Here is a 57671-nt window from a genome sequence, read left to right on the forward strand (position 1 = left end):
AGGCTCTCTTTGTTCTTTACTCGATTCAGGTTCAATAAGCCAAATTCTCAATTGTTGAGCGATAATTTCATTCATAAATTGAGATGAATAGCGATTTATACCTGAAGGAAAGTTTTCAGCTAGATTTTTTGAAAAACTTTCTTTGGAAAAAATGAGATAACCATTATGTTGAGCTTCCTCATTAGGCGCAAAAATTTTTCTATTTCGACTTTGAAATATAGGTTGGAACAATGTTTCGACATTTTCTTGTGTTGCTGAAGGTAGTACTAAGCCACACGAAACAACTATGGAATGTTTAGGTCTGCTCAAAATTGGGCAATATAAATCTAAGATTTCTTTACGATATAGGAGTAGTTGATCAACAGGATTTTTCTTTACGTAAGATATTTTTTCACCTTGATGATTAATTGCATACAGGTGCACTTTTCCATTAGTTTTTGTTTCAATGCCATATTGCATTGCATTAAAGTCCCAATTTTTGACTTCAAATACACCAACACCAATTTTGGGGTGAAGAATAACAACATCAGGGCATAACCCATTTAAATGTGGCTGGATATAGATCTCCCAATCTTTAGGAAGATGCTCATCCAAATATTCAATAAATTGTTTTTCACCACTTTCTAGTGGTTGGCGTAATTTATCCCAATCTGCTTTAGGTGGTGAAATAATTCTTTGAGTTTTCATTATTTATTTTTATCTGGATTAATGAACCACCATATTAGGGTTGAGATAACTGCTGTAGGCATTAAAATATATTGTATTTTTACACCAACGTAACTAAACATAGACACACACAATATAATCAAAGCAATTGATATAAATGCTATCCATCCAAAGAATTTTGTTAAAGAAGATCGAATTTTGTACATCATCTTAAATTAATTTAAATTTCGAATAACTTATTAAATATTAATGTATTACTTATATCAACTCTTATTTTGATTAAAATATTAAAAATGGTATTGCTATCAATACCACTTTCTAAACTTAAAATTAAATTTTATAAAGTGCCATTAAATGCTTGGTTTTGTAATGACTCAAATAGATTGTTTACTTGATTTCTCGCACTTTTCAATTCAGTTTTCATCTTATCAATTTTTTCAGCAATGAGAAAAAAATTGTTCTGAATTTCAATACTTGGCGCAATTAATGGTAATGACCCTACAATGGTTTTATTTAGATTTGCCATTGTCTGACCTTGTGACACGTTTTCCAAATATCTTTTTATTGAATCTGAAGATAATAACAATTCTAAGAAAAATGGATTAATTTTCTTTACATTAGGTCTAAGAAAAAGACTACCTGTCCCACATAACCAACCTATTTCATTTTGAGTTACTACAGCACATCTTCCCATTTCACCACGACGACCTAATAAAACATCATTCAGTCTAAGATGATATTGAGTTAATTCTTCATACTTCGATTGGCTTACTGTTAATTTATGATTAGGAACAATTTTTCCATTTTTGTTATGTGATGGATTTATTAAAGGAATTCCATTCTCAATATAATCCTCTTGATGTAATTGAGTTCCGAAAGGGCCAATCTGAATTAAATCTACTTGTTCTGAAAGTTTTTTAACCTCGAAACCTTTAGGATTACTCACAGGATCGCCAAACATATCAATAAAGGTGGCTTGTAAAAGATGATCTAACTTTTTAATCGCTTGCTGACGTTTTTGGCGTAACGTATCCGCTTGATCTAAAATAGATGCAATTCGGCGTTGTTCTGCAAGTGGTGGGAGTGGGACAGATACAGACTTAACTAATTCTGTATTTAAGTTTTTTACGACAGCACCTGCTGCTAAACTTTTGAATTTTTGATACATAAAATCACTACCCAATAAATGATAGAAATAATCTGTGTCTACTTTTGATTTATCTGCACTCAATACCAGCCAGCCATCGTGAATACAACCTGTTGTTTTCATGATGTATGGACGACCAAAACTCATAGAGTTGGTCAATAAGAAATCATCAGGATGTACTAAACGTGTTTTATGAAGACCGTCAGGTTTAATCTTTTTTTCAGTTTTATAAATATATTTTGAACTATTAGAAGCATCTTTGATGCTAATCCAATTTAATCCATTAGGATCATCAGTAATATATTGGTCAATTGGACGTGGAGAGCCACCACGAGCGATTTCAAAAATATCGCCTAACTTAACTTGTTGCCAACTCACTTAAGCATCTCCTTAAGCGCAGCTATTCCTTTTAAAATATCCTGCTCAAGCAGTTCTAAATCCGCCAAAATTTTACTTGGTGCTTCATATTCCACTTGCTCATATACCACTTCTTTATAACGGTTAATCGAAAGATCATAACCATTGGCAGCAATTGCAGCTTTATCCACCATAAAGCTTTGATCAGTCGCCTTACGAGCAGCTTCAGCAGCTAAGTTATTAAAACGAGCAATCAGGTCAGGAATGTTGTTATTTTCGTGCTTTGACGCATCAAGTTCATTACGCTTATCGTCAAGCGAATAACCATCTGCCTGCATATCATAAAACCAAACTTTGTCCGTACCGCCCGACATGGTTTTGGTGAAAATCATAATTGCAGTTGAAACCCCTGCATACGGTTTAAACACCCCTGATGGCATCGAGATAATCGCTTCTAACTTTTGCTCTTCCACAATTTTTTGACGCAAATCTTTATGCGCTTTAGATGAACCAAATAATCCCCCATCAGGTACGATCACCGCAGCACGACCACCTGTTTTCAGCAAACGTAAAAATAAAGCTAAAAACAACAATTCAGTCTTTTTAGTTTTAACAATACTTTGAATATTTTTGGCACAAGATTCAGCATCCAGACTACCTGCAAAAGGCGGATTGGCTAAAATCAAACTATACTTACTTTCAATATGCGAATGTGCTTCACTTAAAGAATCACGGTTTTCGATACTCGGATTTTCAACACCGTGCAACATCATGTTCATAGAACCAATACGAAGCATGGTGCTGTCAAAGTCATAACCAAAAAAAGTTTCTTCGCTAAAACGCTTAGCCGCTTCAGGATTGGCAAAAATCTCGGTACTGTGATGATCGTTCAAATACTCACTTGCAGCCACAAGGAAGCCTGCTGTACCACAAGCAGGGTCACAGATGGTATCGGTTGGTTTTGGCTGCATCAGCTCCACAATCATTTTAATGATATGGCGAGGTGTACGGAACTGACCATTTTGACCTGCTGATGCGATCTTACCGAGCATATACTCGTAAATATCACCCTTAGTATCTTTATCATCCATAGGCACTTCAGCCAACAGATCGACCACTTTGGTTAATAAAGCAGGCGTAGGAATGGTAAAACGAGCATCCTTCATATGATGGCTATAGGTGGTTTCGTCTTCTACACCCAAGTTCTTAATGAACGGAAAGACCTGATTGGCAACGGTGCTATAAGGCATTACTTACTAGACTCAAACTCCATGGAGTTGTTACTTCATTAAGTGCCAATATTGATGCGGTATATTCAAATAAAATTAATTTTGAAGAGGCTCTAATTGATGCTTGTAACACAGAATTATTAATCCGAAACTCAAGATCAATCGATCGCCTTATAAGAAGTGCAAATCTAAGATATCCTCATGCACGGATTGATGATGTGAACTTTGAAGTTAATCGTAGCGGTTTGACTCAGCAATCTATCAATAGATTTTCAGAGTGCACATGGATTCATAATCATAAAAATATGAATTTATTAGGTTCAACTGGTATTGGCAAAACATGGCTTGCTTGTGCCTTTGCAACTAAGGCTTGCTCGAAAGGTTACAAGACTAAATTCTTTAAATATTTTGAGTTTATTGCTTTATTTGAAAAGGCAGTGGACAACACAATTGATAAGCAGTTAATCAAAAAGTTAATGACATTTGATTTACTCATAATTGATGATTTTGGGCTTACCTCTATTCCATCAGCTGTAGAAGGAATTTTATTAGATTTTATTGATAATTTTTCAATGCAAGGGAGTTTACTTATTACAAGCCAATTCTCTTATGATGTTTGGTATGAGAAATTTAATGACCCTACGATTGCTGATGCAATTCTAGATCGAATTATTCATAACTCTTATACATTCGAAATTAGTGGAGACTCGATGAGAAAAATTAGATCTTTCGATGAAATCGCCACTCTTTAAGAGTGGCTGGTTTTGTAGTGAAATGAGTGGCAGATTCAAGGTGTGATATACACACTTTATCAATAAATTCTAAACAATAATTCCATGTGTCACAAAATCATTGGGTATTTCCTCGGGGAAATATCAGACCAAGCCAAATCATTGAAAAGAAAAACTTAAAAAGTGATTTTTTCTATTTTCTCATACTTAAAATAATATAAGTCATAAAAAAGCAGATCGATTGATCTGCTTTGATACAGTTAATTTTCAAATACAATCATTTAAATACTTTAAAACGAGCAGCATTATCAATAAATGATTTCTCGCCTGCGGGTGCTTCTATTGAACCTAACACCAACTGAGCACGTAACTTCCAATTTGAAGGCACTTCCCATTTGGCATGTACTTGCTCATCAATGATTGGATTGTAATGTTGTAAGGATGCACCAATGCCATGCTCTGCTAAAGCCGTCCATACGGCGAATTGTGCAATTCCTGTTGAATGCTCTGCCCATACTGGGAAATTATCTGCATACGCTGCAAATTGATCTTGTAAGGTTTTTACAACGTCCATATCTTCAAAAAATAAAACGGTGCCAACACCTGCAGCGAAACTATCAATTTTACCTTTGGTACGCGCTTCTGCTTCATCATTCTGTAAAAATTCTTTTAACTTGTTAAAAACCAAATCCCAAAATTCCTCATGCGCTTTGCCAAAAAGTAAAACGGCGCGCGAAGTCTGCGAATTAAATGCAGAGGGTGCATGGACAATCGCATTTTCAATAATTTCAGTCAGCTCATCTGGGCTTTGTTTTACATTTTTTCCAATTGAATAAATCGTACGGCGGTTTTCTATTAATGCTTGGAAAGTATTTGGCATTTTTTATCCTCAGTTGTTATGTAATTTTTAGAGTATAAAATGCTTATGAGACATGAAAATGATATTTATTGTGGTTTTTCGTTTCAAATTTTAATAACAAACCAGTTCATAAATACATTAATAAAAAAGGACAGAAAATCTGTCCTTAATTTTGCGATCGAATAGATTAAATCAATACCTTACTCATTTGAATAAATAAGGACTTATACAAAATATCTCATTATTTAAACTTTGCATTTAATACGCTAGTTGATACATCATTTTTCCAAAGATCACGTAACACTGGAAGATAGAATTTCTCACCTAAATCCACCAATTCAGCATCAATCAAACCATGAATTTCATGCATAAATAAATAATCTAATTCAACTGTAGATAATAGCTTTTGCTGTTTTTTAAATTCTTTCCGCTTCGCCTGTGCCTTTTTCACCATCTGGTCAGCGAACGCTTTATCTTTATATTGGCTAATGGCTTGTAGGCGAAGTTCAATAATGCCCCATCCGCTCAATAGTCTTTTGAAAATTTCAAAATCTTTGCTTGTAGATTCCCAAGTCATCTCTTCTAAGTTTTCATCTTCAGGCAAAACTGGAAGAAGTAACTCCATAATACTGGGGAAAATCTTTTTAAAACTTAAAATAAATTTAACAGGATGCTCACCTGGATAATCCTTAAACTGTACCTTTTCCTGAACATCTGTTAAATAAACATCTAGCATAATCATCATCAATAAAAAAACTCTAGGGAGTATTGTACGCACTTACACCCCAGATAAAAACTATTGCTGATGATTAAATTCATGCTTTCGCTTTATTTGGCATTTGGGTGAACCATTTTTTCAGGTTGTACCACTTCATCAAATTGTTCTGCTGTCACCAACGTTAATTCAACAGCAACCTCTTTTAAAGTCTTGCCTTCTTTATAAGCAGTTTTTGCAACTTTAGCGGCATTTTCATAGCCAATTACAGGATTAAGCGCAGTCACTAACATTAAAGAGTTATGTAAGAAGTAATCAATTTTTTCACGGTTGGGTTCTATCCCTACAGCGCAATGCTCATTAAAGCTATTACAAGCATCACCAAGTAATTGAATAGATTGAATCAAATTATATGCAATAACTGGCATAAAAACATTCAACTCAAAATTACCCGATGCGCCTGCAATATTAATGGTCGTATCATTCCCCATCACTTGTGCAACCACCATGGTCATTGCTTCACATTGGGTCGGATTGACTTTACCCGGCATAATACTTGAACCAGGTTCATTTTCTGGAATATGCAATTCACCCAAACCACAACGTGGACCACTAGCTAACCATCGCACATCATTGGCAATTTTATTTAAACTTGCCGCTAAGGTTTTAAGCGAACCAGAAGCAAATACTGCTGCATCACGTCCTGCCAAAGCTTCAAATTTATTCGGATTGGTAATAAATGGTAAACCTGTGAGTTTTGCGAGTTCTTCCGCAGCTTTTTCTGCATAGTCTGGATGCGCATTTAAACCGGTACCAACCGCAGTACCGCCTAAAGGCAGCTCATACAACCAAACAAGTGCCTGCTGTAAACGCTTTACACCATGATCTAACTGCGCCACATAACCACTAAACTCTTGCCCTAAAGTTAACGGCGTTGCATCTTGCAAATGAGTACGACCAATTTTAACAATATCTTTAAATTCTTCAGATTTTTGATTTAACGTATCGCGTAATTGCTTCACCGCTGGAATGAGTAATTCATTGATTTGTAAACTTGCAGCCACATGAATAGCTGTTGGAAATGAATCATTGGTTGATTGTGCACGATTGACATGATCATTGGGATGGACTGGTTTTTGTGAACCTAAAGGATTGCCTAATTTCTGATTGGCGATATTGGCAATCACCTCATTACAGTTCATGTTACTTTGCGTACCTGAACCTGTTTGCCAAACAACCAAAGGAAATTGAGCATCCCATTTGCCTGAAATAACTTCATCTGCCGCATTGACAATATATTGAGATAATTCATCTGGAATTTGTTTAAGTTCCGCATTGGTTATTGCGGCTGCCTTTTTGACTAATCCCATTGCACGGATCATCGGTCTAGGCATATGTTCTGAACCGATTTTAAAATTTTCGATACTTCGTTGAGTTTGTGCACCCCACATTGCATCACTTGGAACGGCTACATCACCCATTGTGTCGTGTTCAATACGTGTTTGCATATCAACCTCTTTTCCTAATTAAGATCATTAGATTTCTTGCATAAAGCCTTTTATTTCTCCTCCCAGGAGAAATAAAAGGCTTGTCTATACTTATGTAAGATGTCTATTACTTCAGTCAATTTATAAATAATTACAGGCTTAGTAAAACATAGGCTCATTTCAGTATATTAATCAACAGAAAATGAATTGTAAATAATAATCATTATCAAATATTTAAAATTTGGTTATTTGAAGTTGAATGTATTTTTATAAAAACGCCATTCATCCTCAATCATTTGTTGTATAGAACGTTTGGCTTTCCAATTCAAGATTTTGAATGCTTTTTCACTATTTGATGCTGTTTGTGCTAACTCTACAAATGGATATGGTGCTTCAACGGTTTTAATCTCTGTTTGAGTAACTTGAGCAACAACATTTAATAATTCTTTGATGGAAAATGTCTCTCCGTAAATATCAAAACTTTCACAAACATTATGCTGCTCTTGCAACCAATGCAAACTAATCAAAATTGCTTCACACACATCTAATACATGCACAAAACTACGTTGCACAGTTTGATCTTCTGTATCTGCAAAATTTTGTAATTCAATTGCTTCTCTTTGATTGGCTGCAACCTGCATGCTCAATGGCACAATATTCTTAGGCAATGGTGGCACCAATTCACCTAAAACACCATGCTCAAATGCACCAACGACATTAGCTACTCGCAAAATGGCAACACGCCACTCGCTGTCTGTTCTACATGTATCTTCAATAATCGATTCGATCATTTGCTGAGATTTTATATAAGGATTCGGATAAGTATAATTAAAGGGTTGTGATTCATTTAAACTCAGACTTGATGTGCCATAGACTGCCAAACTGGAGACATGTACCAAACTACGCACACCAGTGCGTTGCATGGCACGTAATAAACTCATGACACAACTAATATTATCATTATAATATTCAAGTGGTTTTAAGCGAGATTCTTCGATCGATTTAAAACCTGCTGCATGAACCACTGAATCAATTGAATATTGTTCAAATACTTTATTTAAAGCAGGTGTATTTCGTACATCTATTTTAACAAAAGGAATGTAAATTCCTGAAATATATTCAAGTCTTTCTAAGGTTTGTAAGTTTGCATTGGCTAAGTTATCAACAATGACGACCTCATGCCCTTGAGCAAGCAAGCTTAAAACCACATGCGAGCCAATAAAGCCTAAACCACCAGTCACTAAAATCATTGTTTAGATACTCCCTATAATAATCAAATACTTGTATTTAATTGGTGTATTTTTGGTGTTCTCACTAACTTATCCACATATCCTAAACGCAAAAATTGACTAAAATATTTTCTTAAACCAGCTAATATACAAGAGCTTTATCAGATTATTTTATAGCTTGTTCATATTGCATGTGTTGCAGTTATGACTATTAACTGTATATCGTTTATGACAAGTAATAACTTCTCAATTTTTATTCAAGCTATGTTTCAATTTTAGAAAATAGACTAGAAGACCTGAAATTAATTCGTTACACATATAATGCAAGAGCTAAATTAAAATCAGCTTATGTAAAATAAAATACATAAGCTGATTTTGGTTAATTTTAGAAGAATTTATCTGTTAATTAATGACCGTCACCATCTGCAACTTCAGTCACGATTTCATTTTTCTTATCAGATTTTGCCTCTCGATCATAGATAACTTTTCCATTAAAGACCGTCATTAAGACTTCTACTTTTTCTAAAGCAGTAGGTGCTACATTGAATAAATTCTGACTCATTACTACTAAATCTGCAGCTTTACCTTTTTCGATTGAACCTGTCTCTTTTTCAGCAAAAATTGCTTCAGCTCCATTAATAGTATGGCTAGCGATCATGTCATCAAGTGATATACCTGATAGTACTCCTTGAGCTATCCGAGTCATTGGAAAAAATTCACGGACGGGATAATCACTTGAAGACGTTAGCGATACACCTGCATCAAAAAATGCTTTCGGCAATGGATGACCATCGGCACGAACACCTAGAGCAAGGAAGCGTGGGATAGTTGGAATTGCCTCAGTACTTACATGGGTGATCATATGTCGCGCATCACGCTTACCATTTTGTTGTTGGGCGTACTCGAAGGCATCTAACATTAAATTGTAGGTATTGGTTGGGCCAATATCATGGATATAAACACGAAATTTTTCTTTATCTAATGCTGCGACTGTTTTCTTTAAGACCTCTTGATCCCATACAACTGATCCATAGGTACTACCAGCTCCAGTACCGAAAATTTTAATAGAGTCTGTTTTAAAGAACTTACCTTTATATTTAGCTCGACGTTCAATAAAGCCAGGTATTTGTTCAGTACCACGATTTTCATCAGCCCACTGTAAAAGATCATAACGCACGGTCAATTTAGATTCAGTATCTAATACCTTCATCGCTTCCAAGAATGTATCTGTCGGATAATGAATTGGAACCAATACTGAAGTTACTCCACGCTGTGGTGCAAGCTCCTGTTGGAATGAAAGTACTGCTTTTTTATATTCATCTACAGTGAAGTCAGATTGCGGTAATACACTAATCACTAAATTCTGTGCACCGAATTCTCGAAGGATGCCCGTAGGTTTGCCCTCAGAATCTCGATCAATAAAACCACCTGCAGGATTTGGTGTTTCAGCAGTAATACCTGCATTTTGCATTGCACGGGTATTTGCCCAGACCTCATGATGTCCGTGCGTAATAAATACTGCAGGAATATCTTTCCCTACAATCTCATCAAGTAATTGTGCAGGTGATTTACCTGTTGTTTTTGCTTGTTCAAGGACATATTTTAAATCCCATCCCACACCTCTTACTTGTTTGGCATCTGGCTGTTTAGCCAGAAATTCTTGTGTAGCTTGTTTATAACCATCCAGTGTCTGCGTATCCAGATTAACCCAATACATTGATTCAGCACGTAAATAGGCATGATTATGTGTATCAATAAAACCTGGTAGTAACATCTTGCCTTTTAAATCGATGATTTCAGTTTTTTGACCACGCCAGTCTTTCAGACCAGAATTATTGCCAACATAGACAATTTTGCCATCTTTAACAGCAACAGCTTCTGCTTTAGAGCGAGCAGCATCTACCGTATACACAGAACCATTCTCGAAAATTAGATCTGCCTGTTGAGAGCTATTAATATTATCGTCATTATTGCCACAAGCAATTAATGATATAGCCAATGTAGTGACTACTGATCCAGTCCAAATATGTCGTAGTGATGATTTCGCTAATGGAAATTTAGATAGACTTGGAAATAGTTGCTTCATGCTAATTTCATCCTTGTTTTCATCATATATTTACTGTGTTTTATTAATGCTTAAATAAGCTTAAATTGTGTATTTTTGGGTGTCTCAAGCCATTTTTGATAATATGACTAAGTTAGTGAATGAGATCTTGCAAGTCAAAAACCTCATAGGTATATCTTTATGCGATAATAGTAGGCCTGTTTTATAACTGTTCTTTTATTAACCAATAAATATTTTAAGTATGTTGAGAATACTGATTTTTTAAATTTTGAAAGCAAATTAATGAGACACAACTTATCACTTGTTTAATTTTTCAGCTTGACTAAAAAACTATCTTAAAAATAGCAATAAAGCTTTAAAAATTAAGAGAAATTTTAATGGGTTTTATTATCAATAGTTTTGTTTTGATATCTAATCGTAATAAGCAGTTGATTTAAAGCAGTTGCAGTATTCTTGTAGGACAAAGCCCTATACAGTCCTCGCCTAGCATATGACTTACTTACCATAAAAAATATAATAAAAGAAAATACGGGGGGAGGTTGTACAGATAAAATAGATTCTCATAATTTCAAAAATAATATAACAACCAATTGTTTTTAAAAAAATTTTAATTCTTTATTTTTAATAGGATTCGCCGAATTATTTAGATATCATCCAAAACCATTGTATACTACCTATTTGTTAACAAATGAGATTCACGGACGGTTTGCCGTGTATCCATTAAGTGAAGTTTCAATGAGTACCTTATTACTGATTACCTCCGCACCCAGTGCGATCTTTGCATGGCATGCTCTTGGCCTTGCACAGACTTTAAAAGAAAAACAACAAGAATTCCGTGTGTTCTTCTATCAGGATGCTGTTTGCGTGGCGAACAACCTACAATGGGTTCCTGATGATCAGCGGAATTTAACCATTGAATGGCAAAAACTGGCGATACGTCTACCTGTGTGTGTAAGTGCCGCTTTAGCACGCGGTATTACAGATCAAGAAAATGCGCAAAGACATCAAATTCACACGCATAATCTTGCACAAGGTTTTGATCTTGTAGGCTTAGGTGAACTTGCTGATGCCGTTCAATCCGCAGATCGTCTCATTCAATTTTAAGTCGTTCTATTTGTTATATTGTTGCAATTGAAAGGTAAATTGTGTGAAAACTGTACTCGTCATATTAACTCAAGCCAATTTAAACAGTATGCAGATTCATGAAAGCTTATCTGCGACCATGGTTCTTGCAACTTTTGGTAGTGAAGTCAAAATCTTACTACAAGATGCAGCCTTGAGTTTATTAAAAGCTGATCTTGCCTTTGATGGCTTAAAACATGCTTTTAAATTGGGTTCAAATATGGTGGATAGCTTTGAGTTTTACGACTTAACCCCAATTCTGATTGAAAATAAGAATAAAAATTCTAAATTTGTAAGTCAGTCTGAGCAAGAACTTGAATTTATCTATTTAAATAGTACATTTATTCAATCTTTCGATCATGTTTTGTATTGGTAATTTGAGTGAATCCTAATGTCTAATCCAACTTTATATTTAATCCAATCAAACTTTAACAATACAGATGCGATGATCAATTCATTATTGCAACTTTATACACATAATGATGCTGTAGTATTTATGGGTGAAGCTGTACTTTTTATTGAAGATGAACGATTACAGCATTTAAAAAATATTTACGCCTTAGAAAATGATGCTGAAATATTGTCTCATGCTCCACCATCTTCCATTCAATTGATTACTTATGCTGAATTTGCAGATTTAGTTGTTAATTTCACACGCAGTATTCGTTTAAAATAATGAGCTATATTTACATAGAATCTTTTAATTTCTTTTTGAAGAAGAAAAACAAAGAGATTTATAAATATTTATGCTGAAATTGCTCATATTTGAGTTCTATCTTTTTTAATTGAATTAATCTTCAATTTTCTTGTTTAAACATTGCATACATACTTAGGCTATTTTATGAACGTTTTACTTGACCTACAACTTGATCAGGATGGTCATTTAGTCGACTACACCATTTGGAATGAAGATGTTGCTCAAGAACTGGCTAAAAGTTTAGATTTAGACTTAACACCGTGGCATTTTGAAATTTTACAAGCAGTACGCCAATTTTATGCACAGTTTGGGCATTCTCCTGCAACACGTCCACTAATTAAATTCCTGATGAAATCAGTCAGTCCTGACATTAACAATGCTGTCTTACAGGAAAAATTTAATACAGGTTTAGTGGCTCGTCATTTAAGTAGATTGGCTGGCGTACCTAAACCTGCAAATTGTTTATAATCTACATCTTAATTAGATACTCTGCATTAAAAACTTTTTGATTTCATAAAAATAAGAATCAACAGTTTTTATAAATATTTATCTAGCAGATCCATTATATGGTTTTAATTAAGCCTTTTTTTGCTGTTCTAAATAAGTGAAATACGCTTGTGTTAGTTGTGGCTTGACCTGACGAGCATGTACTTCTCCCCCGCACTCTGAACAATTCATAGTAGGTTTAAAAGTATGACCACAATTTTGATGAAGATAAATTAAAGGTTGACCTAAGCCCTCATCCATCCATTTATCTGCCCAATTGGTCATAGTCAGCAAAATAGGATAAAGCTCTAAGCCTTTTTCAGTCAGGCGATATTCAAAGCGTTCTTGGCGATCTGTATAAGGAGTTTTGACTAAAATTTCATGTTCAACCAAACGCTTTAAACGCTCTGATAGTACATGCCGAGTTACACCTAGGTTTTCTTGAAAATCATCAAAACGACGCATGCCCATAAAAGCATTACGTAAAATAAGCATTGTCCATCGATCACCCAGAACCGATAGTGTTCGAGCAATTGAACATGGTTGTTTGCCAATTTCTTCCCATTTCATTGATTTTTAACTCTCGCTTTAACTGCTTTACTCTACTCATACAGTGGTTTTTTGGGAAGTGTTATTTGTGAATAAGTATTTTTATATTATTTATCCTTCATTTCAAACATCGTAAACTTAAAATTATCTTTATAACTAATTTCTTCTGGGCGTTCTTCATTCATCTTGTTTTTCTTGATCACATTCGCATGCCATACAAGTACGGGCTTAATATTGAGCAATATACGTCTTGCTATAAAGTTAGCAACATCAAATGGATAAGAAAATTATATTGGTTTAAGCAAGACTCAGCTTAATTTAGTAAATTTTATGTATCACAAATATATCTTTTAAAAAAATTAAATCTATTCAAATTATTAACGTAAATACTCACGTAAAAAACCCGCCTTTCACAGCGGGTTTAGGACGTCACCAATCATGAATTGATGATTAAAACATTGCAAAATACTAGACCAGGGAAAATCAAATATAGCGTTGTTTTAATAGGTTTATTATTCATTTTTTTAGCAAAAACATCTTATCATTTTCTGCCATTTTCATGTCATTTCCTGACAATCACGATTTTCAGATTAAATTATTTCTCTTTTTTCACTGCTGCACAAAAAACTTGTGCTGTCATACCAGAGTCTATAAAACTTTGTTTTTGTCTTTCTAAAAAATTATGCGCAATCGTAAACATGATATTGGCTGTTTCTAATTCAGTATTCTCTTTGGATAAATGGGCAATATGCTCATAAGCCTCTATACGTGAACAAAAGGCTTGTTTTTGCATAGTTGCATTTGAATGTGCTTCAGGCTCATCTAGTATCTTCTTAGTCTCATTCACTTGATTAGTATATTGTTGAATCAACTGGTTGTATTCAACTTGTGTCAATTTTCCTGTTGAATTCGCATTACTAAATGTACTCATCAAACCGATGAGTACAAAAACCAGTTTATTTTTCATCATTGCTTGTTTAAATTCCATTTTCTGAACAATTTGAATCTTTATTATTTTAAACTTTAAATTGCATCCGCTTTCCACACATCTTCATAATCATCTGCATCAATCATAAAGCGGAAACCTTCTTCTAAAGCTAAATAAACCAATGCATCTGGAAAAATTTCTTCTAATTCTTTTACGGTGATGATTTCAAAAAAATCAGCCCCCTCTTCAAGCTCTCCACCATAAATAAACCAAGCCACATGATCTACATCTGGTTTTTTACGTAAACCAACAATCGGCTCTTTATTTAAAGTGTGCTTAGCAACAGCAACCAAATCATCTTCATTGACTTTGATATATTTAGAATCAAACTCCTCACAAACCAACTTTTGTTCTTCAATAAAATCTTGCAGCATGAATGATTCCAGCTTAATCATAAGTTCAACGCCAATTCTAAGCGCATGATGCTATAGACACAACAAATCCAATGAAAGAATCTTTTTAAAAGAAGATTATTTTATTAATCTTGATTTAGTTACAATTTCAAGTTAAAGAAATGAATCAACTTAACGCTCTCTCCATTTACACTCAGTCGCTCAAAAATAAACGGTATCACTATATTTAACCTCAATTTATGAATACTGCTTTCCTTATAAATACATCACTGCATTTTGAAATAAGTGATTAAATTTTTAAATACAATGATGTTAAAGATAAAGAAGAAGAAGAAGAAGAAGAAGAAATCACACCCATTTGATACTAAACATCTGGCTTAAAATTTTTAAAATCTAAAATCACAATTAACCCTTGATTCCCTTCGGACTTTAAAATTAATTGATATCCATATTGTTGTAATAAAATCTTTGACAATGATAAACCTAAACCATGTCCTTGGTTTAAAGCTGTTTTACGCCAAAATCGTGTTGTAGCTATTTCTAAATCTTGTTCATTTAAGCCAATACCAAAATCTTGAATATAAAGTTGTTGATTTTGTTGATAGATGTGAATTGATTGCTTAGTCTGTGAATGTTTTAGACTATTTTCTATTATATTTTTTAGGACGATGTGCATGGCATCATCTGAAAATTCAACGGTTGTTAATGAATTCCACTGCACCTGTATTTTATCATTAATATTTTGGTACTCATTATTTAGTTGGCTTATAACAACTTGAACAATTTTCTTTAAATCGACTATTTGTTTATGTTCACTAATTTGATGTTCTGATTGACTTAAAAGAAGTAATTGTTCAAGCAGGTTTTGATAACGAATAATGCTACTTTCTGCATCACTTAAACAATCAACGACCTCTTTATGATCGGATTTTTGCTCTGCAATCATTTTCCCTAATTGCACATTGGTTTTAATTGCAGTTAAAGGGCTTCTTAACTCATGTGCGGCATAGGCACTAAAGTTTTTTTCATTCTCTAAACTTTCATGTAAGCGTGTTACCAATTGCAAAATATTTTCAATAAAAGGTTGGATTTCCTTAGGAATAGTTGTCAGCTCAAGCTGTGATAAATTATCTAAAGACAATTTCGGCTGATGTTCATCTTGAATTAAAGACAATGTTATTTTTTCAATAGGTCGAAACTCAACTTTGATAATCCATAAAATTAGAGCCACACAGAGTATTAATGTCAAAATAAGCGGATATAAAATAGATTTTAAAATTTCGGTAAGTAGTGATTCTCGAAGTTGAATTTTCTCTGCGGCAACAACTTGAAGTTGATCCTTTTTAAAAGCATAACTTCTCCACGCAACACCATTTTCAACCCATGTACTAAAACCTTCTTCACGAGTGGCTAAGCTATCAGGTGCTCCCTTCGTGCGTGCCACGACTTGTTGATTTACAACAATGTCTGAACTAAAAAAGGAAACTTCACATGCAATTAAATTTTGTTGATTCAGCTCCGAAACAATAGGAACTGCGGTTTGAACCAATTGACTGGGTGGAATCTGACTTAAAAGACGTGCCACCATTTGTGTAGATGCAGATAATCTTTCATCTAAAGTTTCGGTCATCTTCTTTTCTAAATTAAAATATAGCCATGCAAATGCAACTGCCCATACTAGAATAAATGCACAAGTAATACTGAAGACAAGTCGCCATTTCAGACTATAATTTTTCACTATATCTACCTAACTTTTGTGCACTGGAGTTGCATGAAAAATATAGCCCACACCACGTATCGTTTGTATTAACTCTGCACCAATTTTTTGGCGTAAATGAAAGACATGCACATTTAACGCATTACTCTCAATATTGTCCTGAAATCCATATACTTTATCGATCAAAATATCGTTTTTCAGGACTTGATTAGGATGCAACATAAAAATTTCAAGTAAGGCATATTCACGGCGAGATAAAATCAATTCATTGTTTTTGAAATATACTTTCTGCGATGCTTTATCTAATTGAATATCCGCCAATTCAAGCAGATTTGATGCATAACCTCGGTGACGTCGCCCTAAAGCATGAATACGTGCAATTAATTCGGTTAATTCAAATGGCTTGGTTAGATAATCATCTGCACCACAATTCAAAGCATCCACACATTGTTGGGTTTGATTTCGTGCTGTAAGGACTAAAACAGGCAACCCTATTTTTTGCTCACGCCATGTTTTTAATAATTCCAATCCATCTTGATCTGGCAAACCTAAATCTAACAGGCATAAATCAACAGCAGAATTTTTAACAAAATAATCTGCTTCTTTAGCAGTACTCACATGCTCAATCGAAAACTTTAGATGTTCGAGTGCTAAACGAATACTTTTTGCGATAAAAGGATCATCTTCAACCAATAAAATAAACATAAGCGCTCCCTAAAGTTGAATATCTTACAAAGAAAAACAACAGTTAATGTTCCCTTAATCTAGTTCTATGGATAATAATGGGGAAAGGAATATATTGGGAATGATACATTTGCGTGCCTTATTAAGCTTATGCTTTTTGTCTATTATCAGTTTGAGTTCGCCAAGTTTTGCGAATGAAGGCTTTTTACCACCAGATCAAGCTTTTCAATTTTCAGCTGAGTCGATGAGTAGTCAAGAGGCAAAATTAAAATGGAGTATCGCACCCCATTATTATCTCTATCACGACCAATTCAAAGTCACCGTCAATAATGCTCCGATTAAAATTGACTTACCCAAAGGGCATGAAAAAAATGACCCAACTTTTGGGGTGACCGATGTACATTACAACCAAGTCCTTGCCACTATTAAAGTCAAGCCGAATACAAATTATCAAGTGTTTTGGCAAGGTTGTGCGGAAGATGGTTTGTGCTATCCCATGCAACGTACAACCATTCATACGGATGCAGATGGATTATTTCCGCAAAACTCAGGTATGAATAAAGGCTTATTACAATCAAATCGTTCTAATAACGCTTCTTTCGATTCTAATTTAAGTGCAAATTCATCTAATCCGAATACAACTTCCCAAACCAATTTACTCAATGCAAAAAAAGACGATAAAGTTGATTTAGCGATAAATCTCAATACAGATCAAAAAGCAAAAATTTCAATTTCAAATCCACAAACTGAACTTAAGAATACTTCAGAAGACCTTCCTTCTCTTGAAGTAAAAACGGATTCAGCGATTGATTCATCATCCATTAGTAGTCCGATAACGAATGATACTAATCTTTCAAAGAGTGCTGTAAAAGACGATACAACGTCATTACAATGGAATGATGATCAATCATTTTTTAAACTTTTATCCAAAGATTCTCTATTTTTCAATCTCTTTATTTTCTTTGTACTGGGTATTCTTCTTGCATTTTTACCTTGCTCATTACCCCTGATTCCGATTCTTTCAGGAATTATTGTACAACGAGCAACAGGTTATAAAACCATTGTCATTGCTCTGAGTTTTGTCATTAGCATGGCGATTGTTTATAGCATCATGGGGATTGTTGTCGCTGAAATTGGCTATAGCTTCCAAAGATGGTTCCAAAGCCCCATTGTGGTTTCTTTATTTGCCATTTTATTTGTTGTTTTGGCACTGAATTTATTTGGCTTATATCAACTGTCTTTACCACAATCCTTAGTACAAAAATTAGGAAATTTACAAGATAAACAAAAAGGTGGCACAATTTTAGGTGCTGCTGTGATGGGTGCTTTATCTGCGCTGATTGTAGGACCATGTATGAGTGCTCCGCTTGCAGGCGCATTGCTCTTTGTTTCTCAAATGCACAGTGCTTTCTTAGGTGGATTATATTTATTCATTCTCGGTTTAGGCATCGGTTTACCACTCTTTATTGCAAGTGTTTTCGGTTCACGCTTCTTGCCTAAACCTGGCGTATGGATGGATCGACTCAAAATTAGCTTTGGCTTTGTGATGTTAATGATGGCGGTATATTTCATCCGTCCTATGATTTCATCTGTACTTTACTCAGCACTTTTAGCGATTCTTTGTATCGTACTTGCGGGCTACTTATTTAAAATTCTTCGAGATACAGCGAAAAACTCAAATAAAATCATCTTCGTTATTATCGCACTGATTAGCCTTACGGCTGGTGCTTGGAATATCAAACAAAGTATTTCTGCTTACCAAGTACATCACTCTCAGACTGAACATCTCATTTGGACAAAAGTGAGCACTGCTGAACAGCTTCAGCAAGCTTTGGAACAGGCGAAACAATTACATCAACCCATCATTATTGATGTCTATGCGGATTGGTGTGTGGCTTGTCAGCCGATTGAAAAAGAAGTCTTCCCGCGTACTGACGTACAACAAGCACTGAAAGATTTCACTTTAATTAAATTAGATCTGACTGAATATAATGCTTCACAAGATTTAATTCTAAAAGAACGTGAAATTTTAGGGCCACCGACCATGTTGTTTTTAGATGAAAATGCTCAAGAAATTCGCCAATTACGCTTTACGGGAACATTCTCTGCAAACCAATTGATGCAACAATTAAATAAAGCAGCTCAATAAGATGTTTACGCCTCAAGCCATTCATCTTGGACCTATTATGCTACCTTGGGGTATTGTTACCCCTTTGTTTAGCCTTATCATAGTAGTATTCATTGCAGGTCTTTTTAAACAGAAATACCACGTTCAAGCTGAACAATGGAATCAATTCAAAGATTCAATTTGGACTGCAATTCTGATTGCTTTGCTTTTTGCACGAATTGGATTCGTTTTACTGAATTTGGATAGCTATTTACAACATCCTGTAGATATTTTAAAAATTCAAGACAAAGGCTTTCAGTTTTATATTGGTGTAATTGCAGGGTCGTTGTGGATTATTTTGAAAAATAAATCACTTTCAAAAATATTTTTAACCCTGTGCTTTGCTATTTTTATAATCGCCAATGCAATTGGCTTGAGTATTTTTAAACACGTACAACAGCAATATCAACAATTTCCTCAGGTTCAACTCAATAATTTAAACCAACAGTCGGTGAAATTGACACAATTTGTAGGAAAACCCACAGTAATCAATTTATGGGCAAGTTGGTGTCCACCTTGTCATCGTGAAATGCCTGTATTGAATCAAGCACAAACTGCATATAAAGATGTTCAATTTATCTTTATTAACCAAGGCGAAGACACATCTACCATTCAGCAATATATGCTCAACAACCAACTTCATTTACATCATGTTTTACTTGATCCCGAAGGTTTAACTGCACAATCTACAGGCATGTATGGTTTGCCAAGTACATTATTTTTTGATGCAAGTGGTAAATTAATCGATACCCATATGGGTGAAATTAATCATGCTGTTTTAGATCAAAAAGTTAAAAAATTATTTGTAGAATAAGGAGCAATAGCATTGTTTAATTTAAAAACTCTCAGCATTTACTCACTTGGTTTGTTGCTTAGCACATCTATTTTTGCCGACACAAATCTAATTAAAGACAAATTAGAAAAAGAAGGCTACACCTTTGTAAAACAGATAGATGCACCTGAAGGGCTGATTGGTTGGACGGGCTATAAAGAGGAATATCCTTCTACTGTATTTATCTCTAAAGACCAAAAATATTATATTGTTGGTGATTTAATGGATAAAGAAGGCAAAAATTTAACTGAACAAGCGATTAATACCCATGTTAAAGGCGCTGTTTTAGATGAGATTTGGAAGAGTTTAGAAAATTCAACATGGATTCAGGATGGTGATGCTCAAGCACCTAAAATTATTTATGTGTTTAATGATCCGAACTGTCCTTATTGCCATACTTTTTGGAAACAAGCTCGTCCTCTGGTCGAGTCAGGCAAAGTTCAATTAAAACATATTATGGTGGGCGTGATTCGCCCAAGTAGTAAAGGACAAGCTGCAACGATTTTAAACTCTTCAGACCCGAAAGAAGTATTTAAACAATATAATTTAGCTGATGGTAAATCTAAAGTGAAAGAAATGCAGAATATTCCTAAAAAACTTTCTGAGCAACTTGATGCCAATACCAAGCTAATGGATAAATATGGTTTTTATGCCACACCTGCAATGGTTTGGAAAGATGCTCATGGTGTGATACAGAGCCAACAAGGTGCACCGAAAGATATTAAAAAGTTATTGGATTAAAAATATAAAATGGTATGAAATTTATTTCATACCATTTTTATATTCAAAAAATCTACGTACTCATGCAAAAATTTCTCATAAAATGAAATTATAATTTCTTCATAGATCTATTCTTTTCTAGCTTTGTAAACAGTTCTAAAACCAACATGACTCATCGCAAGATTGGCTTCCTGTGATTGTCTCGCTGTTGCACGATATCGCGCACAATAATTATCTGCACACAAATATGAACCCCCTTTAATGGTGTAATTATTAGAAATATTATTAATATTCCCAAGTTGCCCATGATTCCCTAAATGGTCATCATGACTACCTAAAAAGGGAGAACTGGTATATTCCCATACATTACCAATCATGTCATATAAACCAAAAGGATTTGCTTGATAGCAACCTACTGGAGCAACATCTTCAAAACCATCTTTTACTTCATTTTTGTAAGGGAATGACCTTGCCAGACATTAGCATTAATATGAATACCATTATTCATCGCTTTTACATCACGTTCTTGACCAAATCCTTTAGCAGCAAACTCCCATTGTTCTTCTGTTGGTATTTCATGACCTAGCCAATCTGCATAAGCAATGGCATCTTTTAAAGTAATAAACCGAACAGCTTCATTCGGTAAAATTTTTCTTTGCGCACTAATTCCCCATGGAAATCTCCAGAAAACATCCTTTTCTAATTTCCACCACCCTAACTCTTTTACAACATTAATTGGTTTTTCAAAAATAGCAGCTTCACCTTGTTGCTCTGCTTCAGTGATATAATTTGTTGCCTTAATAAAAGATTCAAACTGTGCATTGGTCACCTCAGTTTTATCAATGTAAAAGTCATCAACATGACGTTGGCTATTTATTAAAGATTTTTCTTCAGCATACGCCTGATTATTACCAATCTCATAATCGCTTCCTTCAATTAAAATCATTCCTGCTTTTTTATTCTTTAACCATTCAGAAGGTAAACCTGTATAACGTTGACATAATTTCAAACTACCCAATTTATCGTATCTTGCTGATGCTTCTTGAATTTGATGTTCTTTATTTTGACTACACCCAGATAAAGCTAAATAACTTAATAATTTTGCTTGAATGTATAACCAAAATTAGAAAAAACTGCATAAGCATCAATGTCTTGATCACCATATTTACCAAATTGTTGAATATATTCGAGGTCATAATTAAAACTTTTGTGACGACCAAATAACCGAGCACCTATACTTTTCCGGTTTTGCTCTACAAATGTATTTGTTAACATCCGTTGATCATGATGCATATCAAAATAATATACGTCTAATTGAGGTTGACTTAATCTCTGATTATCTAATTTAGAGTTTACATAAATACCTTTTAATTCAAGATTTTGATCAGTCTTATCATCAAATAAATCAACTTTGACATGATCTTTGTAGTTAAGCCATGCTCTTAGACCATCATAATTATATTGAACATTACTACCATCACGGGTCGATACTATAATTTTACTCCCCAATGGCATCACAAAACGACCTGGTCTAAAGCTAAAATTAATGTCATCTGTTAAATTAAATCGATAATCAAAAAATAATTTTTGAATATCAAAAGCATCATAATTTGCTGGTGTAGGCACTTCAGCATCAAATGCCCAATTATCGCCAAGCTCTAAAAATAATCTAAAGTTTTTGTTAAAATGCAAATCTTCAAAAAATCTTAGTCGTTGCGCAACTGATTCATTACGATCATTAGGATTTAAATTTGCTGAAGCATGATTTAAATACTCATACATCCAACGACCTTCTCCCCCAATAGTTAAATAATTTTCTGGATTTGAACCTAATCCAATATAATTTAGGTTTTCAGACCAAGTATTCTGTTTATTATCAAAACCACTTAAATATTGATAATCATTATTCCATGCTATAAATCTAGGACCACCTAAATCATCGGGTATAACTCTTTGAGCATAAATATTTTCTAAGAAAAAAATTAAGCATAAACCTAGTGAAATTTTTTCCATTATCATTAACACAACATCCTTGTTCTATATTTTAACAATTTAATTAATGTATTAATAAAAATAATAAAAAACAACCTATAATTTAAAACCTATTTAAAATTAATATATTAATAAATATATGCTTTTAAAAAAATAAATGGCATAAATTTAGACTTATTTAAAAATTATTAATGAAATGAGATTAATACCATGATATTAATCTCATCTTTTTTACTAATTAATGATGATCCTTATCGTCAGTCAATTTTAAAGTTGGAGTACTATCAAAGAAATTCCATGGTTTTAACATGGTATATACCCATTCTGTTGGCATAATTGGCCATTCTTCAGCTCGTGCAACATGTGTTGTTCCTGTCGTCATCCAAACGACTAAATCTTTATTATTAATATTGTCATTATTCGCAACAAACTGCCCTAAGCCTGTATCTGTCATCGAACGATTTGAATATTTACCTTCAGGGAATTTTTCATTAATATCATATTTTGTAACCCAAATTTGTTTATCCATAAAACTTAGACGCTTAAACAACCATTCATCTTTAGAGAAGTTTGCCCCTTTTGCGATTGGATGAGTACCACCAGCAAATGGAATAATTTGATACGATATTGGGTTACCCATTTTATTTTCTTTATTGGTATTCGATAGTAGTCGAATTGTCGATGGATCAAACTTTTGTGCAGCCTCTTGTTCTGTATCTACAATACGCTCTTTGACCTCCATTGCACTTGAACGTGGTCCACCACTCACATTTTTAGTTACAATAGGATCTAATTCCATAAAACTATTATTCTCGCCATCTACATCCATATCCAAGCGGAAGTTATAAATATGTTGATGTGTTGTTCCTACAATATTATGATCAATTAAAGTACCATAACGTGTGTCTTCTTTAGCAGTTGCATCATGCATCGTTTTTGATTTAACACCTTTTACAGCTTCAATCCCTGTAGCACCTGCATTAATACCAATAATACCGTTATTATTTAAAACCCAATCGAAAATATAGTCATAGTTTCCAACTGTACTAATCCATCGAATCACCAACTCACGACGTTCTACACTAATATTAGGTTGGTTCATCTCTTGATGTTTAAATTCAGGCCCTGCATAACGTTCAAAAATAGCAATTGCATTCGGAATCACTCTTGGTTGACCCATGTAATCAGCAATTACAGCATCAAGCAGTACAGCATTATCTGGTGCATCAACTCCCTTTTCAATTGAAGAGGTTAATGTTCCCATTCCATATTCACCAGAGTCTAAGTAGGATTTAAAATACCACCCCATATCAGGATCACCATAAGGAACAACCATCCCCCCCAAGTTCCCTTCATACATAACTTTACGTTTTATCCCTTTGTCTTTATACGTTACCGTAGAAAGTTGCAAACCTACACGCGAATCTAAACCTACATGAAAGCACCATGGCCCCCAATGAATTGTTTGACCTGTAATAGAGAAATTTTTACCTTCTGGCTCAACAATCTGTAGCGACTTAAATTGCTTTTTATCATTTTTAGGTAAAATAGAATTAGGTGCCATAGGAACAGGAATAATTGCACCCTCTTCTAATTTCACAATTTTTTTATTGTCTAAGTCCACAACAGCAACTAAATTTTCAATTGGATGTGCCCAATAATTACCATCACCTGTGTCCAAATAAGAAACTACTTTTAATACATTTAGCTCATGATCCAGACCATCTTTACCACCAAAGAATCCCACAGTCAGAGGCGTAGTCACGACTTTTGAAATATCTTTAACACCGCGCTTAGCTAAGGCTTTTTTATAATTAATATCTTTAGTAACAATTTCTTGTACAGCGACCATGTCATCATATAACACCATGCCATGTGTATTATCTAGAACATTCCATTGTGTAACTTGCTGAGATTTAAGATCTACTTCCCCTTCAATAACTTGCTTACCTTTCAGTAAGGTAAAAATAGCTATACGATCCTCTTTATATGGCGTATTTTTTAAGAAAAAATTCCAAACTTTTTCTTTATCTGGTTCTTTTAATTTAATTTCTGAAAAGCGCATATTTTTATATGCATAATTGGATTTTGAAATCACTTCGAATGTTGTAGATATCTCTTGAGATGTCAAACCATTTAATGGATGAGGTACAGCTTCCACTTTAAAAGTTTGATCTAAACCAGATTGAAATACTTCCTTTGCAAACTCTTTACTCACAATTGGTTTACCATCTTTGATGACCAAAGGTACACTCACTTTTAATGGCTTACCATTTACCAGAACACTATCTGAATTTGGCTTTGCACGAACAACTAAAGATCCTTTTGAAATTGTATAAATATTAGCAAATTCATCTTTTTGTACATTAGCCCCAAAATCGCTCATATTTTGATAGAGTGGAACCATCTCTGCAGCTTGCCCATGTGCTAAAGCATACTGATTAACACTTAATAATGCTGTTGCAACTGTTAAATTAATGCTTAACCATTTTTTAAATGATTGCGTGATTTCATTATATTGCATTCTGTCATATCCATTTAAGCCAACTTATTTATTTAAATTAAATGAATAGCAGAAATAATAAATCATCCTTAAGAATGATTTATTTTAAAAAATTACACAGTAACTCCTGTCGATTTCTTACATTAGTTTTTTGATAGATATGCTGAATATGTGTTTTTACTGTTGCTAAACTACAATTTAACTTTTCAGCAATAAAGCTATTTTCCAAACCATTAAATATTTCTTCTAAAATCACAATTTCTTTTTTTGTCAAACTATATTGCTCTATAAACAAACTCTTATCTAGAGTATCCATATTGTGTTGAAAATATTTTTCAGACAAAAAATAAAATGATTGAAATAGTTTTTTATCCTGTTCTGTGAATTGTTTTTTATTATTCTCTCGAACTATACTTAACCCTGCTATTGGCTCACCGTTACGCTTTCTAAAAAAAATTTCGGCAGTGTCCTGAATTTGCCATCTCTGCATAAAATCTTGATATTCTTCATTGCAGTTATATTCATGTAATAATTCAACATGAGTATTTCTATGTGAATAAAAGTTTCGGAAACATACAGGGTCTTGTTGTATTTTACCACCCAAATATTCATCTAAAGAATTTTTTGAAATATTATATGAATGATAGTTATGCGTATAATTAATATTATCAATTGAATATAATAAGTAACCATCAATATCTAAAACTCGTTGAACCTGTTTAACAAAGTTAAGACTAAACTGTGTCAAAAAATTTTGATTTAACATAAATTCCCACCTTCCTTTTGGAAATTTTATATGCAACAAATAAGCCAGAAAAAGCCTCTTACATCCTATAAGAGGCTTTTTCCTATTATTGCGTAATATGAATTGCTTGCTTATGCGTAAATAATAATAAACCATCTAAACCAAATGAATAACCTAATCCTGATAGCTTCCACCCACCAAACACTGCAGCTGGTGATAAATCTGAATGGCTATTAATCCAGACAGTTCCACATTCTAGCTGATTCGCAATATATTCAGCCTTTGCTATATCTTTGCTCCAAACTGAACCACCCAATCCAAACTGCGTATTATTCGCACGCTTAATAACATCATCAATATCACTGAATTTTACAATAGGTAATACTGGACCAAATTGCTCTTCATCTACTAATGCTATACCTTCTTGCACATCTGTGACCAAAGTTGGCGCAATAAAGTAACCAGATTCCTTAAATTGTTTTCTTATTGTAATAACTTGACCACCTTGTGCTATTGCATCATCAATCAACATGTTAACTTTATGATATTGCATTTTGTTTTGTACAGGCCCAAATGTTGTAGATGAGTCTAATCCATCACCTATAACCTGAGCATTGGCTATTTCCACCAATTTATTAGTTAACTTATCAAATATTTTTTCATGCACATAAAGGCGTTTTAAAGCAGCACATGTTTGCCCCATATTTAAAAATGCTGAACCAAAAATTTTTTCTGCCACCGAATCAATATCAATATCATCCAATACAATTCCAACATCATTCCCGCCTAGTTCAAGTACAACACTTTTCAAAGTATTTACTGAGTGACTTAAAATACTTTGGCCTGTTCGAGTAGAGCCTGTAAAGGTAACTTTAGCAATATCTGGATGTTCGCTTAATGCTTGTCCAATATCACCTTTTCCTAACACTAGGCTACATACACCTTTTGGTAAATGACGATTAATTATTTCAACCAACTTTACCGTACTCAGTGGTGTGTATTCAGATGGTTTATTTACAATACAGTTTTTAGTCTTCAATGCAGGAAATAAATGCCAAATTGCGATCATAAAAGGCCAATTCCAAGGTGTAATAGAAGCAACCACACCTAAAGGGCGATTGAATACTTTTATTTTTTTCCCACTAGGATCTTCAATCGTTTCGACTGGAATTTCTAAATTTGCAATGTATTCAATCCAACTTGCCCCAGCTTGAACCTCAAACTCCGCTAATCCCAAAGGTTTACCTTGCTCCAAGGTAATTAAATGTGCTATTTCATCCGACTCTTTACGAATATCTGCGGCAATTTTTGTAAAAAAACCATTAACATTTGAGTCAGAACTATTTTTCCATTGTTTAGAAGCAGTTAAAGCGTCTTGAATCGTTTGATTGACCTGTTCAACGGTTGCACCATCGACACTTATAATCTCTTTTTCATTCGCTGGGTTTAGAACACTAAAACGTTCACCTAAACCCTGAGCTTTTTCACCATTTATATATAAAGCAGTATTCATCTAATTATTCCCTAATGTTATTCATGCTTTTATCGCTATAGAATTCTATCTATGATTATTTTCATGAAACTCATCCTAAAGGATGATTTTTAGAATTAACTTTCACTAAACTATCGAACAATCTATAAGTTTCTATGTTCGTTGCATTAATAAAGCAACACCTTTTTCTGCAATAGCAATAGTAGGTGCATTGGTATTGCCACTTGGAATTGATGGAAAAACTGAGCAATCTATGACACTTAAATTTTCAATACCATGTACCTGTAATTGCAAATTTACCACTGAATTCATACTATCAGCACCCATTCTGCATGTTCCTACAGGATGGTATGTCGTTTTACACGTTTTGCGAATAAATTCAATTAATGCTTGATCATCATGATGAATTTTTCCCGGTGGAGAAAAAATATCGCCAAGTTGTTGCTTAAATGACGGCATATTCAGCATATCAAGACCAAATTTTGTCGCTCGAAGCATACCTTGGACATCATCAGGATGACTCAGTAAATTACCTTGGATTTTTACAGTATCATTTGGATTTGTACTCTTTAATAATATTTCACCACGAGATTTGGGACGAAGAAAACAATTTTTTAAAGTAATTCCATGTGTCTTTCCCTTACCTAATCCATCTGGATCATCCCAAGTATCAAGTCCAGGTAAAAAATGTGCTTGAACATCAGGACGACCCTCTTGATTTGTATCAATAAATGCTCCCCCCTCTAAAATGTTTGATGACACAACACCTGTGCGAGTAAATATCCATTGTGCCCCATTTTTAATTTTCTTAAGGCCTAAGTCCTGACCATAAAGAGAAATCGGCTGTTTGGTTTCTGCATTAATGGATACATGTAAATGATCATGATAGTTTTTCCCTACGGGTAAATCTTGTAAAACAACAATACCGAAATCCTTTAAATGCTTTTCTGGACCAACTCCCGATAGCATTAAAATTTTAGGTGTACCTATAGATCCTGCACTAAGAACAATTTGTTTTCGTGCTTTAAATATATGCTTTTTACCCTCAATCTCACATTCAATTGCACAAGCAGTTTTATTGTCAAAAAGTACTTTATGTACCAATACATTTAATTTTAAGGCTAGTTTTGGATGTTGCTGAACTAATTTCAAATAGGTCTGAGAAGCACTTGCTCGCTCACCATTCTGAGTTGTTGTTTGGAAAAACCCGACACCTTGTTGTTTACTTCCATTAAAATCATTCACATAAGGCAAACCTAACTCTTGACCTGCTTTAATAAAAGTTTGTGTTAAAGGATGTCTATAACGATTTTCACTTACAGATAGCGGCCCCTGAGTGCCATGATAAGGCTCAGATAAACTTTCATTTTTCTCTGCTTTTTTAAAATAAGGCAATAAAGATTCAAAATCCCAACCTACACATCCGTCATCTTTTGCCCATGAATCATAATCTTCTTGATGACCTCGAATATAGATCATACCGTTTACTGAGCTACTGCCACCTAAAACCTTACCTTGAGCACAGGTCATTCGACGCTGATTTGTATTTAAATCAGGTTCAGTAGTGTAATCCCATGTTTTAGTTGGAATGACCTCAGATAGCCCAGCAGGCATTTTGATAAAAATATTATCGTCATTCCCACCTGCTTCGAGTAATAATACGCTGCCTTTATTTTCTTGTATTAGCCGTGTTGCAACTACACATCCTGCTGATCCTGCACCACACACAATATAGTCATATTCCTGTATATCCATTACTTCATCCTTTTAAACCAATCGCGACTTAAATTTTTTGTTATGCTGAACTTGATAAATCATTTAAGTGGAATAATCATCCCATCTTTACCTACAGTAATTTCACCTTGATAAAATGCTCCAACATCTTTTTTCCAAACATCATCCGTTAAATCAGGATCACCTACGGGAACGATATGACTTAATACAAGTTGTTTTACTTTGGCATTTGTAGCAGTTTTTCCCACATCTTGTGGTGTAATATGATGAGCAATTACGGCATCTCTAAAGCTTGGACCATATCCCATACGTTTTGCTAAACGATCTATGCCATCTGCATGAGCAACTTCATGCACAAGAATATCTGCATGCTGAGCAAATTTTGCAAAAGGTGGGTAATAATTAGTGTCACCTGAAAAAACAATTTTTTGTTGTTTTGCTGTATCAAATTTAAAAGCAAATGCTTCACCCATTTTAAATGGTTTATGTGGAACTCGTTTTGCTGTTACTGTGACATTTTCATCTTTATATACATCTCCTTCATCAAACTCATAAACTTTCAAAAAATTACTCAGAGGTTCTCGACCTTCATCTTCATAACGCAATTTAATATCTACGTTATATGCTTTTAAAAGATTATCAGTCATTTCCTTCGTGCCTTTAGGACCATAAACTTTAATTTCATGATCAAGGCTACTTAACCAGCTATTCATGAGTAAAGCTGGGTAATCTAAAATATGATCGCTATGTAAATGAGTAATAAAAATAGCTTTAATATTTTTAAGTGGCACTTTTGCCTCTAATAATCGATAACTTGCACCATAACCCGCATCAATAACATATACATCTTTATTAATGACCAATGCACTCGATTGTGGTAATGATTTTGAGGAATATAAAGATGGTCCACCTTTAGTCCCCAATAAAATTAAATTATCTTGTGCCGTTGCAGAAGATCCGGCAGAAAAAATTCCAATTGATAAAACATTCAAAAATAATTTTTTAAATTTAAACATATCCATGTCTCTATTAGCTGCTGTACATAGAAGATTTCTACCTTCTATATAAAATATTGAATACTAAAATTAATTAACATTTTAAATCCACAATGTTAATATATTAACTAATTAAAAATCAATCAACCTTTTTTACAATTTAAGAGTGTTAAAGTGCCAAAAATGTTCCAGAGCCTCAGATACCCTAACTTCAGAAACTACTTTATAGGGCATACTTTATCTACGTTAGGGACATGGATTCAGCAAGTCGCTTTAGCATGGCTTGTATATGAGCTAACAAAATCTGCTACTTTACTGGGTGTAATTGCTTTTTTTGCGATGGCTCCACAATTAATACTTAGCCCATTTGTCGGTGCTGTGATAGATAAAATAAATAAACGATATGCTCTTATTTTTATACAATTTTTATTTTTCTTCCAGTCTCTTCTGCTGGCATATTTAACATATGCTAATTTGCTAAATAGTACGAGTATCATGGGCACATCTTTACTAATAGGTATTTTTACAGCAATAGATACTCCGTTACGGCAATCCTTTATCAGCGATCTTGTTAACGATAAAAATAATATTGCAAATGCACTCGCACTCAATGCTATGATTTTTAATTCATGTCGTTTTATTGGGCCACCTATTGCTGGATTTTTACTGGCTGTAAGTAATGCTTTCACTTGTTTCATATTGAATGCTTTTTCATACCTTCTTCTCATTATCTCTTTAATTTTAATGAAAGATGTAAAAACATCTAAAACAACTGGAAAGATAAAAAATGTACTAAAGGAAGGATATATTTTTGTTTTTAAAAATAAAAATTATTCAAAAATGATGTTAAATGTGGCTTTTCTTAATCTAACCGCATCAAGCTATGTTGCTATATTACCTATTTTTGCAAAAGATCACTTAAAAGGTAATGAAACAACATTAGGATACTTATGGGGAATGGCTGGTATTGGTTCGTTACTTTCCTCTGTAATACTCGCCAATACTCAAAATTTTGAGCGTATTCAACAGAGAATTTTTCTAAATATGATCTTATGTGCAAGTGCACTTTTCGTACTTGGATTAATGAATATGCAATTGAGCTATTATTTTGCAATGTTGCTTTTAGGTTTTGGGATTTCTACAGCAAATGTATCAACCAATATTCTTATTCAACATAACACTCCAGCTTTACTTCGAGGTCGTGTTGTTTCAATTTATACATCTATTAGATTTGGTTTCGATGCCGTTGGCGGTCTAATTGCAGGTTTATTAGCAACATGGATAGGTGCTAAAACAACCATGTTTAGCTTTGGATGCATCCTTGCATTCTATTTGGTTATTTGTTCATGCAGAAGAAATACTAGGGCGCGTCCTCATTTGAAGTATATATTTCGCTCATGAGTTGTATTCCATTAAGATACATTAACATCGTTGTCTAGAATTAAACCTCCGATCATGTCACGTAGAGTCATTACAGACGAAATTTAGACCCAAATCCAACAAACTATGCGATTCTATGGCTGTTATCGCTCACGAAATAGTAAAAATATTATGGAAGCTTCGTACTGGTGCTCCGTGGCATGATATTTCTGAAGATCTTTACCCATGGCAAACTGCTTACAACCGGTTTAATCGTTGGGCTAGTAAAGGGCTTTGGAAGATTTTTTTTTAAATTACGAGGCGTATTGGATAAAGAATGGGGCTTTATTGATAGAAGCTATATCCGCGCACATCAGCATGCAAGTGGAGCTCAGCATGGTGAGGATAGAGTAATTGGAAAATCAAGAGGTGGAGCAACTACAAAAATTCACCTTGCCGTCGATGCGAGTAGATACCCGATTGATTTTGAAATGACTGGCGGTGAAGTCCACGACAGTCAAGTTGCAAGCCAATTAATTGGATTGGTCGGTGAAGCAGAGTATTTGATTGCAGACAAAGGCTATGATGCAGAGGATATTCGTGAAGTTGCTCAAAATCATCATATGATTCCGATCATTCCAAGAAAGTCTAACAGTAAAAAATTAAACATTGAGTTTGATCATTACCTTTATGGATTAAGGCATCTCGTTGAAAATGCGTTTGCTCGCTTAAAACATTTCCGAGGTATTGCCACTCGTTTTGATAAGTTAGCTCGCAATTACAAATCAATGTTATTTTTGGCTTGCTCATTTATTTGGTGCAAAGCCAAATGAGGACAGACCATAAACTTACCCCATAACTTCTTTCTAATATGTTAATGACTACTTTTAAAAAATAGCTTTTTGATGATTTTCAAATAATTGCCTTTCAAGCTCTTTAATTTGTTGTTCAGGTATTAATGATAGAAATTTGTTCGGGTATTTCCTGTGCTTTGAGTTCAGGAATAATATTTTGTAAAAGTTGATAAATTGTACCTGTCATCATTTGCTCTTCTTTGTTATTAATGTTGTCTTTTAAAAAGTTGTACGATTTTCAATTGTTTTGGCAGTTAATTGTTGAATATCAAGTTGATCTTGAACAATCAAAAATTGCATAGTGTTCAATTAAAACCTCTTCACCTTTAAACTGCTTTTCAAATAGTTTGCAAAACTTTTCAATCTTACTATCTTCATTGGGCACAACCAACCAATAAAAATGCTCCGCATAAATTAAAAGCATTTCAAACTTACGTGTTTTTGCTGCATTTAAAATTTCTTCAAAGATGATGTCATAAACCTGATCATGTACATTATAGTAACGACCGATCACTTCTTTATGTTTTTCAAAATGTTCAAATAAAGGTTTCGCTCGTTTTCGAATGATCGTCTGTACAGCCTGAATATCAACATGATGATCATGCAAAATTGCACTGCACTCTAAGCCATTTTCACTATATACATTACGATCAATTTTCATAAGATAGCTACGATAACTATTTCCAGATTTTTCAGCAGCAATCCATTCTAAAAAGTTCTGAAAATTTCTACGATATTTCTTTTTCGGAATTTTTCGAGGCTCAAGCTCTGGAAACCAATGTAACAACTGTGTGTAAATTTTTTTATCGTCCATTTCATTCTTCTATATTTGCTTTAAACTTTGTTTTAACAAGCATGTGTAATTTTCATGGCTCGCTAAAATCAGTACATTTTAAAGAAAGAACTTTAAGCAATTATGACGAAATCCCCCTCATAACAATCAATTACATACTTATACAAAAACATTTAAAAAAATTAGGTGATAACATAAAAAATAGTTTAATAGATTAATTTTTTAATTTACTGAATTAAAACAATCACTTTAACTCAATTTTAGGATGAGGTGCTGTATATGAGCGAAAGTGGTTTATGATGAAATCATTGGCTGAATAACACTTTAACGATAAAATAGAAAAATGCGTCAACAGATGTAGAACTGATTGTATCGATATACAAACAATTTCCCTGTCTGAAAACATCAATAACATTTATTCATAAGGATTTTTTAATTCATGGCACTGTTTGCTGTCATCGGTTTAGGAAGCTTCGGCGCTACTGTTGCGCTAGAATTAACTCAATTGAATCACGATGTGATTGGTATAGATACAACCAAAAAATATGTAGAAAGTATTGCAGATAAAATCAGCCATGCTGTTATTGCTGATGCAACCGATGAGCGCGTACTTGATGAATTAAATATCAAAAATTGTGATGCAGTTGTGGTTGCCATTGGTGAAAATATTGAAGCCAGTATTTTATGTGTTTTGCATTTAAAAAATTTAGGTATTGAAAAAATTTGGGTAAAAGCCAAATCTAAATCACACCATATGATTTTGTCGCATTTAGGCATTACCAAAATTATTCACCCTGAAGAAGATATGGGAATTCGAATTGCCCAATCTTTAAGTTATCCAATGATTCGACGCTATATGGCATTGAATAACGAACGATATATTGTTAAAGCTGAAATTGCTGCCAATTTACAAGGGATGCAATATCAGACCTTAATGGAAGAAGCCTACGATTTAAAAACGTTGTTATTACAACGTGGCTCACATGTTTTATATGAAATAGCGCCTGGAACCATTTTACAGGAAAAGGATATTTTAATTATTGAAGGTCCTGTAGAAATGTTAAAGAAACTTTCTACTCGCTTCTTGTAAACATAGGCGTCTATGAAATTTTATAAACCTGAGTTAATTAATAAAAAGCAAAATAGTATTAACCTAAGCCCGCCAAGTTTACTTGCCTTGGGTTTTTTAAGTTTTATCATCATTGGTACGCTTTTACTCAAACTTCCTTTTGCACATCATGGTGATCTGCCTTGGATTAAAGCACTCTTTACGGCAACATCTGCTGTAACGATTACAGGCCTTTCTGTGGTAAATATTGGCGATTCTTTTACCTTATTTGGTAAAATTGTCGTCATGCTTCTGATCCAATTAGGTGGCTTAGGTTTTATGACCTTTGCCATATTGGCTGCACTTAGCCTTTCGCCCAAAATTGGCTTAAAACAACAGATTATGGCGCAAGAAACCATTGGGCAAACCAGTTTAGCCAGAGCGACATTCACCGTTAAAGGCGTATTGCTCTACTCTTTGTTTTTTGAAGCCATTGGAACGACTATCCTAACCATTGCTTGGATGCAACATTACGAATTTAAACACGCTTTTTTCTATGCGCTTTTTTATAGTGTTTCAGCCTTTAATAATGGTGGATTTTCTTTATTCCCCAATAGCTTAATGAGCTTTTCTGACCAGTATATGGTCACTTTCACCATCAGTATGCTGTATATCATTGGTGGGATTGGCTTTGTTGTATTAATGGATATTAAAAGAGCCAAGCGTTGGAAAAAACTATCTCCCAATAGTAAGTTAATTCTTTCAACCATTGCGGCATTGAATCTATTCGCCTTTATTGTGATTTGGTGTCTTGAAGCCAGCAATCCACTGACCTTAGCACCGATGTCGTTTGGAGATCAGGCTGTTAATGCTTGGTTCCATGCCACAGTGCCACGTTCCTCAGGTTTTAACAGTCTTGAAGTCGGTAATATGAGTGATGCATCTGCACTCGTCACCATGATGTTGATGTTTATTGGGGGTGGCTCGCTCAGTACCGCAGGCGGTATTAAAGTCGGTACCTTTGCGATTATGGTATTGAGCGTGATTACTTTTTTACGTCGCTCAGATGAAATTACTATTTTCAAACACTCTATTTCTTACAGTGTCACCTTCAAAGCAATGGCTGTTATTGCCATTACATCGATGTTGATTTTAACGGGTTTCTTTATCTTGCTGGTTTTAGAACCCAATAAACGCTTTTTAGATCTACTCTTTGAAGCTGTTTCAGCTGCCTGTACTGTCGGACTTTCCCGAGGAATCACTGGAGACTTACACCCCGGAAGCTTAGTAACGCTGATGATTTTGATGTTTGCAGGACGTTTAGGACCTCTCACACTCGCTTATTTAATCGCGACACCAAAGAAAAGTCGAGTGAGCCATCCCAATGCAGAAATACAAGTCGGTTAGCATTTTACAATTATAAACTGATTACTAAAGCCATAAAAACCGCTTAATTGAGCGGTTTTTATTTTTATGATGTGAATCAATTATTGATTAATACCAATTCATCAATGAAACACCCAATCCGACATACGTCGCTCGATGATTATAATCAATCAGACTTTCACCATAACCATCAAACAATTGAAAATGGCCACGAAGCTTCCCTTTAATTGGGAATGCCCAATCAAACTGTGCAGCACCATGTGAATCATCACCACCTTTCAGTGAATGTCGTAACATGAGCGAAAACTCATGATCATTCCAACGATAGAATCCCGTGATATCACCCCGACCCATATAGTCTTTAATATCTGGATTATTATCATCTTTAGCATCTTCTTCTATTCGATACCAAGGACGAATCATCATTGCAAAATTTCCTCTTTCGAGACCTAAATTCAGCATCACACGGTTCCAACTGCGTGATAACGGATCCGAACGACCATTCGACTGATGGTTAAAGGTCATACCGAGTAAGCGACCATTTAAACCCAACAATTCATAATTGGTTCTAAAAATTAAGCTGGCTTCTGGCTCATAATTGGTTTCACGAAATGGGCGTGACTCTTCCGAGTTGTAAACTTGCCAACGTGATGACTGGGTATAACCGAGCCATAAATCACCATTATTACCAATCAGATTTTCAGCTGCTTTGGTTTTTAGTGAAATTTGAAACTTTGCTTCAGTCGATTTTAAATTTTGATCAGTGGTTTCAGTATTTTGTGGATTTGGACTGGAAGGCAATTCATTTTTACTGCTTGTCCAAAATGCAGGAAGTAAATAAACAGGCTGATTCGCCCGAATATTCCATGTCCCTAACTTACTATTTTCTGAAAGCTCCCAACGTTTATCCAATAACGAAGTGTTTGGATCGATCTTATCACCATGAATGGTAAATAGACTTTGCACGGTCTGTTCAATTTTGGCAGGAAGTGTTGCAGGCTGTGCTTTTACCATTGCCATTTCTTGAGCAACACGTTGCTCTGAAACAATCACAGGTGCTTGCGCATTCGTTGTTTTAAAAATTTTATCATAACAATCTAAACGATCTGCATTTGCTTCCAATGCAACACATGCCTGTGTACTCGCAGGATTAATTTGCGCAGTATCATCCGCTTGTGCAATAGACACCAAACCAAAACTGAGCATCGTAAGGATGCTCAGATTTAGTGGAGTCCGTTCAAATGATTTGAACGACATAAATGTCTCCAGAAATTCTATTTTTTAATTGACTTGTTTAATTTCAAAACCTAATTGTTCTAAAGTTTCTTTTTTAGCAACAGGTGCAACCACTGCTTTAACAGCCTTTTGTTCAACTAAGTAAGTTTGTGCTACACGTTTTAAATCATCCAATGTTACATCAAGTAGACGTGTTCTTAACTCACGTCTAAATGCAGGTGTACGCCCATGTAACAATGCATAACATGCAGTAATCGCTTCACCTGCTGGTGAACCAGGTTTATCCATACTTGAAACAAGTCCAAGAATTGCTTCTTCAAGTTGATGTGGCTGTTGTTCTGTATTCATCAACCATTCAATACTTGCTTCAAAGTCTTTGAACGTTTCAGCTAAGCGTGGATCACGGTAGCTGTAGAAACGGAATGAACATGCATTACCATCATAGCTTGCTCCACCACCATATGCCCCACCTTTCTCACGAATCGCACTATGTAAGAAACCATTGCGTAGATAACCTGCGAGTACCATTAATGGTGCTGCATCGGGATGGGATACTGCAACTGCATCATAAGCAGATGCGCAAAATTGAACATTGGCTTGAATTAACCATGCTTGGTCTAAATCGCTACTTTCTTGTTCAACTTCAGTTAAATACACAGGTGATTGATCAACTGCCAGTTTATTCCACACTTCTTGGATTTCTTCAACCAAACGCTCAGATTGATGCTCTTCGCAAACCAGTAAAAATTGTTTAGGTGCAAGCATTAAACCACGATGAATAGATTTTAATTCTTCAATGAACGCATCATAAGCAACATCGTCAGTTTCAATTTTAGTAACAAGTTCGCTTAACCAATTCAGTGCGCCTAAACCTGTATTTTGATAATCACGTTGCGCCAATGCACTCATATTACGAGATGCAATTTGCATCGCATAACTATGACCTGAACCTGATAAACGAGATGCCCAACGTGTTTTACGTTGTTGTAATAATTCAATAATACGATCTTTTTCATCAAAACGAAGTTGCTCAAAAGCCAGTTTTAATAATTGAATCGTATCCAATTTATTCGCTAACGATTTTGTCGTTAAGGTTAACCATGCGGTAATTTTACCTTTATCATCTGTTTTTGAGCGTAAAGATGCGCCCATCCCCAAACCACCACTAACCGCAGTTTGAATTTGTTGTAACTCAAGATAATCATGCTCACCTGCGCCCACTTCACCCATTAATACCGATAACAGGTTAAAATAAGGTGATTTCACGATTTGGTCAGGAATTTCAATCAACACTTGTTGATAATAAATACCATTGGTTCCTGCATGATACAAATTCAACGGGAAATCTGTTCCATTTGAAATGATTTCACGCAATTGACCTTGCACAATCGCCAATTCAGCAGGAATGTCTTCTAGACCGACTTTTGGTAATAAATTCAAATCATCTGGTGTAGATTGACGAATATTTAAAGCCTCGGTCTGTTGAATAATTTCAGCTCTTTCTGCTTCAGTTAACGCTTCACCAATTTTTGCCAAACGTGCTTTTTCTTCCTCAGCTTCTTTTGCAGATTTAGTTGCATCTGGAACCAAAGTCATTTGTACACGATGTGGATTATCTAAAAGATAGGTTGTGATTAAATTTGATAACCACATTGGATCTTTCAATTCTTCTTTAACTTCTGCAATCGCTGAGTCAACATCCCAAACATGAATTGGGTCATTATGATGAATTGCACTCTCCAACCCATTCAAAATTAAAGTTAAACCATAAGGTGTACCATCACCACTGATCTCACGTTGATGCAATTCAATTTGATGCAAAATTGCATCAACCATTTCAGGATCGACAGGTTTAGAAGCGACATCTTTCAGAATGTTTAAAACGCCTGTTTTAAATTCTACTGCATGTTCAGGATTAGAACCTTGTACGCCACAATAGAACGTCATTTCAAAATTAGAATCATCTACGCCCATAATTGGACCTGTCGATTGTGCATAACCACAGGTTTCTAAATAATGACGTAATGGAGAAGCCGAATCTTCTAATAAAATCCCTTCAACCAAACGCAAACCTAAACGTAATTTGATATCACTCGATTCTGGCAATAACCACGAAAGAATGTGATAAGTCTTATCTTTTAAGTCTTCTGCATCTACAGCATACGTTTCAGTCACTTCAATCGGTGCTGTTAAACGCTGTTCATGTTTAGAATAAAGCGTTTCACCTTTTTCAAACTTCGCCAAAGCCAATTTTTCAAACTGTTCTTGTAAGTTATAAGCAGGCTCATTACCAAATGTCATAAAAACAGCATTACTTGGATGATAATGTGACTTATAGAAAGTGACTAACTCATCGTAAGTTAAATCTGGAATATCTTTAGGATCACCACCTGAATTATAGTGATATGTCGTTTTAGGGAATAAATGATGTGCCAATTGATGATAAAGCTGATCTGAAGGCGAGCTCATTGCCCCTTTCATTTCATTAAAGACTACACCTTTATAAACAGGCTGACCATCTTCTAACTCAATCCGAATACCTTCTTGAGCAAAATCTAACGGATTTAAATTCGCAGCAAATGCAGCATCTAAATAAACTTCCAATAAATTTTGAAAATCTTTCTTATTTTGCGTTGCAAATGGATATGCTGTCCAATCCGCAGCAGTGAATGCATTCATAAAAGTATTCAATGAACGACGAATCATTAAAAAGAATGGATCACGTACAGGGAATTTCTCTGAACCACACAATGCAGTGTGTTCTAAAATATGTGCTGCACCTTTTGAATCCATAGGTTGCGTACGGAATGCAACAAGGAATACATTTTCATCATGCTTAGTTGCTAGGTGGTAATGCATCGCACCTGTAACTTTATGTTTATATTCAGAAACTAAAATATCTAAAGCTTCAACATGGTGTTGACGTACCAACTGAAACGCGGGATGAACAGTGTGGGCTATTGTTTCAGTGACATCTACAGTCATGTGATCTCCTCAAAGAGTTGTAATATTTAACTTAAATTGCATTATACATTCAGTATTCAATACAATTCATCCTTTAAACACCAAGTGATGACAATTTTAACCTATCATTTCAATCGGATTTATTTCTGAGTCATATAAAATCGGCTAAATAATTATTTTTAAATATAAATTTAACCATAGTTCTATTGTTTAAACGCTTTAAAGTTTACGATCAAATCAGAATATAAAATAGTGATTCATCTTTATATAAAAAGTCTGCTGCATACATTAAAATAATTTAAAACCAAGCACCACTTACATAGATGTGACTCATCAAAATACTTTATCCAACCGAATGGATTTTCGCCATTCATTGATGCATTTTAAAGCCTTGAACTTTACAACGACTGTGATTTTTCCAACTGATACAATTCACTATGAATGAAGATCGATTGTTTTAATTCCTCTGCATTCATATCATCCAATTTTTCCAACGCATCATATAAAAATTGGGGATCATCAGCCCGTAAACCAGTCAATCGAAGGTTAATTCTTTCCTGAATACCATATTCAGCAACTTCATATAATTCATCTTCACTCAGGCTTTCTAAAAGTTGTTTATTCATATTCACCCTCATTCTTCAATAAAAATAAAATCACTCTTATTCATATCTGAATAATGAACTTTCAGCAATATCACAAATAGAAGTATCAACAAAAAAATAAAGAAGCGCTAAATTTATATTAGATACTTAATATGGGTAATTTTAGGATTCAATGCATCATATTGATATTCATAAGCAAGACAGAATTTTGAGACATTTTCAGTATCTATAAATAAAGTCATTGGTTGAAAATATGCTTTGGTATAATGTTCAACATGAGCAAGTAAAATTTTACCAACACCCTGTTTTCTATAATTAGGATGCAGATAGAATCATATTAGTCGTGCGATTTTTGAGAATAATGATTTATTTCAATGCTTAGGCTATTTTCTAGTTTTAACTCAATCCAAAGTGAAATGGTATCTCTCTCATTTGAATTAAAATAAACATGCGCAATCAACTATGACTTATCCACTTAGACAATTTTTCCAATTGAAATAATTCAGCATGAATACGAATCGATTTTCTTAATTCTTCGACATCCATATCCTCTAGTTTTTCTATTTCATCATATAAAAACTGCGGATGATCTTTTTGTTTTCCTTCTAATCTCAACATAATACGTTCACGAATACCAAATTCTGCAATTTCATATAGCTCATATTGATTCATTTGCTGTAAAAAGTATTCATTCATTTTACTACCTCACTGGATTTGAGGAAACCACAATATAAATGATCAATTTATGTGCTTTTCAAACCGCACCATAAATAAAAAGTACACATTCTGAATTGAGTCAAAATTAACTTTTGAGCAATGGTGTGTTCTGCTTATTGGAGAAAGAGTTTGAAATATAAATACAGGTTAAAATTGCAATCAAAAGTACAGCAGAAGCAGTAAATCGACTTAAAGCCAAACCACCATGATCAAGAGGTTTATCTAGAAAGTCACCAACCACAGCACCAAGCGGACGAGTTAGAATAAAAGCGGACCAGAATAATAATGTACGAGAAATATTAGTCCAAAAATAAAGCCCAACAATGACTGCAATCAAGCCTGTGTACAGCATAATACCGCCACTATAACCTAAGCCTGCTGTGTCTGCAGACCAGTCACCCAATGCCGTACCCAGTGTCTGTGAAAATGTAATCGTCAACCAGTAAAATAACTCAGCTCTCGGATGATTCACCGAATGTGGTGAAATACTACCTTCGACTTTGTGCCAACTGTATAGAGAAATTAACACTAGACTGAGCAATAAGGTACTACCACCAACATAGCCTATTCCTAAAGAGCGATCGACAAAATCAGCCAATGTAGTCCCGACTGTTGTACTGGCAATAATTGTGAACCAATATAAGTAGGGATGATAATCCTTAGAACGAATCTGAAAAAACACAAGAACGATAAACAATACTGCAAAAATAAACGTTCCAACGAGATAGCCTAAATTCAGTGACATGGACACAGCATCACCTGCTGTTTCACCAAATGTCGTGGCAAATATTTTAGTGATCCAGAACAGTAATGTGATTTGAGGGACTTTAGAAACAATATGAAAAACTGTTGTTTGATTCATGACAACAAACTCAGAAAGAGAATAGAACTATCTTGTTTTAATTCGCTTAAATACAGATTAAATTTCAAACAAACGAATACTTTAATTTATAAAATGTAGTCTTAAAACTATTCAACATTAGATTCTCTCCATCCTAAAAAATCATTAAAGTGACTTAAGAAAGTAAAAATACTGAATTTTATTCATCAAACTACTGTAAAACTGAGCATTGGTGTAAACTTTAGTTTTTTAAACATTGATGTGACGAATAACATGGCTACAGTTGATCTTTTTGCAATTGGTAATGCACTTATTGACCAAGAATTTAAAGTGACAGATGAGTTTTTGACTCAACAGAATTTGCAAAAAGGCACCATGCAATTAACTGATGGTGATACTCAAGCGCAGTTATACAATAACTTAAAAGCGAGTCAAACGTATAAAGGGCAATCTTCTGGTGGATCTGCTGCTAATACGACTGTTGCTTTCAGTGCATTAGGTGGTTCTGCATTCTATGCTTGCCGTGTGGGTAATGATGAATTAGGTTCAATCTACCTCAAAGGTTTAAATGAAGCCAATATTCAAACCACAACTCAATCCATCAGTGATGGTGTAACAGGTACATGTATGGTTCTCGTCAGTGATGACTCAGAACGTACCATGCATACTTATTTAGGCATCACGGCTGAACTATCAGATACACAAATTGATTTCGAACCGTTAAAAACAGCAAAATGGCTCTATATCGAAGGTTATTTATCAACCAGCGACACTGCTCGTCAAGCAGTTAAACAAGCACGTCAAATTGCTCGTGAAAATGGTGTAAAAATTGCTTTAACGTTATCCGATCCTGCGATGGTTCAATATGCACGTAGTGGCTTAGATGAATTGCTCGATGATGGTGTAGACCTGATTTTCTGTAATGAACAAGAAGCAATAATGTATACAGAAACCAACTCAATTGAAGCTGCTTTGGTTAAATTGAAATTACTAAGCAATGATGTTGTCATTACACTGGGTGATAAAGGTGCTTTAGTTGCCAATGCAGATCAACATATTCAAGTTACAGGTCGCAAAGTAACAGCAGTAGATACTAATGGTGCTGGTGATGCATTTTCAGGCTCATTTTTATATGCTTTAAATTCAGGTTCAACTTTACAGACTGCTGCTGAACTTGCAATTCTAGTTTCAAGTGAAGTTGTATCGCAATTTGGTGCTCGTTTAGATGTTGCTGACTATGCTAAACTTTTGCAAAACTTTCAAAAGGAATGTGCATAACATGTCAAAAATTGCGATGACAGAAGAAATTCCTGAAAGAGAAGCTCGTGCTTTCGACACAGATGATGGTAGAACCATTTTTATCACTCAGCGTGATGGAGCTTACTATGCCTATAATAATGTTTGCCCCCACCTACAAACGGAATTGGAATTTTTAGAAAACCAATTTTTAGATCGAGATGGCGAATATATTGAATGTGCTACCCATGGTGCATTATTCAATGTTGAAACAGGCGAATGTATTTCAGGTCCATGCTTGGGTGAGTCACTTGAAAAAGTCGATATTAAAGTTCATTCCGATGGCGGCATTTATATCCAAAACTAATCAATAATTTTAGGGACAGCCATGCTCGATTTTTTCTTCGAACCTGATCTTATGCCGTTTCATATCAGCGTCGTACTTCTGATATTACTCAGCATGGCTGAAACTTTTGGTTATTATATTGGGCTTCGTCCAAGTACTTTTTTTAAACGTATTTCACCCGATTGGCTCACTAACTCTCCTTTTATTCAGGTGAAATTTGCAAAAGTTCTGATTGTCGTATTTTTCCTTATTACCTTTAGTTTTGCAGGTTACTTTTTACAATTAGCTGTATATGCCAGCCAACATCAATTTTTCCCTTGGTATTACATTATTCTACCTGCTTTAGTCATTGCGATTTTCTTTACCGTATTCATGATTCACTGTTTAGACCAAGTGATTAAACCGACTCTCGCTCGCACTCAAGTCAATTTACTGGGTCGTTTAGCTACCGTTTCCAGTGGCAGTGCGCGCCCTGGTTTTTCTGCACAAGCGCGTGTGCGTGATGAGTTTGGACAACTACATTATGTTCAAGTAGAACCTGAATTTGGTGAGCTAGAACTTCAATCTCAAATCATTTTAATTCGTTTTAGAAAGTCACATTACATTGCGAAAAAAATCTCTAAATCGAATGCTCTTTTTAGTTCTGAACAGTTTTAGATTTAATCATGTTCATGACAGCTATTTTGTTTTACATTAGATATCCCGCAAAACGTACAATTGTTTGTTGCATTTTATGAGTTATGCAACTTGTCTATTATCAGCTCTATTTACTGTCACACAACCTAAAATATTTGACAAGAATTTTTATTTTAAAAATTAATCTTTATTTTTTAGAAATTCAATTTCCTCATATATTGCATTTTTTTCAGATAAATATGAAAATTTATTATAGATTGGTTCTACAGCATCTGGGTATTGATCTGTTATTAAAAGAACTGTATAAAAAGGTGAGAATACTTTAATTAAAATATTTTTGTTAATAATTATTTTTTTCCAAAATAAAATCTTATTTACATCAACTTCGCTCACCTTAAACTCATTATTCTCATAAAAAAGATAAAGTAAGTTATTTTTATAATATAATATTGCATTTTTTTTATTTTTACTCCAGTCATAAAATTCGTAATAAAAACCTCTAATTCCATGTATTTTCACCTCGCCCAAAGCAACCTTAGTTCTTGACAGAACAGACATTGCCTCCAAATCAAATTCAATAATTTCAGAATATTTATCATAAGCCTTTCTTGACTCTTTAATCAGCAATAAAATATTGTTATTAATCACATATTACTCCTTTAGCTACAGCTACACTTGTACCCCCACCTACAATTCCCACAGTGTAATAAATGTTGGTTCCACCAGATCTTTTTAAAATTTGTTCAGGTGTTTTTATTCCTGCCAAAGAAGCATAATCACTAATATGCCAATTACTTTTAAATGGCTCTAGCCAACCTTTCCGATAACTAATTTTTAATGCATTTCTCATTTTTACAGCTTCTTCTGCTGTTTTTGCAATTGCAGGAATTCTTTTCGCTTGTAAAACATATCCCACCCGCCCCGTTGGAACCATCACTCCTCCAGCAAATTGAGCACCATTATAAGCAAGTGAACACTTATTAACACCACTATTAGTACCCATTTTTTCACGAATCCAATTTGTACCTCCCATACTTACACTATCACCAAATCCAGCTGCAATGTTTACAGTAGTATCAGAAGGTTCATACCCTGTAGTATCATGAATTAATTTAAAAGCTGGATCCATGAAGGTTTCATCCAATCCCATCGGATCAACCCACTGATTCGGATCACTCACATAACTCGAATTATTAAGCCCACCCATCAACCCTATCGGATCTTTACTCAGATACCGTGCACTATGCGGTTCGTAATATCTGTAACGGTTATAGTGTAACTCTGTTTCTTCATCATAATATTGCCCTTGAAAACGGATGTTACTTTGTTCCAATGGATTATCTTGGTTTGTTGTAGTAATTTCTAATGCTGTACCCCATGTGTTTTGCTTAATCTCCCAAACACATTCACCCAATTCATTACTCAGCGTTTGTGGTGTTCCTACTTGGTCGCAGTGATAGAAAGCAATGCGTTCTAACTTAGCTCGGTTACGGCTTGTATCATTACGCCATACAGGGTCTTTTTGTATCGAATAGGCTTCTGTTTTAAATCTACTGTAGTCTGGGGTTTCTATGAGTTTCATAAAACCTGCATAGCCTGTTTGAAATAATGGTACAAAGCTATTCGGTTCATACACATAGTGTTTGGTGTAATTGTTCTGCTGGTTTTGTTCTACATTATGCTTTGAATTTTCTTGTTTTTGATTTGTTTTTTGTGATTCCCACACCATCAAATCACCATCCCAACCAAATAGGGTCAGTTGGTTTTGGCTGTTCACATGGCTGTTTTTATACAGGCGTCGTCCAAATACATCGTAACCGTATGTTGTGATTTGCCCATTGTGGTCACTTTGAATGAGCCTATTTAAGTTATCCCATGTCAATTTAAGAGTTTTTCCTGCTTGGGTCGTTTCAATCACATTGCCCTGTGCATCATATTTATAGTATTTGCCTTGGTATTGTTGAATCAGGTTATTTTTAATTTGGCTTGCTTGTGTCGCAATCGGATCAATCAAATTACCCGCAGGGTCAAAAGCGAAGTTTTCTGTGTTTTGTGGATTTTGGCTTTTTATTAAACGCCCAATAGGATCATATTGGTAATTCAGTTTACCCAGCCGACTATCATCCACTTAAGTCAGTAAATAGTTTTTATCGTAGTGGTAATGGCGTTCGGCTTGGTATTTGTTACTTTGTTGTGGATTGAGTTGTGATGCCAGTGAATTTTGCGTTTCTTGTTCAGCTTGAATTAGTTGTGAACTGAGTAAGCCTACATCGTTGTAGTTCTTTGTTTGAACCAACCCATTGGCAAGGAAGCGTGCCGTTTCTCGATGTAAGTCATCTCTTTTAAATGCCACCATATCTTGTTGATTGAATGCCACACCATAAATATGACCTGAACCATAACTTAAGTTGCTTTGTTCTTGTCCATCTGGGCGAATAGTTTTACTCAGGTTACCCAATTCATCATATTCGTAGCGTAGTACGGCTGTGACTGGGGTGAGATGTGGCACTTTGTAGTGTTGATGTTCACGTACTAATTGCCCCAATGCATTGCGGTAAAAATCGTTTTGGCTGTCGAGGTTACTCACCTTACTCAATTGGTTGTTCAGGTTGTATTCGAATTCTTCAGTTTGTGTATGGCGGGTTTGTAGATGACTATAGGTTTTTGAGGCGATTTGCCCATCAGTATGATAGCCAAATTGAGTCAGAGTATCCGGTTGGCGAATTTGGAACAGTCGTCCATTTTCACTGTAGCTGTAGTGTTTTTCTTCGCCATCAAAGGCTTGTTCTCGAATCAATTGTCCATAATGATTATAATCAAATAGATATTCAGCATGGTTTTGATTGATGAGTTTTTTGATTCGACCCTGCTTGTCCCACTGGTAGCCAATTTGATGTCGATTGGCATCAATTCGTTGTTGTAATAATCCCACTGCGTTATATGTATAATGTGTGTTTAAGCCTTTGGTATCAGTATGCTTAAGTAAACGTCCTTCTTGGTCATGTTCAAATTGTTCTTTTAATCCATCAGGATAGATAATTGCCTGTAGTTGCCCTTTGTCTTTGCCACTTTCACTGTAGAGATACTGTACTTTTTGGGCATCCGCTGATTGTTGTGCGTTCAGTGTTCCATCTTCATCATATTCCCAAGCACTTTCTTTGCCTGAACAGTCGCTATAGGAAATCATCTGTCCTAAATCGTTGTATTGAATTTTCTTGGAGCCACCTTTAGCATCAATCACTTCAACCAGTTGATGGTCATTGTTGTATTTATATTCGGTTGTATGTCCGAGTGGATTAATTTCTTTGCCGATATTGCCATCTGCATCGTATTCTTTTTTCCACAGATTGCCTTCGGGATCTTTGGTTTCTGTAACATTACCTTGTTCATCATAAGCAAAGCGAATCACGCCACCATTTGGCTGGACAATTTTTACCAATTGGTCTTGATCATTGTATTCTTGTTGAGTTTCTCGTGCTTCAAAATCAATTTGTCGTGTAATGCGTTTGTGTTTGTCTCGTGAAAACCATGACTCTCGCCCATCCGCCAAACGTGTACGATAAGTAAATCCGTCTAGATCGAAATAGTAGTATGTTGGGACTTCATAAGCATCATAGACCGCCACTTGTCTTAGGCGTGGGTGCCATTCTAATCGGGTTTTAAAGCTACCGTCATCTGCCCATTCTTCAACAGCTTTGGCTTGAGCGGATGTAGATTCATAGCGAATGTTTTGCCCACGCCCAGTACGGTCGCTATAACGAGTCAGTTGATGATTACTGTTGTAATAATAAGAACGTAAATGTCCATTTTGATCATAAGCTTTGACTAGATTTCCCTGTTGATCATATTGATAGCGTGCCAAAGGTTCCGCTTGTTCATCTACAAAGATCGCAATAATTTTAAGTTGTTCGTTGTATGCAAATTTAAGGCTTTGTTGTGTGATCTTCAGTTGAAAATCGACAGTTTGTAAATAAGCTGTTTGATTCACCAAAAGATAGTTTAAAACGACTTGCTCTTGGGTGGCTTCATTACTTTGTAGTACTAAGTGATAGTGTCGTCCGCCATTAAAACTATGGAATTGAAAATCCCATGCGCCACCAAAATTTAAGACTAAATCACCATTTTCAATAGGTTCTACTGTCAATCCTTCAAAAGGCACATGATAAGCTTCATAGAGAATTGAGGATGGAAATTGATGTTTACGTCCTTTTGCATCTATAAATAAATAACCCTGTTTATTTTGAATGATTTGATTGGAAAATGGCATCATCCAGCGTGAACCCATCATGCTGTCATCAAACTCTTCTAGTTGTGAGTTGTATTGACGGCTAAAGGCGAAACCTAATTTAGGTAAATAAAAATCGGCATGATTGACACGTTCTGCACCAATCGAATAACTAATACTGTCTTCTGTTTGCGAGTCAGGACCTTCGCAGGGTGGCGCACTTAAGGCATCTGCTTGTAAACTGACAAACTCTAAGGTATCTCCAATGGTATGCCGTTCTAATTCACCTGTTTGGGTAATTGGAACACTGGCACTGATTGCCCCTCCCAGGGCTTCTATGGCTTTACGGGTTTCTGAAATTAACCAAGCCACTGAATATTTTAAACCTGAGTTACTCTGCTGTTGTATAGCAGAACTTAAGCTTGTTAAGGCTTGAGTGGCACTTATTTGTAAATGACTGCCTAGAAGAGTTGGTATTTTGGGTGTTAAGTTTGCCACTGAAGGTGTGGCTATTAAATCAATCAGTGGAGATGCCCAATTGGTAAATTGTTGATTAGGATCGCGTGTATCCGCACTTGCCCCACCTCCGCCACCCGCTAAAGCAGCAACTGCACCCAAACTAACGGTTGGTGCAGCCAAAGTTGTGAGAATTTGTGTACCCAATGCAGAGGCACTTGCTAATAACCCACCTAGCTTGCCACTGGTATCCAGCAGAAATTTACCAATATCTCCTGCCATTTTTGCATTTAAATGCAAAGCCATGCGCTTGATATCACCTTCACGAATCTTACCATTTTCTTTATATAAGCAATCTGCCATTAATCCTAGCATTGGACGGAGTGCCATGCGTACATGGGCTTCAGCTTGTGGTGCAAGAAATAAACCGATTAAATTAATACTAAGTAATGCACTTTGTTGAACACCGAGTTCACCTTGTTTAGGCACAAGTGCATATAAAATTAAATCTAAAACACTACCTGTCAATGCAAAGACATTCGCCACCATGGGCACATTGGCTTTCGGTTGTAATTGCGCTAAATTGGTATTTCCGCAACTGTGTAAAAAACGTTGAATTTGATTGGCCATCATTTGATGGTCTGTCACAGTCACGACACTTTCTAGATTAAAAACAGCAAGTTCCACTGGAGCTGGTTTCTGTTCTTTTTTTTCTTGTTGTCTGTTTTGAGCTTGTTGTTCAGCGCCGCTCTTTTTAAAATCTTGAAATGACATGTTGTTTTCAACCCTATAATTTTTTTATTGCTTATTTTTAAAATAAAAGTATTGAATCTTAGTTTGGTTTATTCCGTGCATTCATCGCTTCTGCATCACTTGCATTCACTTCGCGCACTGTTTGTGTAATGGTTAAATTGCGAGATTCATAGATATCTTGACGTAGGAAGTTGTCTTCAACCAATATCGGTTGTTCTAATGGAGATCCGTGAAAAAAATAGAATTTCTGTAATATTCCATTTGCACTAATATTTTGAATATCGTTTAGCATCTTTTTATAACCAATATTTATTAGAAAAATAATTTAAAAAACAAAGAATAAAATATATACAAATCCATCAATACTTAGAATGTAACCACAATCATGCGGAATTTTCAATCAAAAGTTGAAACAAACGAAATATATGCACCCTCAGCATAATAAAAAAGGACAATCAATTATTGGTTTGATCAAACATAGGATACTGTAAACATAAACCTCAATAGACATCATTTATAAATTTTAACAAGCACTTTATTTTTTCATCGAAGGATAAATAAAAGGCCTCATGCGAAAAATCTAATAGCTTTTAAAGCTAATTAAATAGCGATTCACACTCACAAACAAACCCAATCACCATATAAAAAATTGTTAAGTTTTTTATATCAATTCTTTTTATCCGTCTTTTTAAGTTATAAAATTATGCAAAATCCATCACATTTATAATTTTATAATCTCACCATTTTACATATTTTGACTTGATAAAAATCAACCACATTTCGCATTATTATTGTTTAATCCGACCACTTTAATCAGATTAATTTTTAAACCGCACTATTTTAGTTGGTTTTAAATTAAATAAACAATAGTATTTTAGTTGGTTTTATTTTTTTAATCCAAACTAATTTAATCGACTTTAATATATGTATTTTTTAGTTTATTTTTTGACATACAAAAATACTAAATAATTGTTTTATATTAAAAAAATAATATATTTTTATTTTAATTGTTAAGCCTATTTATTTTTTGTTGTGTTTTGTTTAATAATACAGTGAAAGTTAAATAATAGGCTTGTCTCATGAGTATAAAATCGAGAGATGTAAACCGTCGACTTGTTAGAGAAATCACGATCATTTTAATAATTAAGATCGTCATTTTATTAACAATCAAACACATTTGGTTTGATGCGCCGACGATTCCTAAAAACTTTGACAATCAAGTTGCTGAGCGTATTGCTGGCAGTCCTTCCCCAATCAAGGAGACACGTTGATGATTTCTGAAAGCGTGGTCGATCTTTCGCGGTTCCAATTTGCAATGACCGCGATGTATCACTTTATATTTGTACCGTTAACTCTAGGTCTCGCATTTATTCTTGCCATCATGGAAACCACGTATGTGATTTCAGGTAAAGAAATCTACAAAGACATGACCAAATTCTGGGGAAAATTATTTGGTATTAACTTCGCCCTAGGTGTAACAACTGGTTTAACCATGGAGTTTCAGTTTGGTACAAACTGGGCATATTACTCGCATTATGTAGGTGATATCTTTGGCGCACCACTTGCTATTGAAGGATTAATGGCATTCTTTCTTGAATCAACTTTTATTGGTTTATTCTTTTTTGGCTGGGATCGCCTCTCTAAAGTTCAACATTTAAGTGTTACTTGGTTGGTTGCTATTGGTTCAAACTTATCTGCCTTGTGGATTCTAGTTGCCAATGGTTGGATGCAAAACCCCGTTGGTTCAGAATTTAATTTTGAAACAATGCGTATGGAATTGGTTGACTTCGGTGCGCTCATTTTCAACCCTGTTGCTCAGGTTAAATTCGTACATACGGTTTCTGCAGGTTATGTGACTGGTGCGATTTTCGTCTTAGCAATTTCAAGTTACTACATGCTTAAAAAGCGTGACTTACCCTTTGCACGTCGCTCTTTTGCAATCGCTGCGATTTTCGGATTGGCTTCAACACTTTCAGTGATTTTACTGGGTGATGAATCTGGTTATGAACTGGGTGATGTACAAAAAACCAAACTGGCTGCTATTGAAGCAGAATGGGAAACTCACCCTGCACCTGCGCCATTTACTTTATTTGGTATTCCAAATCAGCAAGAAATGCGTACTGATTATGCCATTCGTATTCCATACGTGATGGGGATTATCGCAACACGCTCGCTCGATAAAGAAGTCACAGGTATTAAAGATTTAATGGTTCAACATGAGGTTCGTATCCGCAATGGTATGGTCGCTTATAGTGAACTTGAGAAACTTCGTGCAGGTGATCGCTCTCCTGAACTTATGGCTTCATTTACTGAAAATCAAAAAGATTTAGGTTATGGCTTACTTCTTAAAAAATATTCACCGAATGTGGTAGATGCTTCTGAAGCACATATCAAAGCTGCAACTAAAGATACTATTCCAAACGTAACAGCATTGTTCTTCTCATTCCGTGCAATGGTTGCTTCAGGCTTCCTCATGTTGCTGTTGTTTATTTTGGCGACATTTGCAGTGGCTAAACGCAATGCTGAAAACAAACCTTGGTTACTTAAATTCGCACTTTTTGCCCTACCTTTACCGTGGATTGCTGCACAAACAGGTTGGTATGTGGCTGAAGGTGGTCGTCAACCTTGGTCAATTGGTGAAATATTACCAACACACCTATCAGCATCAAGCTTGAGTACAGGTGATGTTTGGGGCTCAATCATTGCACTTGCTGTGTTCTATACCGTGCTTCTGATTATTGAAATGTATTTAATGATCAAGTTTTCTCGCTTAGGACCAAGTTCATTACATACAGGCAAGTACCATTTTGAAAAATTAGAAGCAGCTCAACAAAAAGCTTCTCAGGAGGCACAATCATGATCGAATATGAACTCCTTAAAATCATCTGGTGGGTTTTGGTTGGTGTACTACTGATTGGCTTTGCACTGACCGATGGCTTCGACATGGGCTCAATGGTACTTATGCCATTTGTGGGTAAAACTGATAATGAGCGTCGTGCTGCAATCAATACAATTGCACCACACTGGGAAGGCAACCAAGTTTGGTTTGTAACCGCAGGTGGTGCTCTATTTGCTGCTTGGCCTATGGTATATGCAACTGCTTTCTCTGGGATGTATTGGGCTCTTTTACTGGTTTTATTTGCACTGTTCTTACGGCCTGTCGGGTTTGACTACAGATCTAAACTGCAAAATACGCAATGGCGCACATCTTGGGATTGGGGTTTGTGTATAGGTGGTGCTGTTCCTGCACTGGTTTTTGGTGTGGCATTTGGCAATATGTTCTTAGGTGTACCATTTACACTCGATGAAACTGTACGTTCAACCTACACAGGGAGCTTCTTTGCGCTACTTAATCCATTTGCATTGGTCTGTGGTCTCGTCAGCTTATCTATGCTGTGTGCGCATGGTGGCGCATGGTTAATGCTTCGTACAGATGGTGACTTACGTCAACGCTCTGCGAAAGCAACACAGCTGATGGGGATTATCTTCCTTATTAGCTTCTTAGGCGCTGGAGCTTGGTTATACTTTGGTAATATTCAGGGTTATACCTTAGTACAACCATTTGATACCAATGGTGTGGCAAATCCATTAGCCAAAGAAGTACTCACCAATGCAAACCCAGGTTGGATGAATAATTATTCAACTTATCCAATTACAATGCTTGCACCTATTGTTGCAATCTTAGGTGGAATCATCATTATCTTAGCTGCTGGCAAAGATAAAGCTGGCTTAAGTTTTGCTGGTTCAACATTAGCAGTCACAGGTTCAATTTTAACAGCTGGCTTTGCATTATTCCCATTCCTTATGCCTTCAAGCATTAATCCAACTGTAAGCTTAACCATGTGGGATGCTGTTTCGAGCAAAAATACACTGACCGTCATGACTGTTGTGGCCGGTATCTTTGTTCCTCTCATCGTGTGCTACACAACTTGGTGTTACTATAAGATGTGGGGCGTAATTACAAACAAACATATTCAAGAAAATACACACAGCCTCTACTAAGGCTGTGTTCAAGGAGAATAAATATGTGGTATTTCGCTTGGATTCTTGGTGTTTTGATGGCATGTTTTGCAGGTGTACTCAGTGCGCTGTATATCGAACATCACCAAGATTTGGATGAGGAATAATCGATGACAGAGATTGCAATGACAACAGAAGAAAGAAAGCCGAACAAGATTGCAATGGCCATTTCGTTTTTGATGGCATTGCCTTTAGCAGCAGTATTATTGATTCACCCTAGTTTAATGCTAGATTCCAATGGGCACTATAACCATAGTGCGATGATGATGATTATGATTGGTATTTCAGGTGGATTTATACATGGTGTTGGATTTCTGCCAAGATTCTGGTTATGGAAATGGTTATTTAGCCCTTATGTCGCATGGCCACTCATGCTATGGGGCTATTACACTTGGTTCTTAACCTGATTCCTGAATTTTAAAAGCCCTGAATATTCAGGGCTTTTTTAACTTTAGCTTTTCAAAAATTTTTTAGAATGATGATTTGAAAAAATAAAATCTTTGATATCTACCATAAACCTTTTTATTTAAGAAAATAGCAAGCCTACTAATACTATTTCAATATCGCTATGATTCATTAAGTTATCGGCTTTGCCATTTCGATTAAATGTAACTCGACTAGAGGCTGTCCTACCCCTGCATCTACTGGATAAATATCCTTAACACCTGTTGGCACATAGCCACGGCGTTCATAGTACGCAATCAATTCTAAACGCACATTCAATACCCACATCACATACTCATGCACTTGTGCATTTTCTTTGATAAATTCCTCTGCATAGCTTAAGACGTGTTTACCAATACCTAAATTTTGATATTGAGGTGCAATACTAAATGTTCCAATCTCCACACTAGACTTCAAAAAAGTCAGCCCTATACATGCCACTATTTCATGATCCAACTCAGCGACAATGAGTTGAAAATTGTCTTGTACCCAATATTGTTCAAGTTGTTGCTGATTAATTCGATCACCTTCCACAATTTCAGTTTCACTGGTCCAACTACGCCCCACATCAGAACGATAAGCTGAATTCATCAATTCAATTAAAAGTGGAATATCTTTATGTTCCGCAGTTCTATATTTTAAATTTTGCATCATGAAATAGAAAAAAGACCAATGAATTGATCTTTTAACATGTATAAATTTAAAACGGCAATTGTTTTCACTGCTGTTTCAATGCTTCTATTTTACTGCGTAGCAACCCAGCTCATAAACTTCTGACGTTCAGCCTTAGATGCTTTTTGCCAAAGTTGGATCAATTGCTGATCTGCTGAATTGGCAGAATTCGAAATAGGTGCGACTGTGACAGCAGATGCCACATTGCTAGATTGAGCAACTGTTGTAGAGCTTGCATATACAGGTGCAGGCTGATTGGTATTTTTCTTTTGTGTTAAATCAAATGTACGCCCAAACAAACCACCCGTTAACCACGGTTTAGCTTCATTATTTGCACCTGTTTGCTGAACTACCAATTGATTATTTTTATCATACAAAGCAATCGTCGGTTGTTCAGCGTATTTCTTCGCATCATCAAAATTGGTAGGTGCATTAACCAATGCTAATTTATAACTTTGACCATCTTGTAAATTGGGTGCTTGAATAGTCACAACACCTGATTTTAAGATGTCATGCTCACCACTCAAATGCTCAAAATATTGCTGGTAACGCATACTAATTGAGGTATTGCCTGCATCAATTTTAAAATCATTTTTTTTCGTTCTTAATAAACCTGCATTTACTTCTTGATCATTCACTGCAAGTATCACAATTTCTTCTGGTGTTGAAATAGTCACTGCTGAAAAAACAGAACTACTCATCATTAAACCCAATATGATCAAACCATACTTGAATGTCATCTGCATTACTCTTATCTCAAAAATTGCGTTGTCAAAAAACTGTAAAATTTAATGCACTATGCAATGTAGTGATGACAATTTTATGACAACACACTTTCCAAAGAACAAGCCACTCAAAAATAAAAGCTTTTCTTAGTGAAATTTATTTTATACCTAGAACAATTCACAATTTATATATCAAATTAATTTTTTTTGACCTTAATGAACATTTCAAATCTATTGATTTAACCTTATAAAGTCATGTCATAAATTTTATATTGTAAAAAACAGGTTTAGATAAGCTCTTTAGTTTTTCCTTTAAACAGCGAAACAAAGAGCACATGAATACTCATGCAAAAGCTTTAAATAGAATTAAAAAACAATTATCTAATATATTATGGAAAATATATGAAAAACAGAATAAGACTCAAGTTTAAACCCTTTCTACATGCGTTGCTTTTGAGCACAAGCACCTTAACTGCGTACACCTTACCTACCATCACCAATGCTGCATCAACAAGTACAGCAACGCAAATTAGCCCTGTACAAATCGCACAAGTCGTATATGGCATCAAAACCAATATGACTCAACGAAATTTAACCAGTGCTGAAAAGAATTTATACCAACAGCTTTATGCCTTAGCAAATAATCAACAAAACATCTATGACCCGACGATTACGTCTATTCCTCAACAATATGAGAATATTCGCGCCAAAATCCGACTACAGTTTTCAACTGTACAACAACTGGCAGTAGCAACTTATGGAAGCCAAGCACAACAAAAAATCTTACTTGCTAAAAATAGCTTTATTTTAATGTATTACGATGCATTGAGTCGAAATAATCCAAAGTTCTTCTGGTCAAATTTAGGCGCTTTTGTAGCAAATGATGTCCGCTCCAATTATGCACTGACCTTTTCTTTGTCTAATGCTTTAGATCCCTTAAACGTGACCAATAGTCAAAATATTCTGATTGCTGGCATGTCTATACCGACATTGCAAAGCACCATCATGCAGGCAAACAGTACCCTTGTGAATGGGCAAGCAGATGTTATGGCGGATATTGGTGGCTTGAGTATTATGCACCAACATTATGATTCTACTGTACTTGCTCAACAACTTGCCAGTTATGGACCTAATTTAGCCAAAGCCTTTCAATTACAAAAAATAGCCGATGATCAATCGCTTCAGACGGGTCTTAACTCTTCACAATTTAAACAAAAAGCAACAGATGCAGCGATTGCCTTTGGTATTCATGAGCAAGAAGTGATTTTACAACCGATGTGGGATAAGCCATTAATGCGTGATTTTGCCAAAATTAATGATTTCATGCTCAGCCTTAGTCTTGAAAATATTGGCTTACGTGGTGATATTTTTATTGGCGTGAATAAGTTTAAGCTGATCTTTACACCTTATTTAATTATCCGTGCACCACTCAGTGCGACCAATTTAGCAGCTGTAAAAGATCGTATCGCGATTGCTCGTAATGGTTTTCTAACATTAAACGAATGGAAGCAAAATATTCTATATTCGCCATGGATTCCGACCTACCAAGCTCAATTGGGTAAAGGAGATGGTATCTACCAACCTGTTGGTGCAAGATAAATTAGCCAAATAAAAAAGAACGCCATTTGGCGTTCTTTTTACAATGCTACTTTCTGTTTATTTAACTTAGTTAAAAGTTTTAAAACGTACAGCATCATCCATAAATGTTTTTTCGCCTGCAGGTGCTTCAATTGAACCAAATACAAGTTGTGCACGTAATTTCCAACTTGCAGGAACATCAAATGCTGCTGCAACTTGATCATCTACAATTGGGTTATAGTGTTGTAATGAACCACCAATACCCGCTTCAGCCAATGCAGTCCAAGTTGCAAATTGTGCAATTGCAGTTGAATGCTCAGCCCAAACTGGGAAGTTATCTGCATACAAAGCAAATTGTTCTTGTAAGCCTTTAATGACATCCATATCTTCATAAAACAATACAGTGCCTGTACCCGCAATAAAGCTATTTAATTTTGCACTTGTACCTTCAAAAGCTTCTGCAGGAACAATTTTACGTAAAGTATCTAAAACGATTGTCCAAAACTTCACATGTGA

Annotated in this window: 49 protein-coding genes and 5 pseudogenes (2 of these 54 cut by a window edge); 21 read left to right on the forward strand and 33 right to left on the reverse strand. The window is 35.1% G+C overall.

The genetic code is table 11. The annotated features are described in order from the left end of the window. The 3 genes and pseudogenes from B9T35_RS13590 to B9T35_RS13600 all read right to left on the reverse strand — a co-directional run. A protein-coding gene (locus B9T35_RS13590; RefSeq protein ID WP_086191646.1) for a nuclease-related domain-containing DEAD/DEAH box helicase crosses the window boundary here: on the reverse strand, positions 1 to 687 show its 5' portion. It extends 1194 nt beyond the left edge of the window; 687 of the gene's 1881 nt are visible here — the first part of the coding sequence; the start codon lies at positions 685 to 687; its stop codon lies beyond the left edge, outside the window. Positions 688 to 1003: 316 nt separating this feature from the next. Next, the gene (locus tag B9T35_RS13595) at positions 1004 to 2191 is read right to left on the reverse strand and encodes a restriction endonuclease subunit S (RefSeq protein ID WP_213033370.1); all 1188 of its coding nucleotides are present in this window, start codon (positions 2189 to 2191) and stop codon (positions 1004 to 1006) included. After that, positions 2188 to 3414, reverse strand: a pseudogene (locus tag B9T35_RS13600) (HsdM family class I SAM-dependent methyltransferase); the annotation flags it as partial. The gene B9T35_RS13595 and the pseudogene B9T35_RS13600, both read right to left, overlap by 4 nt. 20 nt (positions 3415 to 3434) lie before the next feature. Here B9T35_RS13600 and B9T35_RS13605 point away from each other — a divergent pair. Continuing rightward, positions 3435 to 4151 (forward strand): annotated as a pseudogene (locus tag B9T35_RS13605) (ATP-binding protein); the annotation flags it as partial. A gap of 256 nt (positions 4152 to 4407) precedes the next feature. Here B9T35_RS13605 and B9T35_RS13610 read toward each other — a convergent pair. The 5 genes from B9T35_RS13610 to B9T35_RS18710 form a co-directional block, all read right to left on the reverse strand. After that, complete coding sequence (locus B9T35_RS13610) at positions 4408 to 5010, reverse strand: nitroreductase family protein (RefSeq protein ID WP_086191647.1); 603 nt, start codon at positions 5008 to 5010, stop codon at positions 4408 to 4410. 220 nt (positions 5011 to 5230) lie between these two features. Continuing rightward, complete coding sequence (locus B9T35_RS13615) at positions 5231 to 5725, reverse strand: hypothetical protein (protein WP_086191708.1); 495 nt, start codon at positions 5723 to 5725, stop codon at positions 5231 to 5233. Positions 5726 to 5817: 92 nt separating this feature from the next. Next, on the reverse strand, positions 5818 to 7212 hold the full coding sequence (gene fumC / locus B9T35_RS13620; protein ID WP_086191648.1) for a class II fumarate hydratase: 1395 nt from the start codon (positions 7210 to 7212) through the stop codon (positions 5818 to 5820). A 224-nt stretch (positions 7213 to 7436) separates the two neighbouring features. After that, the gene (locus B9T35_RS13625) at positions 7437 to 8441 is read right to left on the reverse strand and encodes an NAD-dependent epimerase/dehydratase family protein (RefSeq protein ID WP_086191649.1); all 1005 of its coding nucleotides are present in this window, start codon (positions 8439 to 8441) and stop codon (positions 7437 to 7439) included. Between the two features lie 385 nt (positions 8442 to 8826). Beyond that, positions 8827 to 10506, reverse strand: a complete 1680-nt coding sequence (locus B9T35_RS18710; RefSeq protein WP_228147153.1) for an amidohydrolase — start codon at positions 10504 to 10506, stop codon at positions 8827 to 8829. 714 nt (positions 10507 to 11220) lie between these two features. Between B9T35_RS18710 and tusD the strand changes: the two genes are divergently transcribed. The 4 genes from tusD to B9T35_RS13650 all read left to right on the forward strand — a co-directional run bounded on the left by tusD (position 11221) and on the right by B9T35_RS13650 (position 12772). Continuing rightward, entirely contained in the window at positions 11221 to 11589 is a 369-nt protein-coding gene (tusD, locus tag B9T35_RS13635; protein ID WP_086191650.1) for a sulfurtransferase complex subunit TusD, read from the forward strand. Positions 11590 to 11632: 43 nt separating this feature from the next. Beyond that, positions 11633 to 11983, forward strand: coding sequence for a hypothetical protein (locus B9T35_RS13640; RefSeq protein WP_086191651.1), 351 nt, complete (start codon positions 11633 to 11635; stop codon positions 11981 to 11983). Positions 11984 to 11998: 15 nt separating this feature from the next. Then, positions 11999 to 12283: a DsrH/TusB family sulfur metabolism protein gene (locus B9T35_RS13645; protein ID WP_086191652.1), complete on the forward strand. Its 285-nt coding sequence runs from the start codon at positions 11999 to 12001 to the stop codon at positions 12281 to 12283. 165 nt (positions 12284 to 12448) lie between these two features. Continuing rightward, on the forward strand, positions 12449 to 12772 hold the full coding sequence (locus B9T35_RS13650) for a TusE/DsrC/DsvC family sulfur relay protein (RefSeq protein ID WP_086191653.1): 324 nt from the start codon (positions 12449 to 12451) through the stop codon (positions 12770 to 12772). A gap of 108 nt (positions 12773 to 12880) precedes the next feature. Here B9T35_RS13650 and B9T35_RS13655 read toward each other — a convergent pair whose 3' ends face one another. The 5 genes from B9T35_RS13655 to B9T35_RS13680 form a co-directional block, all read right to left on the reverse strand. Beyond that, positions 12881 to 13360: a winged helix-turn-helix transcriptional regulator gene (locus B9T35_RS13655; RefSeq protein WP_086191654.1), complete on the reverse strand. Its 480-nt coding sequence runs from the start codon at positions 13358 to 13360 to the stop codon at positions 12881 to 12883. Positions 13361 to 13934: 574 nt separating this feature from the next. Further along, on the reverse strand, positions 13935 to 14327 hold the full coding sequence (locus tag B9T35_RS13665) for a hypothetical protein (RefSeq protein ID WP_086191655.1): 393 nt from the start codon (positions 14325 to 14327) through the stop codon (positions 13935 to 13937). A 35-nt stretch (positions 14328 to 14362) separates the two neighbouring features. Next, complete coding sequence (locus B9T35_RS13670; protein ID WP_086191710.1) at positions 14363 to 14701, reverse strand: hypothetical protein; 339 nt, start codon at positions 14699 to 14701, stop codon at positions 14363 to 14365. 343 nt (positions 14702 to 15044) lie between these two features. Further along, entirely contained in the window at positions 15045 to 16418 is a 1374-nt protein-coding gene (locus tag B9T35_RS13675; RefSeq protein WP_086191656.1) for a sensor histidine kinase, read from the reverse strand. A gap of 9 nt (positions 16419 to 16427) precedes the next feature. Beyond that, a complete protein-coding gene (locus tag B9T35_RS13680) occupies positions 16428 to 17102 on the reverse strand; it encodes a response regulator (RefSeq protein ID WP_086191657.1) in 675 nt (224 codons plus the stop codon). A 100-nt stretch (positions 17103 to 17202) separates the two neighbouring features. Between B9T35_RS13680 and dsbD the strand changes: the two genes are divergently transcribed. Genes dsbD through dsbG form a run of 3 tightly spaced genes read left to right on the forward strand, consistent with a single transcriptional unit; the run spans position 17203 to position 20821 of the window. After that, positions 17203 to 19230, forward strand: a complete 2028-nt coding sequence (dsbD, locus tag B9T35_RS13685) for a protein-disulfide reductase DsbD (RefSeq protein ID WP_086191658.1) — start codon at positions 17203 to 17205, stop codon at positions 19228 to 19230. A 1-nt stretch (position 19231) separates the two neighbouring features. Continuing rightward, positions 19232 to 20062: a TlpA disulfide reductase family protein gene (locus B9T35_RS13690; RefSeq protein ID WP_086191659.1), complete on the forward strand. Its 831-nt coding sequence runs from the start codon at positions 19232 to 19234 to the stop codon at positions 20060 to 20062. A gap of 12 nt (positions 20063 to 20074) precedes the next feature. After that, complete coding sequence (dsbG, locus tag B9T35_RS13695) at positions 20075 to 20821, forward strand: thiol:disulfide interchange protein DsbG (protein ID WP_086191660.1); 747 nt, start codon at positions 20075 to 20077, stop codon at positions 20819 to 20821. Between the two features lie 107 nt (positions 20822 to 20928). On the opposite strand, the pseudogene B9T35_RS13700 reads toward dsbG, so the two are convergent. The 7 genes and pseudogenes from B9T35_RS13700 to B9T35_RS13730 all read right to left on the reverse strand — a co-directional run bounded on the left by B9T35_RS13700 (position 20929) and on the right by B9T35_RS13730 (position 30282). Further along, positions 20929 to 21911, reverse strand: a pseudogene (locus B9T35_RS13700) (SUMF1/EgtB/PvdO family nonheme iron enzyme). Then, positions 21893 to 22813 carry an alginate export family protein gene (locus B9T35_RS13705; protein ID WP_171264285.1) on the reverse strand — a complete coding sequence of 307 codons (921 nt, stop codon included), beginning with the start codon at positions 22811 to 22813 and terminating at the stop codon, positions 21893 to 21895. The pseudogene B9T35_RS13700 and the gene B9T35_RS13705 overlap by 19 nt, the downstream one beginning before the upstream one ends. Positions 22814 to 23030: 217 nt before the next feature. After that, positions 23031 to 25316, reverse strand: coding sequence for a primary-amine oxidase (tynA, locus tag B9T35_RS13710; protein WP_086191662.1), 2286 nt, complete (start codon positions 25314 to 25316; stop codon positions 23031 to 23033). 79 nt (positions 25317 to 25395) lie between these two features. Continuing rightward, the gene (locus B9T35_RS13715) at positions 25396 to 26061 is read right to left on the reverse strand and encodes a helix-turn-helix transcriptional regulator (protein WP_086191711.1); all 666 of its coding nucleotides are present in this window, start codon (positions 26059 to 26061) and stop codon (positions 25396 to 25398) included. Between the two features lie 85 nt (positions 26062 to 26146). Further along, positions 26147 to 27553: an aldehyde dehydrogenase family protein gene (locus B9T35_RS13720; protein ID WP_086191663.1), complete on the reverse strand. Its 1407-nt coding sequence runs from the start codon at positions 27551 to 27553 to the stop codon at positions 26147 to 26149. 132 nt (positions 27554 to 27685) lie between these two features. After that, entirely contained in the window at positions 27686 to 29287 is a 1602-nt protein-coding gene (locus B9T35_RS13725; protein ID WP_086191664.1) for a GMC family oxidoreductase, read from the reverse strand. Positions 29288 to 29346: 59 nt separating this feature from the next. After that, a complete protein-coding gene (locus B9T35_RS13730) occupies positions 29347 to 30282 on the reverse strand; it encodes an MBL fold metallo-hydrolase (RefSeq protein WP_086191665.1) in 936 nt (311 codons plus the stop codon). A gap of 162 nt (positions 30283 to 30444) precedes the next feature. Between B9T35_RS13730 and B9T35_RS13735 the strand changes: the two genes are divergently transcribed. Together B9T35_RS13735 and B9T35_RS13740 are read left to right on the forward strand one after the other, a co-directional pair. Beyond that, positions 30445 to 31662: an MFS transporter gene (locus B9T35_RS13735; protein ID WP_086191712.1), complete on the forward strand. Its 1218-nt coding sequence runs from the start codon at positions 30445 to 30447 to the stop codon at positions 31660 to 31662. 105 nt (positions 31663 to 31767) lie between these two features. Continuing rightward, positions 31768 to 32453 (forward strand): annotated as a pseudogene (locus B9T35_RS13740) (IS5 family transposase). Positions 32454 to 32742: 289 nt separating this feature from the next. On the opposite strand, the gene B9T35_RS13745 reads toward B9T35_RS13740, so the two are convergent. Next, positions 32743 to 33288, reverse strand: a complete 546-nt coding sequence (locus tag B9T35_RS13745; RefSeq protein ID WP_086191666.1) for a hypothetical protein — start codon at positions 33286 to 33288, stop codon at positions 32743 to 32745. A 418-nt stretch (positions 33289 to 33706) separates the two neighbouring features. Here B9T35_RS13745 and B9T35_RS13750 point away from each other — a divergent pair, with 418 nt between their 5' ends. Together B9T35_RS13750 and B9T35_RS13755 are read left to right on the forward strand one after the other, a co-directional pair. Then, the gene (locus tag B9T35_RS13750; protein ID WP_086191667.1) at positions 33707 to 34357 is read left to right on the forward strand and encodes a potassium channel family protein; all 651 of its coding nucleotides are present in this window, start codon (positions 33707 to 33709) and stop codon (positions 34355 to 34357) included. Positions 34358 to 34369: 12 nt separating this feature from the next. Further along, positions 34370 to 35722 (forward strand): TrkH family potassium uptake protein, encoded by a 1353-nt coding sequence (locus B9T35_RS13755; RefSeq protein ID WP_086191668.1) that lies wholly within the window; start codon positions 34370 to 34372, stop codon positions 35720 to 35722. 87 nt (positions 35723 to 35809) lie between these two features. Here B9T35_RS13755 and B9T35_RS13760 read toward each other — a convergent pair whose 3' ends face one another. From B9T35_RS13760 to B9T35_RS13780, 6 genes are all read right to left on the reverse strand, one after another. Continuing rightward, positions 35810 to 36958 carry a phospholipase A gene (locus B9T35_RS13760; RefSeq protein ID WP_086191669.1) on the reverse strand — a complete coding sequence of 383 codons (1149 nt, stop codon included), beginning with the start codon at positions 36956 to 36958 and terminating at the stop codon, positions 35810 to 35812. A gap of 24 nt (positions 36959 to 36982) precedes the next feature. Next, positions 36983 to 39922, reverse strand: coding sequence for an insulinase family protein (locus tag B9T35_RS13765; protein WP_086191670.1), 2940 nt, complete (start codon positions 39920 to 39922; stop codon positions 36983 to 36985). Positions 39923 to 40299: 377 nt separating this feature from the next. Next, positions 40300 to 40527, reverse strand: a complete 228-nt coding sequence (locus B9T35_RS13770) for a hypothetical protein (protein WP_086191671.1) — start codon at positions 40525 to 40527, stop codon at positions 40300 to 40302. 113 nt (positions 40528 to 40640) lie between these two features. After that, entirely contained in the window at positions 40641 to 40832 is a 192-nt protein-coding gene (locus tag B9T35_RS18860; RefSeq protein WP_416202444.1) for a GNAT family N-acetyltransferase, read from the reverse strand. 130 nt (positions 40833 to 40962) lie between these two features. Beyond that, positions 40963 to 41202, reverse strand: a complete 240-nt coding sequence (locus B9T35_RS13775; RefSeq protein ID WP_086191672.1) for a hypothetical protein — start codon at positions 41200 to 41202, stop codon at positions 40963 to 40965. Between the two features lie 106 nt (positions 41203 to 41308). After that, positions 41309 to 42085, reverse strand: coding sequence for a hypothetical protein (locus B9T35_RS13780; protein ID WP_086191673.1), 777 nt, complete (start codon positions 42083 to 42085; stop codon positions 41309 to 41311). Positions 42086 to 42337: 252 nt separating this feature from the next. Between B9T35_RS13780 and B9T35_RS13785 the strand changes: the two genes are divergently transcribed. The 3 genes from B9T35_RS13785 to B9T35_RS13795 are packed head-to-tail and all read left to right on the forward strand — an operon-like array spanning position 42338 to position 44303. Further along, positions 42338 to 43342 carry an adenosine kinase gene (locus B9T35_RS13785; RefSeq protein ID WP_086191674.1) on the forward strand — a complete coding sequence of 335 codons (1005 nt, stop codon included), beginning with the start codon at positions 42338 to 42340 and terminating at the stop codon, positions 43340 to 43342. 16 nt (positions 43343 to 43358) lie between these two features. Continuing rightward, on the forward strand, positions 43359 to 43667 hold the full coding sequence (locus B9T35_RS13790) for a Rieske (2Fe-2S) protein (RefSeq protein ID WP_171264288.1): 309 nt from the start codon (positions 43359 to 43361) through the stop codon (positions 43665 to 43667). Between the two features lie 21 nt (positions 43668 to 43688). Next, entirely contained in the window at positions 43689 to 44303 is a 615-nt protein-coding gene (locus B9T35_RS13795; protein WP_086191676.1) for an OB-fold-containig protein, read from the forward strand. 159 nt (positions 44304 to 44462) lie between these two features. Here B9T35_RS13795 and B9T35_RS13800 read toward each other — a convergent pair whose 3' ends face one another. The 3 genes and pseudogenes from B9T35_RS13800 to B9T35_RS13810 all read right to left on the reverse strand — a co-directional run bounded on the left by B9T35_RS13800 (position 44463) and on the right by B9T35_RS13810 (position 50008). After that, positions 44463 to 44930: a hypothetical protein gene (locus B9T35_RS13800; protein WP_086191677.1), complete on the reverse strand. Its 468-nt coding sequence runs from the start codon at positions 44928 to 44930 to the stop codon at positions 44463 to 44465. A 490-nt stretch (positions 44931 to 45420) separates the two neighbouring features. Then, positions 45421 to 49737: pseudogene (locus B9T35_RS13805) on the reverse strand (RHS repeat-associated core domain-containing protein); the annotation flags it as partial. Between the two features lie 58 nt (positions 49738 to 49795). Beyond that, positions 49796 to 50008 (reverse strand): hypothetical protein, encoded by a 213-nt coding sequence (locus B9T35_RS13810; RefSeq protein WP_086191678.1) that lies wholly within the window; start codon positions 50006 to 50008, stop codon positions 49796 to 49798. 787 nt (positions 50009 to 50795) lie between these two features. Here B9T35_RS13810 and cydP point away from each other — a divergent pair. Genes cydP through B9T35_RS13835 form a run of 5 tightly spaced genes read left to right on the forward strand, consistent with a single transcriptional unit; the run spans position 50796 to position 54143 of the window. Beyond that, complete coding sequence (cydP, locus tag B9T35_RS13815; protein WP_086191679.1) at positions 50796 to 50987, forward strand: cytochrome oxidase putative small subunit CydP; 192 nt, start codon at positions 50796 to 50798, stop codon at positions 50985 to 50987. Then, positions 50987 to 52576 carry a cytochrome ubiquinol oxidase subunit I gene (locus B9T35_RS13820; RefSeq protein WP_086191680.1) on the forward strand — a complete coding sequence of 530 codons (1590 nt, stop codon included), beginning with the start codon at positions 50987 to 50989 and terminating at the stop codon, positions 52574 to 52576. Before cydP ends, B9T35_RS13820 begins: the two co-directional genes overlap by 1 nt. Beyond that, positions 52573 to 53718, forward strand: a complete 1146-nt coding sequence (cydB, locus tag B9T35_RS13825; protein ID WP_086191681.1) for a cytochrome d ubiquinol oxidase subunit II — start codon at positions 52573 to 52575, stop codon at positions 53716 to 53718. The genes B9T35_RS13820 and cydB overlap by 4 nt, the downstream gene beginning before the upstream one ends. A gap of 23 nt (positions 53719 to 53741) precedes the next feature. Next, entirely contained in the window at positions 53742 to 53843 is a 102-nt protein-coding gene (cydX, locus tag B9T35_RS13830; RefSeq protein WP_004653762.1) for a cytochrome bd-I oxidase subunit CydX, read from the forward strand. A 3-nt stretch (positions 53844 to 53846) separates the two neighbouring features. Then, on the forward strand, positions 53847 to 54143 hold the full coding sequence (locus B9T35_RS13835; RefSeq protein ID WP_086191682.1) for a cyd operon YbgE family protein: 297 nt from the start codon (positions 53847 to 53849) through the stop codon (positions 54141 to 54143). A 169-nt stretch (positions 54144 to 54312) separates the two neighbouring features. Here the strand turns inward: B9T35_RS13835 and B9T35_RS13840 are convergent, their stop codons facing one another. Both B9T35_RS13840 and B9T35_RS13845 read right to left on the reverse strand, forming a co-directional pair. Next, positions 54313 to 54831 (reverse strand): GNAT family N-acetyltransferase, encoded by a 519-nt coding sequence (locus tag B9T35_RS13840; protein WP_171264286.1) that lies wholly within the window; start codon positions 54829 to 54831, stop codon positions 54313 to 54315. Positions 54832 to 54923: 92 nt separating this feature from the next. Continuing rightward, positions 54924 to 55592, reverse strand: coding sequence for a DUF2057 domain-containing protein (locus tag B9T35_RS13845; protein WP_086191713.1), 669 nt, complete (start codon positions 55590 to 55592; stop codon positions 54924 to 54926). A gap of 387 nt (positions 55593 to 55979) precedes the next feature. On the opposite strand from B9T35_RS13845, the gene B9T35_RS13850 reads away from it, so the two are divergent. Beyond that, entirely contained in the window at positions 55980 to 57176 is a 1197-nt protein-coding gene (locus tag B9T35_RS13850; RefSeq protein ID WP_139842036.1) for a hypothetical protein, read from the forward strand. Positions 57177 to 57242: 66 nt separating this feature from the next. Here the strand turns inward: B9T35_RS13850 and B9T35_RS13855 are convergent, their stop codons facing one another. Continuing rightward, positions 57243 to 57671: the 3' portion of a nitroreductase family protein gene (locus tag B9T35_RS13855; protein ID WP_086191684.1), read on the reverse strand. The gene runs 165 nt beyond the window's last position; only the last 429 of its 594 coding nucleotides appear in the window; the start codon falls outside the window, past its right edge — the gene reads right to left on this strand; the stop codon is at positions 57243 to 57245.

This window comes from Acinetobacter sp. ANC 3832 (genome assembly GCF_002135415.1).
GTDB lineage: Bacteria > Pseudomonadota > Gammaproteobacteria > Pseudomonadales > Moraxellaceae > Acinetobacter.

Excerpts from the sequence above, each read along its gene's own strand:
- B9T35_RS13625 (WP_086191649.1), bottom strand. The coding sequence starts at position 8,441 with ATGATTTTAGTGACTGGTGGTTTAGGCTTTATTGGCTCGCATGTGGTT.
- B9T35_RS13730 (WP_086191665.1), bottom strand. The coding sequence starts at position 30,282 with ATGTTTAAATTTAAAAAATTATTTTTGAATGTTTTATCAATTGGAATT.
- cydX (WP_004653762.1), top strand. The coding sequence starts at position 53,742 with ATGTGGTATTTCGCTTGGATTCTTGGTGTTTTGATGGCATGTTTTGCA.
- B9T35_RS13655 (WP_086191654.1), bottom strand. The coding sequence starts at position 13,360 with ATGAAATGGGAAGAAATTGGCAAACAACCATGTTCAATTGCTCGAACA.
- B9T35_RS13705 (WP_171264285.1), bottom strand. The coding sequence starts at position 22,813 with ATGGAAAAAATTTCACTAGGTTTATGCTTAATTTTTTTCTTAGAAAAT.
- tynA (WP_086191662.1), bottom strand. The coding sequence starts at position 25,316 with ATGCAATATAATGAAATCACGCAATCATTTAAAAAATGGTTAAGCATT.
- B9T35_RS13670 (WP_086191710.1), bottom strand. The coding sequence starts at position 14,701 with ATGCTGCAAGATTTTATTGAAGAACAAAAGTTGGTTTGTGAGGAGTTT.
- dsbD (WP_086191658.1), top strand. The coding sequence starts at position 17,203 with ATGATACATTTGCGTGCCTTATTAAGCTTATGCTTTTTGTCTATTATC.
- B9T35_RS13835 (WP_086191682.1), top strand. The coding sequence starts at position 53,847 with ATGACAGAGATTGCAATGACAACAGAAGAAAGAAAGCCGAACAAGATT.
- B9T35_RS13715 (WP_086191711.1), bottom strand. The coding sequence starts at position 26,061 with ATGTTAAATCAAAATTTTTTGACACAGTTTAGTCTTAACTTTGTTAAA.
- B9T35_RS13760 (WP_086191669.1), bottom strand. The coding sequence starts at position 36,958 with ATGTCGTTCAAATCATTTGAACGGACTCCACTAAATCTGAGCATCCTT.
- B9T35_RS13840 (WP_171264286.1), bottom strand. The coding sequence starts at position 54,831 with ATGCAAAATTTAAAATATAGAACTGCGGAACATAAAGATATTCCACTT.
- B9T35_RS13720 (WP_086191663.1), bottom strand. The coding sequence starts at position 27,553 with ATGAATACTGCTTTATATATAAATGGTGAAAAAGCTCAGGGTTTAGGT.
- B9T35_RS13775 (WP_086191672.1), bottom strand. The coding sequence starts at position 41,202 with ATGAATGAATACTTTTTACAGCAAATGAATCAATATGAGCTATATGAA.
- B9T35_RS13785 (WP_086191674.1), top strand. The coding sequence starts at position 42,338 with ATGGCTACAGTTGATCTTTTTGCAATTGGTAATGCACTTATTGACCAA.
- B9T35_RS13820 (WP_086191680.1), top strand. The coding sequence starts at position 50,987 with ATGATTTCTGAAAGCGTGGTCGATCTTTCGCGGTTCCAATTTGCAATG.
- B9T35_RS13765 (WP_086191670.1), bottom strand. The coding sequence starts at position 39,922 with ATGACTGTAGATGTCACTGAAACAATAGCCCACACTGTTCATCCCGCG.
- B9T35_RS13810 (WP_086191678.1), bottom strand. The coding sequence starts at position 50,008 with ATGCTAAACGATATTCAAAATATTAGTGCAAATGGAATATTACAGAAA.
- B9T35_RS13795 (WP_086191676.1), top strand. The coding sequence starts at position 43,689 with ATGCTCGATTTTTTCTTCGAACCTGATCTTATGCCGTTTCATATCAGC.
- B9T35_RS13850 (WP_139842036.1), top strand. The coding sequence starts at position 55,980 with ATGAAAAACAGAATAAGACTCAAGTTTAAACCCTTTCTACATGCGTTG.
- B9T35_RS13650 (WP_086191653.1), top strand. The coding sequence starts at position 12,449 with ATGAACGTTTTACTTGACCTACAACTTGATCAGGATGGTCATTTAGTC.
- B9T35_RS13665 (WP_086191655.1), bottom strand. The coding sequence starts at position 14,327 with ATGGAATTTAAACAAGCAATGATGAAAAATAAACTGGTTTTTGTACTC.
- fumC (WP_086191648.1), bottom strand. The coding sequence starts at position 7,212 with ATGCAAACACGTATTGAACACGACACAATGGGTGATGTAGCCGTTCCA.
- B9T35_RS13790 (WP_171264288.1), top strand. The coding sequence starts at position 43,359 with ATGACAGAAGAAATTCCTGAAAGAGAAGCTCGTGCTTTCGACACAGAT.
- B9T35_RS13745 (WP_086191666.1), bottom strand. The coding sequence starts at position 33,288 with ATGGACGATAAAAAAATTTACACACAGTTGTTACATTGGTTTCCAGAG.
- B9T35_RS13755 (WP_086191668.1), top strand. The coding sequence starts at position 34,370 with ATGAAATTTTATAAACCTGAGTTAATTAATAAAAAGCAAAATAGTATT.
- B9T35_RS13770 (WP_086191671.1), bottom strand. The coding sequence starts at position 40,527 with ATGAATAAACAACTTTTAGAAAGCCTGAGTGAAGATGAATTATATGAA.
- B9T35_RS13845 (WP_086191713.1), bottom strand. The coding sequence starts at position 55,592 with ATGACATTCAAGTATGGTTTGATCATATTGGGTTTAATGATGAGTAGT.
- cydB (WP_086191681.1), top strand. The coding sequence starts at position 52,573 with ATGATCGAATATGAACTCCTTAAAATCATCTGGTGGGTTTTGGTTGGT.
- tusD (WP_086191650.1), top strand. The coding sequence starts at position 11,221 with ATGAGTACCTTATTACTGATTACCTCCGCACCCAGTGCGATCTTTGCA.
- B9T35_RS13645 (WP_086191652.1), top strand. The coding sequence starts at position 11,999 with ATGTCTAATCCAACTTTATATTTAATCCAATCAAACTTTAACAATACA.
- B9T35_RS18710 (WP_228147153.1), bottom strand. The coding sequence starts at position 10,506 with ATGAAGCAACTATTTCCAAGTCTATCTAAATTTCCATTAGCGAAATCA.
- B9T35_RS13615 (WP_086191708.1), bottom strand. The coding sequence starts at position 5,725 with ATGCTAGATGTTTATTTAACAGATGTTCAGGAAAAGGTACAGTTTAAG.
- B9T35_RS13735 (WP_086191712.1), top strand. The coding sequence starts at position 30,445 with ATGTTCCAGAGCCTCAGATACCCTAACTTCAGAAACTACTTTATAGGG.
- B9T35_RS13680 (WP_086191657.1), bottom strand. The coding sequence starts at position 17,102 with ATGTTTATTTTATTGGTTGAAGATGATCCTTTTATCGCAAAAAGTATT.
- B9T35_RS13750 (WP_086191667.1), top strand. The coding sequence starts at position 33,707 with ATGGCACTGTTTGCTGTCATCGGTTTAGGAAGCTTCGGCGCTACTGTT.
- B9T35_RS13610 (WP_086191647.1), bottom strand. The coding sequence starts at position 5,010 with ATGCCAAATACTTTCCAAGCATTAATAGAAAACCGCCGTACGATTTAT.
- B9T35_RS13725 (WP_086191664.1), bottom strand. The coding sequence starts at position 29,287 with ATGGATATACAGGAATATGACTATATTGTGTGTGGTGCAGGATCAGCA.
- cydP (WP_086191679.1), top strand. The coding sequence starts at position 50,796 with ATGAGTATAAAATCGAGAGATGTAAACCGTCGACTTGTTAGAGAAATC.
- B9T35_RS13690 (WP_086191659.1), top strand. The coding sequence starts at position 19,232 with ATGTTTACGCCTCAAGCCATTCATCTTGGACCTATTATGCTACCTTGG.
- B9T35_RS13780 (WP_086191673.1), bottom strand. The coding sequence starts at position 42,085 with ATGAATCAAACAACAGTTTTTCATATTGTTTCTAAAGTCCCTCAAATC.